At 41.6% G+C, this 43,481-nt stretch carries 41 protein-coding genes and 1 tRNA gene; 21 read left to right on the top strand and 21 right to left on the bottom strand.

What is annotated here, in order from left to right:
• Window positions 1-80: 80 nt before the first annotated feature.
• Window positions 81-2,960, bottom strand: a complete 2,880-nt coding sequence (locus ACYVTD_RS01555) for a CotH kinase family protein (protein ID WP_461246019.1) — start codon at window positions 2,958-2,960, stop codon at window positions 81-83.
• Window positions 2,961-2,979: 19 nt separating this feature from the next.
• The gene (locus ACYVTD_RS01550; RefSeq protein ID WP_461246018.1) at window positions 2,980-5,166 is read right to left on the bottom strand and encodes a lamin tail domain-containing protein; all 2,187 of its coding nucleotides are present in this window, start codon (window positions 5,164-5,166) and stop codon (window positions 2,980-2,982) included.
• Window positions 5,167-5,258: 92 nt separating this feature from the next.
• Between ACYVTD_RS01550 and cysS the strand changes: the two genes are divergently transcribed.
• The 6 genes from cysS to pyrH all read left to right on the top strand — a co-directional run bounded on the left by cysS (window position 5,259) and on the right by pyrH (window position 10,816).
• Complete coding sequence (cysS, locus tag ACYVTD_RS01545) at window positions 5,259-6,680, top strand: cysteine--tRNA ligase (RefSeq protein WP_461246017.1); 1,422 nt, start codon at window positions 5,259-5,261, stop codon at window positions 6,678-6,680.
• A gap of 145 nt (window positions 6,681-6,825) precedes the next feature.
• Window positions 6,826-7,362 carry an RNA polymerase sigma factor gene (locus ACYVTD_RS01540; protein ID WP_461246020.1) on the top strand — a complete coding sequence of 179 codons (537 nt, stop codon included), beginning with the start codon at window positions 6,826-6,828 and terminating at the stop codon, window positions 7,360-7,362.
• The gene (locus ACYVTD_RS01535) at window positions 7,352-7,939 is read left to right on the top strand and encodes an anti-sigma factor family protein (protein WP_461246016.1); all 588 of its coding nucleotides are present in this window, start codon (window positions 7,352-7,354) and stop codon (window positions 7,937-7,939) included. The genes ACYVTD_RS01540 and ACYVTD_RS01535 overlap by 11 nt, the downstream gene beginning before the upstream one ends.
• 1 nt (window position 7,940) lies before the next feature.
• Entirely contained in the window at window positions 7,941-8,429 is a 489-nt protein-coding gene (locus ACYVTD_RS01530) for a hypothetical protein (RefSeq protein ID WP_461246015.1), read from the top strand.
• The gene (locus ACYVTD_RS01525) at window positions 8,419-10,119 is read left to right on the top strand and encodes a transglutaminase domain-containing protein (protein WP_461246014.1); all 1,701 of its coding nucleotides are present in this window, start codon (window positions 8,419-8,421) and stop codon (window positions 10,117-10,119) included. The genes ACYVTD_RS01530 and ACYVTD_RS01525 overlap by 11 nt, the downstream gene beginning before the upstream one ends.
• Before the next feature lie 10 nt (window positions 10,120-10,129).
• Entirely contained in the window at window positions 10,130-10,816 is a 687-nt protein-coding gene (pyrH, locus tag ACYVTD_RS01520) for a UMP kinase (RefSeq protein WP_461246013.1), read from the top strand.
• A gap of 21 nt (window positions 10,817-10,837) precedes the next feature.
• Here pyrH and ACYVTD_RS01515 read toward each other — a convergent pair whose 3' ends face one another.
• The 8 genes from ACYVTD_RS01515 to ACYVTD_RS01480 form a co-directional block, all read right to left on the bottom strand.
• A complete protein-coding gene (locus tag ACYVTD_RS01515) occupies window positions 10,838-12,385 on the bottom strand; it encodes a bifunctional metallophosphatase/5'-nucleotidase (protein ID WP_461246012.1) in 1,548 nt (515 codons plus the stop codon).
• A 30-nt stretch (window positions 12,386-12,415) separates the two neighbouring features.
• Window positions 12,416-13,675: an HlyC/CorC family transporter gene (locus ACYVTD_RS01510; protein WP_461246011.1), complete on the bottom strand. Its 1,260-nt coding sequence runs from the start codon at window positions 13,673-13,675 to the stop codon at window positions 12,416-12,418.
• Between the two features lie 6 nt (window positions 13,676-13,681).
• Window positions 13,682-13,753, bottom strand: a tRNA-Cys gene (locus tag ACYVTD_RS01505).
• A 55-nt stretch (window positions 13,754-13,808) separates the two neighbouring features.
• Complete coding sequence (locus tag ACYVTD_RS01500) at window positions 13,809-14,300, bottom strand: hypothetical protein (protein WP_461246010.1); 492 nt, start codon at window positions 14,298-14,300, stop codon at window positions 13,809-13,811.
• Window positions 14,297-14,887, bottom strand: a complete 591-nt coding sequence (locus ACYVTD_RS01495; RefSeq protein WP_461246009.1) for a hypothetical protein — start codon at window positions 14,885-14,887, stop codon at window positions 14,297-14,299. Before ACYVTD_RS01495 ends, ACYVTD_RS01500 begins: the two co-directional genes overlap by 4 nt.
• 78 nt (window positions 14,888-14,965) lie before the next feature.
• Window positions 14,966-15,817, bottom strand: coding sequence for a helix-turn-helix domain-containing protein (locus ACYVTD_RS01490; RefSeq protein WP_461246008.1), 852 nt, complete (start codon window positions 15,815-15,817; stop codon window positions 14,966-14,968).
• 40 nt (window positions 15,818-15,857) lie between these two features.
• The gene (locus ACYVTD_RS01485; RefSeq protein WP_461246007.1) at window positions 15,858-18,521 is read right to left on the bottom strand and encodes a penicillin-binding protein 1A; all 2,664 of its coding nucleotides are present in this window, start codon (window positions 18,519-18,521) and stop codon (window positions 15,858-15,860) included.
• 58 nt (window positions 18,522-18,579) lie between these two features.
• Window positions 18,580-19,983 (bottom strand): MATE family efflux transporter, encoded by a 1,404-nt coding sequence (locus tag ACYVTD_RS01480; RefSeq protein WP_461246006.1) that lies wholly within the window; start codon window positions 19,981-19,983, stop codon window positions 18,580-18,582.
• Between the two features lie 113 nt (window positions 19,984-20,096).
• On the opposite strand from ACYVTD_RS01480, the gene ACYVTD_RS01475 reads away from it, so the two are divergent.
• From ACYVTD_RS01475 to ACYVTD_RS01430, 10 genes are all read left to right on the top strand, one after another.
• Window positions 20,097-20,354, top strand: a complete 258-nt coding sequence (locus ACYVTD_RS01475) for a hypothetical protein (RefSeq protein ID WP_461246005.1) — start codon at window positions 20,097-20,099, stop codon at window positions 20,352-20,354.
• Between the two features lie 2 nt (window positions 20,355-20,356).
• Window positions 20,357-20,596 (top strand): hypothetical protein, encoded by a 240-nt coding sequence (locus ACYVTD_RS01470; protein WP_461246004.1) that lies wholly within the window; start codon window positions 20,357-20,359, stop codon window positions 20,594-20,596.
• 79 nt (window positions 20,597-20,675) lie between these two features.
• Complete coding sequence (gene trpD, locus ACYVTD_RS01465; protein ID WP_461246003.1) at window positions 20,676-21,692, top strand: anthranilate phosphoribosyltransferase; 1,017 nt, start codon at window positions 20,676-20,678, stop codon at window positions 21,690-21,692.
• Between the two features lie 11 nt (window positions 21,693-21,703).
• On the top strand, window positions 21,704-22,513 hold the full coding sequence (gene trpC, locus ACYVTD_RS01460) for an indole-3-glycerol phosphate synthase TrpC (protein WP_461246002.1): 810 nt from the start codon (window positions 21,704-21,706) through the stop codon (window positions 22,511-22,513).
• A gap of 24 nt (window positions 22,514-22,537) precedes the next feature.
• Window positions 22,538-23,170, top strand: a complete 633-nt coding sequence (locus ACYVTD_RS01455; protein WP_461246001.1) for a phosphoribosylanthranilate isomerase — start codon at window positions 22,538-22,540, stop codon at window positions 23,168-23,170.
• Between the two features lie 4 nt (window positions 23,171-23,174).
• Window positions 23,175-24,374 carry a tryptophan synthase subunit beta gene (gene trpB, locus ACYVTD_RS01450; RefSeq protein ID WP_461246000.1) on the top strand — a complete coding sequence of 400 codons (1,200 nt, stop codon included), beginning with the start codon at window positions 23,175-23,177 and terminating at the stop codon, window positions 24,372-24,374.
• Window positions 24,367-25,173 carry a tryptophan synthase subunit alpha gene (gene trpA, locus ACYVTD_RS01445; protein WP_461245999.1) on the top strand — a complete coding sequence of 269 codons (807 nt, stop codon included), beginning with the start codon at window positions 24,367-24,369 and terminating at the stop codon, window positions 25,171-25,173. Before trpB ends, trpA begins: the two co-directional genes overlap by 8 nt.
• Complete coding sequence (locus ACYVTD_RS01440) at window positions 25,170-26,036, top strand: ABC transporter substrate-binding protein (protein WP_461245998.1); 867 nt, start codon at window positions 25,170-25,172, stop codon at window positions 26,034-26,036. Before trpA ends, ACYVTD_RS01440 begins: the two co-directional genes overlap by 4 nt.
• A 13-nt stretch (window positions 26,037-26,049) precedes the next feature.
• Window positions 26,050-26,799 (top strand): SIR2 family NAD-dependent protein deacylase, encoded by a 750-nt coding sequence (locus ACYVTD_RS01435; RefSeq protein ID WP_461245997.1) that lies wholly within the window; start codon window positions 26,050-26,052, stop codon window positions 26,797-26,799.
• Window positions 26,800-26,835: 36 nt separating this feature from the next.
• Window positions 26,836-27,702, top strand: coding sequence for a hypothetical protein (locus ACYVTD_RS01430; protein ID WP_461245996.1), 867 nt, complete (start codon window positions 26,836-26,838; stop codon window positions 27,700-27,702).
• Here ACYVTD_RS01430 and gltX read toward each other — a convergent pair whose 3' ends face one another.
• Complete coding sequence (gene gltX, locus ACYVTD_RS01425; protein ID WP_461245995.1) at window positions 27,703-29,184, bottom strand: glutamate--tRNA ligase; 1,482 nt, start codon at window positions 29,182-29,184, stop codon at window positions 27,703-27,705.
• 56 nt (window positions 29,185-29,240) lie between these two features.
• Between gltX and ACYVTD_RS01420 the strand changes: the two genes are divergently transcribed.
• The gene (locus tag ACYVTD_RS01420; protein WP_461245994.1) at window positions 29,241-30,668 is read left to right on the top strand and encodes an aminopeptidase; all 1,428 of its coding nucleotides are present in this window, start codon (window positions 29,241-29,243) and stop codon (window positions 30,666-30,668) included.
• A gap of 74 nt (window positions 30,669-30,742) precedes the next feature.
• Here the strand turns inward: ACYVTD_RS01420 and ACYVTD_RS01415 are convergent, their stop codons facing one another.
• From ACYVTD_RS01415 to ACYVTD_RS01400, 4 genes are all read right to left on the bottom strand, one after another.
• Window positions 30,743-31,285, bottom strand: a complete 543-nt coding sequence (locus ACYVTD_RS01415; protein ID WP_461245993.1) for a YiiX/YebB-like N1pC/P60 family cysteine hydrolase — start codon at window positions 31,283-31,285, stop codon at window positions 30,743-30,745.
• A gap of 92 nt (window positions 31,286-31,377) precedes the next feature.
• Complete coding sequence (locus ACYVTD_RS01410; RefSeq protein ID WP_461245992.1) at window positions 31,378-32,025, bottom strand: DUF5640 domain-containing protein; 648 nt, start codon at window positions 32,023-32,025, stop codon at window positions 31,378-31,380.
• 33 nt (window positions 32,026-32,058) lie between these two features.
• The gene (locus ACYVTD_RS01405; RefSeq protein ID WP_461245991.1) at window positions 32,059-32,478 is read right to left on the bottom strand and encodes a hypothetical protein; all 420 of its coding nucleotides are present in this window, start codon (window positions 32,476-32,478) and stop codon (window positions 32,059-32,061) included.
• Window positions 32,479-32,512: 34 nt separating this feature from the next.
• Complete coding sequence (locus ACYVTD_RS01400) at window positions 32,513-33,127, bottom strand: hypothetical protein (RefSeq protein WP_461245990.1); 615 nt, start codon at window positions 33,125-33,127, stop codon at window positions 32,513-32,515.
• 115 nt (window positions 33,128-33,242) lie between these two features.
• On the opposite strand from ACYVTD_RS01400, the gene ACYVTD_RS01395 reads away from it, so the two are divergent.
• Entirely contained in the window at window positions 33,243-33,602 is a 360-nt protein-coding gene (locus tag ACYVTD_RS01395; RefSeq protein ID WP_461245989.1) for a helix-turn-helix domain-containing protein, read from the top strand.
• A 39-nt stretch (window positions 33,603-33,641) separates the two neighbouring features.
• On the opposite strand, the gene ACYVTD_RS01390 is transcribed toward ACYVTD_RS01395, so the two are convergent.
• The 5 genes from ACYVTD_RS01390 to ACYVTD_RS01370 form a co-directional block, all read right to left on the bottom strand.
• Window positions 33,642-33,875, bottom strand: coding sequence for a hypothetical protein (locus tag ACYVTD_RS01390; protein ID WP_461245988.1), 234 nt, complete (start codon window positions 33,873-33,875; stop codon window positions 33,642-33,644).
• On the bottom strand, window positions 33,868-34,140 hold the full coding sequence (locus tag ACYVTD_RS01385) for a hypothetical protein (RefSeq protein ID WP_461245987.1): 273 nt from the start codon (window positions 34,138-34,140) through the stop codon (window positions 33,868-33,870). The genes ACYVTD_RS01390 and ACYVTD_RS01385 overlap by 8 nt, the downstream gene beginning before the upstream one ends.
• 23 nt (window positions 34,141-34,163) lie before the next feature.
• Entirely contained in the window at window positions 34,164-34,853 is a 690-nt protein-coding gene (gene aat / locus ACYVTD_RS01380; RefSeq protein ID WP_461245986.1) for a leucyl/phenylalanyl-tRNA--protein transferase, read from the bottom strand.
• Window positions 34,853-37,255: an ATP-dependent Clp protease ATP-binding subunit ClpA gene (gene clpA, locus ACYVTD_RS01375; protein ID WP_461245985.1), complete on the bottom strand. Its 2,403-nt coding sequence runs from the start codon at window positions 37,253-37,255 to the stop codon at window positions 34,853-34,855. Before clpA ends, aat begins: the two co-directional genes overlap by 1 nt.
• A gap of 69 nt (window positions 37,256-37,324) precedes the next feature.
• Entirely contained in the window at window positions 37,325-37,630 is a 306-nt protein-coding gene (locus ACYVTD_RS01370) for an ATP-dependent Clp protease adaptor ClpS (protein ID WP_461245984.1), read from the bottom strand.
• Between the two features lie 215 nt (window positions 37,631-37,845).
• Here ACYVTD_RS01370 and ACYVTD_RS01365 point away from each other — a divergent pair, with 215 nt between their 5' ends.
• Window positions 37,846-39,498, top strand: a complete 1,653-nt coding sequence (locus ACYVTD_RS01365) for an adenylate/guanylate cyclase domain-containing protein (protein WP_461245983.1) — start codon at window positions 37,846-37,848, stop codon at window positions 39,496-39,498.
• Between the two features lie 23 nt (window positions 39,499-39,521).
• A complete protein-coding gene (locus ACYVTD_RS01360) occupies window positions 39,522-42,131 on the top strand; it encodes a HEAT repeat domain-containing protein (RefSeq protein ID WP_461245982.1) in 2,610 nt (869 codons plus the stop codon).
• Between the two features lie 8 nt (window positions 42,132-42,139).
• Here the strand turns inward: ACYVTD_RS01360 and ACYVTD_RS01355 are convergent, their stop codons facing one another.
• A complete protein-coding gene (locus ACYVTD_RS01355) occupies window positions 42,140-42,808 on the bottom strand; it encodes a hypothetical protein (protein ID WP_461245981.1) in 669 nt (222 codons plus the stop codon).
• 44 nt (window positions 42,809-42,852) lie between these two features.
• Here ACYVTD_RS01355 and ACYVTD_RS01350 point away from each other — a divergent pair.
• Window positions 42,853-43,481 (top strand): TIGR00282 family metallophosphoesterase (locus tag ACYVTD_RS01350; protein WP_461245980.1); only part of this gene is annotated, 629 nt, incomplete at its 3' end.

Genomic DNA, 43,481 nt, shown 5'->3' with positions numbered 1-43,481 from the left:
CAAGAGAGAATAGATTTAAAACACAAAAAAAGGGAACCGTCTTGCGGACGGTTCCCCCTTAAATTGGTTAATAAGCAAGATTATTCTATTCTGGAAATTTTAATCTGTTCTATGACAAATGAGCCGACGGAAACAATACTGCCATCATAAGGGGCTATTCCATTTGACTTAAAAGCAAGGGCGTCTCCGTCGCAAACCTCCGCGTTTGCATTTATCGTAGACGCATCACCTGCGGATAAGGTAAAGGTTTTGTCAAAAGCTTCCCCATCAGATAATGGTATGTTCCAGTTTTGAAGAGGCGCCCAATCCCAACAATTTGTGTTGACATACAGTTCTGGACTGGGTCCATTTATCTTTTTTCCTTTAAATTCAATTATATCGCCCGCTTGGAATGTAATCCCATCGTTAACAATAAAACCGGCTCCCCAATTTATAAATACATTAACTTTAAGTTTGTTAACTCCGGAATCATTAATTATCTCGTAAGTCACTTTACTGGGAATTTCGTCTCCGGGATTTACAGGTAAATCGTTAAATGCAGTATAAAATTTATCCCATGTATCAATGGTTTGAGTTGACAATTCCTGAAGTCTTGCGGCTAAATCCAGCAATACTGTCGGAGGTCTTACAGTTACTGTACATGTCGCGCTCATTCCTTCTACTGTAGAAGCTTTAATTACTGTAGTACCGGGACTTACGGCAGTTACTGTTCCGTTATTAACACTTGCTACGCTGGAGTCGTTGGAAGTCCATATTACCGTATTATATGTAGCATTGGATGGGGTAACTGTGGCAGTAAGGGTGCTTGTGTCCCCGATTTTAAGATTAAGACTGGATTGATTCAAATTTACACCGGTTACAGGAACAACAGAAATCCCTATTTGCTTGTATTTTGCCGTAATTTGCGCGTTTCCAGTAATGTTAACGGTAATTGTAAGATCCAAAGAAGTCGTAGGAGTACCGCCTGTTATCGTCCAGCCGTTAAATTCATAGCCGTTTGGAGGAGCACTTGCGGTTACGGTAATGGGAATTGTAGAGCAGTATTTGCCTGTCCAACTTCCCGAAGTAAGTTTAGGAGTTACTGAATTAATTTTTATTGACGCGCCGGATACGCCTGCTACAGACAGGGTAACATCGCGCAAATTACCGCTTGTAACACCTATATTGGCTATTCCTGAAGAACCAGTACCAAAATAATTCGGCAAATAGTTACTTACCATAGCACTTCGTATGTTGCTAAGGTAATTTTTAGCGTCATTTACTTTATTATTAAACATTCCATCCCAACCGCCCCATCTGGAAAAATAACCTGTCATCAGCGGTCTGTATACCATCGCATAATTATTCAATTTTGGTAGATAATTATCGGGGTGAAAGTTTACATTGTAAAGATCCAGCATGGTATTTACAAATTTTTTGCAAAAATCAGGATTTGCCAATAATGCTTTGAAAAGTCTGTTGTTTTGATGATTCCTATCGTCTCCGTCAAGAATTTCAGCAATAGCATTTCTACCGGATTGCCCTGTAAGTTCGCCGTTGTTATAAATTCCCAAGGCAAATTCTACATCAAACATCTGATAACGCCATTTTGTGTCGCCATATTTGAGGTTACCTGAATCTACAGTGCGCGTCCTCCACATTCGGTAATTATTATGAGGCCAATCTTCATTGTAAATGTAAATTTCAGCCGCCCAATAATCAACAAAGTTATCAATGTCAAAAATATCGCAAAATGCGCTGTAGTTATTGGTTGCCATAGTTATCATTTGTTCAAAATCTGGTTCTTCTCCGGGATTGCCGTCGTCTAATTCGCCGTTATCGTAGGAGATAACATTGTCTTTATCAACGCCGTATTTATATTCCGTTTGATTGTCGCTGTGTCTTTCCTGAAAGTTATATGGTCCCCAATATTCGCCATTCAGATACACAATGCAGGGAACCGAGGCTTGCGTGGAAAAACTGCGGTCGCTTAACAAGTCTTGTAAAAATACATCGTAAAATTTTGTATATTCACAATCATTTGCGCCGTTTCTGAGCATAAAGCCTTTATATTGGTCTACAGGTGTTTTACCATCGGCTTTAACCGCGCCTGTTGTACCAAGCGTTGTATCTTTGGGTATCAGGTTATAATTTTTTAAGTTTTTTATGCCGTATTGTTCTTTAAAGTACACGCTAAAACTTTTTTGCCCTATACCCCTTGACCAACCGCCCCGAACGCGGATACCCACTCCGGTAGAAAGCGCCGCTATATTTCTGCTATTTCCTTCAAAAATTTCCAAATATGCCGGACGTTCCCAGTCTTCTCCTTTCTGCCTAAAATTATAAATATTAGTACCATCCCATCTATTACTTGATTTTCCTCTTACCATGATGCCGTAATTTTCATCTACAAGATTATAGGGGTCGGAAACCAAAGAGACAACGCGAATATTCCCATAATCAGCCAAATTATTGCCAATAAAATATGTTTTTGTCGCAACGCCGCTTACTTCGCCGCTTGAACTTACCGCTATAGCGCGAATTACCGTAGCTTTTGGCACTTGTGCGTCATTTGGTGTATAAACTTGCGGCACGCTCCCACGCGGATCAGAGGGATCCATATAAAATTTTGCGGCATTTGCCGCCAAAACATTCGCCTGTCCATTACGGTTTTGTACAGTAATGGGAGCGCTATACCTATTAGTACCAGCTTTATTCGGTGCGGGAACGCTTCCGTCTGTTGTGTAATAGATAGAACTTCCCTGAGCCGCTGATATTACAAGGCTGAATTGCTGGTTATAAAGACCGCTGTTATGAGAGAAGTGAAGCTCTTTTACCCCGCCTGCGTTTGGATTATTGTAACCGCCACCGGAATCGTCTGTATTGTCAGCGGGCACATTTGTCTCAGGACAAGACGCAAAAAAGCAACAAAGAGCGATCAAAAAGAGGCAGATAATTTGGTTAAATAAAGTCTTTTTCATATAATTCTCCTAAAATTTATTAAGGTACTACTGTTGGGTCTATTCGCGGCAGACCGGTTATGGGATCCCAAGCGCCTGCTACGGAATTTCTGGGCCAGAATTTGTACAATTCTGCATCTGCCATACCATTATTTCCGCTTTGACCGCGATAATCAGCCTGAGCAAAGTCAAGGCTATTATTATCGGAATCTGTAAGCGATATACGACGAGGGACTTGCGGTTTGGATGCCGCAGCTGCAGCTGTTTCAAAACCGTTTGCACTTCCAGTGCCAAGCATATCAACATAATTTGCTGTTAGGCTTGCTTCTGTAAATGGATTATTAACGGAAAGAGTACTCAGGTTGACCATGAGGGCTATTTTGAAATTAGTGTTATTAATAACAAAAGCAGCTTCTTGATCCGCTGTTGGCAGAGTGGCGCGGGGTGTACTATTGGTATTAGAAGATGTTGTTGCCGTATTATCCACAATAAGGAATGAACCTTTAGCGGGGATTGAGCCTTCCAATTTTATGGTAGTTTCCCATGCAGAAGCATTGCCGATATACAAATAATAATTACCAGTAGTCAAGTTAATTGCGACATCGGTATTGTTGTACAACTCTACAAGAGATCTTGCAAACCCGGCAGCCCCGCCGTTGTTATTACCATAAGTATTAGCCTGCAATATCATTAGCTTTTCTGAGCCTCCTGTCGCTGGCGGCTGTGCAGGAGGAGTTGAAGGATCCCATGTACCTGCGGCGACATTTTTAGGCGTATAAAAAGCTATTTCGTACGCATCAACTCCGTGTGGATATTGCGAACTGCGGGCGGCAGTATACCTTACGCTCACAAAATCCGTATTATTGTTATCGGTGTCGGTAAGGTTTTCGCGTCTTATGCCTTCTTGCGCAGAATTGCGCGGAAGTGTTGCAACGTTAGAAGGTCCTTCGTAACCTGTTATTTTATTTGTACCAAAAGTATTTGAACAACCTACCATATCAACATAACCTGTCGCCCTTGTCCAGTTACCATCGGTATTGTAGGGATTTGCGACGGTCAACTTTGTAGTTCCGTTGATAAGCGCCAATTTAAATCCTCTGTTGCTTAAAACAAAATCGTTATTGTTGATATCGCCTGAACTGTCCGCTATCTGTATCCGCTGGGTTTGAACATTATTCTTCTTACCCAAAATAAGATACGAAGTTTTAGCGGGGATTGAACCAGTTAGATTAATAACCGTCCAATCACTTTCTGGGGTATCACCATCGCTGGCGGAAGCATATTGCAATGAATAGCCGCTTAAATCTACCGACGCAGAACCGTTGTTATACAACTCTACAAAGTGGTGCGTTACTCCGTTGGCGTTGTCGCCTCCGTAAGCTTGGAAAATTAACAGCGTGTTTCCAGTAGCCGCAGGTGGCGGTATAGGAGGAGGTGGACTTGCAAACGGATCCCATGTTCCATCGCTTGATTTTCGCGGTTTTCTTACTGCAAGCACTTCATTGGTAATACCGTCTGAAGCATATCGAATACTTTCAAAATCTGTAGAATTATCATCAGTATCTATAAGATTTATACGGCGGACAGCCTCTGACGCGGAACAGCGAGCAGGCGCAAATTCGTATCCGAATATATTATCAGGAGTAGCTGCGGAAGGATCATTTACAGCGCCTACCATGTCAATGTAACCGGAAACAGGTATTCCATTAGCTGAGTCAAAAGGATTCTGTACTGTTGGCGTTGTACCATTGATAATTGCAACTTTAAAGCCTCTTCTGCTTAAAGACAAAGTATCATCATTAATATCTCCGTAATTATCTGCTATTATATAACGGGTACTGGTTAAATCGTTATATTTTTTCCCCAATACAAGGAATGAACCTTTAGCGGGTATTGTTCCTGTTAAGACTATTGATTTCCAATTGCCGTCTTGGGTAACGCCTATGCCGCTTGTTCCATCGGCAAAATACAGGCTAATTCCGCTTAGGTCTATAGCGCTATCGGAAATATTGTACAATTCCACAAAAGAATGTGATACGCCGTTGGGAGAACTGTCGCCCGCATTGCCGTACGCCTGCAGAATTAAAACTTGTCCCACAGCCGGATGCTCGGAACTTTGGGAAGTGGAATTATCATCTTCGCTACTATCATTGATACATCCCATCAGAAGCACACATGAAAACAAAATTGCCATTATTGTCATCATTGTGATTTTAAATTTTTTCATATTTATCTCCTTTTATGAAAATTTTTGTTTTTTGGTATTTTATATAAACACATACTGTTGATTTTTTCAATATTTTTTCATAATCTATAAGTATGTCGTTTATTTTTTTTAACACACTTGGACGCGAAAAACAGCCATTTAAGCCCTTGCAAGAAGGAAAAGTCGGCTTTTACGGCTGCGGTCCTACTGTTTACAATTACGCCCATATCGGCAACTTACGCGCATACGTGCTTCACGATACTCTAGTCCGCTCTCTTCGCCGCGCTGGTTTTGATGTAAACCATGTAATGAACATTACCGATGTCGGACACCTTACCGATGACGCGGACGACGGCGAAGATAAAATGGTAAAAAGCGCGGAGGAGCGCGGCAAAAGCGTTCTTGAAATAGCGGATTTTTACACAAAGGCGTTTTTTCACGATACCCAAAGAATGAATATTACGCGCCCTTCTATTGTCTGCAAGGCAACGGAGCATATTGCGGAAATGATTGCGTTAATTCAACGGATAGAAAAAAACGGCTTTACTTATTTTGCGGGGGGCAATCTTTATTTTGATATTTCAAAATTTCCCTCTTACGGAGAACTTGCGCTGTTGCGGTTGGACGATTTAAAAGCGGGAGCGCGGATAGAACAGGACGAAAACAAGCGTAATGCGGGCGATTTTGTGCTTTGGTTTACAAAAAGTAAATTTGAAAATCAGGCTCTTGTATGGGACAGCCCTTGGGGGCGCGGATACCCGGGTTGGCATATCGAATGTTCCGCGATGAGCATAAAATACCTTGGCGAAAACTTCGATATTCACGCGGGAGGAATCGACCATATACCCATTCACCACACAAATGAAATCGCTCAGAGCGAAGCCGCCACAGGGAAAAAACCGTGGGTAAAATACTGGCTACACAATGAATTTCTAGTCCTGAACAAGGGAAAAATGTCTAAATCGGCTGGCGGTTTTCTCACATTGCAAACCCTTGTAGATCAAGGCTATGATCCGCTGGATTACCGCTATTTTCTGATTGGCGGACACTACCGCAGTCAACTTCAGTTTTCCATGGAAAGCTTGGAAGGCGCAAAAAACGCCAGAAAATCGCTGGTAGACAAGGTTCGCTCTTTGGCGGCTAAGTGCGGCAGCCCAACAGCCTCGGATACGGAAAAAACATCGAAGTATATAGAAGAATTCAACAAAGCCATTGAGGACGACTTAAATACCCCCCGCGCACTGGCGGAATTGTGGGGTTTATTGAAAGAAGGGGCGGCTGAACCTGAAACTCTTGCGGCAGTTTACGATATGGACAGGGTTTTAGGGCTTGGACTGCAAGATGCCGTAAAAAACGCTGACAGTAAAGGCGGAGACGACGCTTTTGCGCGGGAAATTGAAGAGCTTATCGTAAAAAGAGCGGAAGCCAAAAAAGCGAAGGATTTTGCCACCGCGGACAACATAAGACAAAACCTCAAAAATCGGGGTATAATTCTGGAAGACGGACCCGCTGGTACTACTTGGCGCGTCCAATAAATAAAGTTTTTTTAGACAACCAACCGGGTTGTCTAAGAAATCATGTAACAAAAAGGGAAAAAAATTGTTTAATATAGAAGAGGAACCATTGGAAAATGACGCAACCCCTGTACAGACAGACGTTCCTAGCGGTGAAGGCAAAACAATGTCGTGGAATTCAACAGTTGAATTCCAACGGCTTTATGATTCGGCATTTAATATTTTGTTGAGGGTTGCTTATCGGATTACTAACAGTTGGGAAGCGGCGGAGGACATTTGCCAGGAAAGTTTTTTTCGTTTATACGAGAAAAACATGGTGTTCCCTAGTCAGGACGAAGCAAAGTATTGGCTGATTCGCGTAGTAAAAAACGCAGCGTTAAATTACGCTAAAAGAAAAGAGAGGGAACGAAAAGCGTATCAACGCGCCTTTCGCGAAGACCACAGGCAGGAGGAAACCGGAGAGGGTTTACTTGTAAAAAAAGAGGCTAGCGAAGAAGTAAAAAGCGCGCTGGAAAAACTGCCGGAGAATTTGCGTATGGTATTGATATTAAAAGAGTATACTGAAATGAATTATAAAGAGATTGGCAAAACGCTTGGCATAAGCGAAGGAAATGTAAAAGTACGGGTATTTAGAGCCAGAGAACGGCTTGCGGAAATAATGCAGGCAGATAACAATTTACAAGGCGGTAAAAATGTGTCCTGATCCACAACTTTTATCAATTTATGTTGACGGAGAGCTTCCGTCTCCTTGGAAAGAAAAAATGGACGCCCATTTAAAGGAATGTCCGGCTTGCAGGGAAAAATTTGAAAACTTTAGAAAGATACGCGAAATGTTTAGCAAAGACGCTTCCGCAAAAAAAATTAATGAATCGGAAATACAATCATCAAAAGAAAAAATTTGGCGTAACATAGAGGCAAAAAGGCGCTTTACGCCGTATCCAAGAATATGGCGGCGCAGAATTTCCATTTCTATTCCCGCAGCCGCAGCCGCCGCAGTTATTATCGCGCTTATTACAATGTTTCTCTCAGGCGGCGGAAAAATCTTAAACAACGGATTCGCCGGTAAAAAAGCAAACTCCAATGAAAACATCATTCTAGCGGCGGAAGAAGAAATCCCCGAGATTTTACCTGCAGCTACGGATTTAAACGGCGTCCTTCAATATTTAGGCGCGGACAGCTCCGATATAATTATTTTACGGCTTCCTGAAAGCAGAAACTTCTCCCGCGCCGGAGAACCGGCAATAATCAGAGCCGCCGATTATTCAAGGAGACACCCGTAAAATGAATCGCCATCTTTCCATTTTAAGCGTTTTATTTTTATTTACAACAGCCGTCTGTCTTGAAGCCCAGCCTCAACCGGCAAGTACAAGAATGACGCCGGGACTTAGAAGGCAGGCGTTGGTTTTAGACATTGACGCAAGAGTATTGGAGAATGAAGAAGTTATCTGGGACGAATCCAATCAAAAAATAACAATACCTGGGACTCCGGTTGGCATTCGTCTTGTTGGTTCAAATATTATTGTAGTAATGCAATTTACTCCGTTTATCCGCCGCAGTGGAAGTGTAATGGTCGCCCAGGGACAGATTTGGATTACCGATCCTGAAAAAGGCGTAAGTTATTATACGTCGATTCAAACAATCCCCATGGAGTTTAACGAACCTATTTATTTTTTCCCTCTTGGAACATCATCGCAGTTAAATTCATCTTTAGAAATAAAACTGACGGTAAAACCATATAAAGAGACCGCTATTACAGAAAATGAAAAATAATTTTGCCGCAAACCAACGTAAAAAACCGCTAACAAAAATAAAATATCAAATTTTATTTTTATTGATATCATCTTTTATATTTTTTTCATGCGACGCAAAAACTCCAGTTATAACATCTATTGATCCAAAATTCGGCAGAATGGGAGAGATAATCACTCTTACGGGCAGTAATTTTGGCGCATCACGCGACGAGTCTTACATAACCATTGCGGGCATTTCGCCGACAAATTCATCGTACTATTTATGGCAGGATAATCAAATCATTGTAAGAATTCCTGAATTAGGCGAATCGGGACTGGTTTATGTGCGCGTAAAAGGAAAAAGAAGCAACGGCGTACTTTTTTCCAATTCAGCTTCCGTACCAAGACCGATTGACGGCGAAGAATTGGGACTTGAACCAAAAATTAACTCTGTTATTCCGCAAATTGGCGCGACGGGTACGCTTATAACCATCATAGGAAATAATTTCGGCATATCGCGCGAAACCTCGCAAGAGCCCGGCTCCGGTGTTTTCTTTTCGTGGGACTATGAATCGGGAGCGGTTAATCCTTATGCCGTAAGAGAGCCGGAATTTATCGAGGCTTCAGAAACCGAAATGGGTTATGAACATTGGAGCGCAAGAGAGATAAGAGTCCGTCTGCCGGACGGAGCCGTTAGCGGAAACTTTGAAGTAAGAACACCTCACGGCAAATCGCGCAGTTTCTTTTTTGATGTTAGCGGAAAACCTGGTTTTAAAAACATAAAAGATAAACGCAGTTACACGGTAACATACTCGGTTGATATTAGAATAACGGACGCCTCAAGACCTAATATGCTTTATCTGTGGATACCAAAACCGGTAAATGCTCCTTCTCAAAGAAATGTTACTCTTGTTTCGCGCACTATTGAACCATTTATGGAAAATTACAAGGGGGTAAGTCTTTATAAATTGGAAAATCTTTTAGCAGGGACAAGTCAATCTATCAATCTTTCATACCGCGTAGAAGTTTATTCCGTAGGAGTAGAAATAAAACCTCTTTCCATAAAACAGGAATCGACAGAGCTTTCTTCGGCTTATACTAAAAATTCTAGCTTAATTCCAAGCGATAGCCAACAAATAAAGGCGGCGGTTAATTCAATTATAAACAGAGAACAAAATCCGTACTTCAAAGCAAAAGTCATATATGACTGGATAATAAACAATATACAGATTTCAAATTCTACAAGTACAAAAAGTATTGTTGACGCGCTTGAACGCAAACGCGGCGATTCTTACGCCGCCGCCTTGCTGTACACCGCAATGACCCGCGCCGCAGGCGTTCCGTGTATTCCTGTCGCCGGAGTTTTAATAAATCAAAACGGACATACATTGCGACATTACTGGGCAGAATTCTGGATAGACGGTTTCGGCTGGATTCCTGTTGATCCCGTTATGGGCGCGGGAGCGGTTAAGATCACAGACAACACAAATAGGCAATTTGATGAAACAGAAAAAGACTTTGTAAATTTTTACTTTGGTAATTTAGATAATCAGCGTATAGCGTTTTCCAGAGGAGAGCTTATCCTTTCGCAAATTGAAAATCGCGGCAGACTTGTTTCGCGTCCGCAGTCATATTCGCTGCAAAATGTTTGGGAAGAATCCGCAGGCGGACTTGAATCGTATTCCAGCCTTTGGGGAGATATTACAATCAGCGGTATTTATATTCAGTAAGAGGTGAATTATGGTAACTGTTATTTCGTTAGGCGGCTCAATTGTCGCGCCAAAAGAAGTTGATGTAGAGTTTTTAAAAAACTTTGTAGCCGTTATCCGCTCATTTATAGAAACGGATTCTAACAGGCGCTTTATTTTTGTTGTGGGCGGCGGCGGTCCTGCGCGGATATGGCAAAACGCTTTTCGCGAAGTTGCGACGGGCAACATAAAGAACGAAGATGCCGACTGGATTGGAATTATGGCAACAAGACTAAACGCGCAGTTGATAAAAGCGATTATGGGGGAATGGTGCGCTCAGGAAGTTGTTACAAACCCAAGCGAAGTTGACCCTTTAACAAGCAAAGTGCTTGTAGCCGCCGGTTGGAAACCCGGCTTTTCTACGGATTACGACGCCGTTTTGTTAGCTGAACGCTTTGGCGCGCAAATGCTGATAAATCTTTCAAATATAGAAAAAGTTTACACGGCTGACCCAAAGACAGACAAAAACGCGCGCCCTATCGACAAAATTACATGGGCTGATTTTCGCGCCATGGTCGGCGACGAATGGGTTCCCGGAAAAAATGTTCCCTTTGACCCTGTCGCCAGCCGTCATGCGGAAAAGATAGGGTTAAAAGTTATTTGCGCCGCCGGTAAAAATCTTGACAACTTAAGAAACATTCTTAATGATGAAGATTTTACCGGCACTACAATTTACTGATACAACTAAAAAAATCAGTTTTTAGTTGTTTTTAACCCCGCCTAAAATTATCAGTCTTCCGTCTGTTACGGGTTTTATTGTTTTATTCGCCTTGATGTATTCTGTTACAACATAAGAAAGTAATATCGAAGTATTTAATTTATCTGTAGCGTCTAACATCGGAGTATAACCATCGCCCCCGCCCAGAATATAATCGTTTGTGCAAAAACGGTACACTCGGTCAGGATCAACCGGCTTGCCACCGATAGTTAAATCTTTAATTACGCTGTTAACTGAAGTTTTATCGATTGTATAGCGCACATCGCTTGAGAACTGCGGAAACCCTCCGTTTCCTTGCGGAATTGTCGCGATAAAGTCAAACAATTTAATAATTTGCGAACCTGTCATTGATGCTACAAAAAGATAGTTTTCAAAGGGAAGCACTGTTAAAATATTTTCCTGCGTTATCGGTCCTTTTTTAAGTTCCGCTCGCATATTTCCGCCGTTATGGAACGCAAAATCAACCTGTTGCTTACTTACATTTCGCAAATACCAGACATTAGCGTCGGTAATCATATTGCCTAACGCCGTCTCCTGATACCGCGTTAAGCGATTTCCAAAGATGAAGTCATCTGACGCTTCTCCTATTTCTTCTTTTAAAACTTTTCCCGCTTTTTCGATATAAGGTTTAAGCATTTCATCAATATCGACATCAGGTCTTACGGCGATGGATACCCAGTCAAAATCGGCAAGTTTTCCGTTCTGTATAATGAGCCTTCCAAAACCCATGTATTTTCCCATTTCATTTGCGGATACTATCCATGTGTTCCCTACCCTTTTTGGAATTTCAAAATAAGAATGAGAATGGGCGTCTACCAGAATATCTATCCCCTCAACTGCCGACGCTAATTCTATAGATGTTATATGATCTACAGCTTCTTTTACGTCGCCCATGTGGGTTAAGCCGATTATAATGTCAACTTTTTCTTGGTTACGCAAAATATCCACCACTTCGCGAGCGGCTTCAATTTCATTTACAAACACAAGGGATTTATCGGGACTTGCGATAGTGAGCGTGCGCAAAGTTGTAATACCGAATATGCCAACGGTAAAATTATTGTACTGTTTTACAAGATACCTGTTGCCGCCAAGATATGAACCGTCTGCCTTTTTTACATTTGATGAAACAAAGGGAAAATCCGCAAGAGCGATTTGCTTTTCAAGTTTTTCCATATTGCCGTCAAATTCATGATTACCGAAAGTAACGGCGTCGTAACCTATTATGTTATACGCGCGAATACCCGGCTCTGCGTCAAACATATTTGAAAGAGCGCTGCCCGTATTAAAATCTCCCGAGTCAACAAGAAGAACCTGCGGATTAACAGCCCTTACAACCTTAACAAAGGTCGCCATCTCTCCGATGACTGATCGTCCGTCGCTCGACATTAACGCCCCATGGAAATCATTGGAGTGAAGCAGAACCAACTCCCCATTTTTGCCTGTGCTGCTTGAACCATCTTGAATAGGCGCTGCATACAAAATGCCTGTAATTAAAAAGGCAAATAGAAAAAAATACCATCTTTTTTTCATAAAACTTTCCTCCTAAATATTTTTTATTACTCAACGCGCTGTTACAGTAACTTTTACTTCCATTACTCTTTGTTTTATAACCTTTAAAACCTTTATTGTCAAATGCCGCCATGTGAGAATTTCGTTAATTTGAGGCAATCTCCCAAGATTTTCAAAAATCCAGTTTGCTATTGTTGTGTCGGGTATCTCATCTTCATTTTCAATATCCGTAGCAACTACTTCCAGCATATCTTTAAAACTTACGCTCCCCAATACCGTAAAGCTGCCATCGCTTTCTTTTTTAACTGGCTCTACCACTTCTTCATGCTCGTCCCAAATTTCACCTACCAATTCTTCTACAATATCCTCTATTGTAACAATTCCCAAAGTACCGCCATATTCATCGACAATTATCGCCATGTGCGTCTGTTTTGTCTGCATTGTCTTTAAAAGTTTTCTTATCTTTATTGTTTTTGCAATAAAAGCAACAGGCTTGATAATTTCCGTCGGTGTTTTATGTCCATTCATAACTTCGTGATAAAAATCTTTTAATATAATAATTCCTTTTATATCGTCTATTGTATTTTCAAAAACAGGAAGACGCGAAAAGCCTGTTTCGGTAAATTTACGGTCAATTTCTTCTACAGTGGAGGTAACAGAAACCGCCTGTACATCTATACGCGGAGTAAAAATATCCGAAACTGTTAAATCATCAAATTCGATAACCTGACGGATCATCTGTTCTTCATGAATATTAATCGCCCCTTCCTGCCTTACTTCTTCTACATACGTCAAAAGCTCGTCTTCTGTTGTTGAACGATTCATCTTTACGGGGAAAATTAATAAAAGAAATTTTTTCCATAAACCGACAAGCGCGTTTACAGGCGTTAAAATAAAAATAAAACAACGTAAAAGCGGAGCGTTTCTAAGGGCGGTTAATTCCGGAGTCTCCTTTGCCAGTGTTTTTGGGGAAATATCGCCAAAAAGCAAAACAAGAATCGTCATAGTTGCGGTGGCAATGCTTACTCCTCGCGCTTCTCCAAACATTCCAATAAAAAAAGCCGTGGCAAGCGCGGACGCTGTGATATTTACGATATTATTCCCGATTAACACTGTAGAAAGTATTTTGTCATAAGCCTCCAGTAGTTTAAGCGCAAGACGCGCCCGTTTGCTTTTTTCGGCAAGACTTTTAAGCTTAATACGGTTTAACGCCGAATAAGCCATTTCGGACGCCGAAAAAAACATAGAAAGAAGCAACAGCGCAAAAAGAGAGATTCCAAGAATTAAATAATATGAGTGTGTATCGTCCATATTAAAAGGCGCCGATCGGAATCGAACCGATGCATAACGGTTTTGCAGACCGCTCCCTTACCGCTTGGGTACGGCGCCTGCAATAAATGTACTAAAATATGGGAGAAATGTCAATAAACCGCTATTGCCGCTCTTACTTAGGCGGCGGTGGAACTGCCTGTTCGTAGACTATATCAGCTTTCGAGGTTCCATTAACGGAGGCAACATTTGAATATGTCAAAATAAGTTTACCGCCTTTTGAGTTGCCTGTAAACCATAACTTATATTCCCTGCCTGCTTCCAACGGCGGACATTTGAATATACCCTTTCTTCTTTCACCAAAACGATTTTCATTCCAATATACATAGACTCTTAAATCTAACGGTTTTCCGACAGGGAATAAACTATCACGTTCCCAATATGTTCCCGGCGATGGAGTTGGTCTTGGAACTCCGTTGCAATCAACAAGCATTACTCCCACTTTATTCCCTTGAATAAATGTTATTGGGACCGCCTTTTCTCCGCTTTCCGCAAATGAGTAGCGAACAGGAATAGGATCGGGTTGTTTTGTTCCAGAAGAAAAGCAACCCGCAAAACAAAGCATTACAATGGTCAAAAAAAGCCATAAAATATTTTTACTTTTCATTGTTCTACCCTCCTATTTTGATACCGATACTTAACGAGCTGTAATCTTTTCATTGTGGAAATAAGTTTTTCTTCTGACATGGAGTTTAATGTTTCCATTAAAGATATAAATTTGCCTTTGGGTAAATAGTTAATAGCCTCAGTCATTGCGGCAATTTCTTCTTCGGAGAAAGCGTTCAATGTTTGCGAATAAGCATCAAGTTCCGATTCGGGTAAGGAATAAAATTTGTACGCCAAATCATCAATTTCCGATTCTGGCAAATAATCAAATTTTTGAATTATAGAATTAAATTCCGCATTAGGTAAGGTTTTGACTGTCGCCGAAAAAGTGTCAATGCCGTCCCATTTTTTCCCTCGATTATTTCTTGCAGCCTCTATCCCTTTTCTCACAATAAAGACTGTCAGTGTTATAGGAAGAAGAACAACGTCTATTACCGGAAGGAAAATAAATATAATCGCTCCATCACCAGCACCATCTAAATTAAGCGGTTCACCCGTTATAAGCCACCACGACAAACAGCTTGTAAAACTGCAAGCAAGCATTACCAAAACCAAAATCATAGCTATGATTCTTGAAATCTTTTTCATAAAAACCTCCATTATTATTTTTGAGCGGAAATTGTAAAAAAACAAGTAAGAAAAAGTATACTTTTTTTTGAAATAGCCTTATTTAGGCGACATTTTTTCAGCTTCCATGAATATATGCAATAATTCACGGTTATTTTTTATTCCCAATTTTCTGTATATGGAATAGGTATGCTTTTTTATAGCCGAAAGCGTAACAAATAATTTATCGGCAATTTCTTCGTATTTAAGCCCATTACAAATTTCCAAGGCAACTTCATTTTCTCTTTTTGTTAATGACAATAATCCCGTTTTTGTAACATTGATATATTTGTTTAAGAGATACTGTCTGCAATATACCAACCCTGGTATTTGAAAAAACAAGGTGGAGACAGCCCAAAACAGAGAAGATACATAAGAGATTTTGAAAATCAGCGGAGAGAGTGGAACAAACAAAATCGTAAACGGAATGAATATTACAATGACAATTTTGGTTGCTTTTTGCATACTCCATTCCAATGAATATTTTTCAAATTCTTTCTTAGCTATAAAGATGGGTATTGTTAGCAATACAAAGAAAATTATTTTAAGAACATATAAAGCGCCTAAAATGTTATGTGCAAGCAAAATATTTTCAATTACCGCTTCTATTATAACCAGTATGGGTATATTCTTATAATATTTTTTGTCAACATCAAATAAATTATAACTGTACAAAGGAACGGTAATATACAATGAAAATAAAATATTTACCAATATAGGAATAACATAATTCATACTAAAAACAAACAACAGCATAACGATAACCGCTAACAAAAAAATATTAGATAATACTATTAAATAGTACAACTCTATCTTGTTTTTATGTTTTATATATATTCCAGCAAACAATGTAATATGGGTAAGGCAAATACTGTAACCCAAAATCAATATTACAAGAATAAAAGCATTCATTATTATATTATGAGAACAATATTACGATGTTGTCAATTTTTTAATCTACCTGATCCCAAGCGGGCAAATAATCGTCGTCGTCTTCTTCTTTCTTTTCTTTTGTCGGGTCAAATATTACGGCAGAATCGGGAATTGCGTTCTGCCCGTTTCTGTTATTGCGGGAATTATTTCTGGACTGATTCCTGTTATTCTGGTTTTGTTTTGGTTGATTATTGTTCTGCAATTCAGGGAATAAATCTAACTGCAATTTTGGTCTTGGAATTTCGTCTAATACGGAAGGATCTATAACGCTGTTAAGCGGCGTAGTTGTAGAAGGGATAGTTGTTCTTTGTCCTGCGCCTGTTCCACCGCCTCCATGTAAATCACAGTAACGGGAAGGAACTGTTCCTTCAAGGAAAGGAAGATAAACCGCTCCTTGTGTGCATGCATCTGTCATTAAAAGCCCCGACCCTCTACAAACCGCTACGTCTGCAACTCCAGACGGGCGCGGGAAACTCTTTTGCGGAAGCCCATTATGAATATCACGCATATAGTTACCCCAAAGAGGAGATGTCAGCATTTCACCAGTTTGCGAAATACCCAATGAGTTACCGGGTTTGTCAAAGCCATACCACATTGCCGTTGTATAATAAGGAGTGTACCCAACTACCCATGCGTCTGACCAGTTTTGCGTAGTTCCCGATTTTCCGGCAAGAGGCATCTTAAATGTTTTTCCTTCGCTGTCCTTGTATGTTAATTTTGTTCCCGCGCTTGTTCCATAAGCAAGAGTGCCGCCCGTAACAACAAACTCCATTAATCTTGTCATAACATAGGCGTTTTGCGGACTGACAACCTGCCCGTTATTCGGCAGCCGTCGCTGTTTTTGGCGAACATCTCTTTCAATATCAAATACAACTCTGCCGTTACGATCTTCTACAGTGCGAATTGCTATTGGAGTGACACTACGCCCCTGGTTTGCAAAAACAGAGAATGCCCTTGCCATCTGTAACGGCGAAACGGAAATTATTCCCAATCCCATTGGATAATAACGCGGGAAAGTGCGTCGTATTTGGTTTGGATCTGTAATGTCCAATAACGCCGCTGATCTGTTAATAGCGGCATCAAAGCCGATAGTTTCCAAAACTTTTAACGCAGGAATATTTAGCGATAACGCAAGCGCCGTATAAAGCAGCAAAGGTCCTCTCCATTTTCCGCCGTAATTATTCGGAACATAAGGAGTACCGTCTTCGTTATGAAACGCCATAGGCGCGTCATAAATTAACGATGCGGCTGTAAACAGTTTGCTGTCTATCGCCGCTGAATAATACAACGGTTTATATGAAGAGCCGGGCGTAACGCTTGCCTGTGTCGCTCGTATAAGCTGATTTGATTCATCATATTTTGATCCGCCGATTGCGGTGATATAACCTGTTTCATTTTCTATTGTAATAAGAGCGCCTTCTACGACATTTTCTTCTATATTTGTTTTAAGCTGTTCAAAACCGGATTCGGTCATCTTTTTTAAATCGGAAAGACCAAAAAGCAAAGCCGCCATATCAACTACAGGGTTAATTGTTCTGGTGTAACGCGACATTGCCCTGCTCTCGTTCTGTCCTGCGGAACCCATGCGAATATCCGTAAGATCGAAAGTAAGCGTTAAAAGGTCTACTATAGGCAGATAAACCCGCTCCGAAAAGATATTACTTCTTTTGTTTAACGCCGTGTATTCAATATTTGCTTTTTCAAGACCCTCGGCTAAATAAATATCCGCCGCCTGCTGATGCGCTAGATTCAATGTTGTATGCACAACATAACCATCGCGGTAATAATCCCTTGTGCCATACATCAATACATCAAGTTCTCTGCGCACATATTCGCTGAACCACGGCGCTTTGTCTTCGCGGGTAAGGTACGCGGATAGGGCAGGTTTTGTATAATCAAATTTATCCCAAAAAGCGTTAAAGGACGCTTCCGCTTCGTATTTGTCGGCATAACCGAATTGAATCATTCGTTCAAGAACAAAATGCTGTCTGTCTCTTGCCTGATTTGGATTTCTTAACGGATCAAAACGGCTGGGACCGGAAAGCAGTACGGCTAAAACGGCGGATTCGGCAAGATCAACTTCCCGCGCGCTATGATTAAAGAAATATTTACTTGCAGTTTCTACTCCGTAAGTACCGGGACCCATCGGCATATAATTAAGGTAGATTTCCAAAATCTCGTTTTTCGTATAACGTCTTTCCAGCTGAAAAGCCCACCACAGTTCTCTTATTTTTCTTTTTATGGTGCGTTCGTTTCTGTCACAGTATAATGTACCAGCTACCTGTTGGGTAATTGTAGAACCGCCGCCCCAACCTTTATGGAGTATCTGCCCTACCAAAGCACGCACAATGGCTTTAATACTAAAACCATGATGATTGTAAAAGTCAGGGTCTTCGCGGGAAATAACCGCGTGAATAAGATGGCGAGGCAACTCACTTAAAGCGACCATCTCTCGTTTTTCATCGGACGCAAATTCGGTAATTACATTATCGTTAATGTCCAAGAGTTTAGTTGGGAGCGCGGGAGCCAATTCAGTGAAATTTTCCTGATTTTTTGTATTTGCCGTCAGCGCCAGCGACAAACCAAGACCAATACCTATCATAATTATGATTAAAATGGTAAAAGCGACGATTAATCTGACTGTCAGGGTGGAAAAAAATGTGTTTCCTGCTGAATTTCCCATGTATTATAGAATATAAAATCAATAAAAATCAGTCAAGTAGGGGTATTTCTTTAACGAATCACGCCAGGTTGACAGCTAAACCTCGTCTTAATTTTCGCAGTTCAAAAATAATTAACGTCCCCGTAAGAATAAAGGAAAAGCCGTCTGCAACAGGAGCGGCGGCAACCACGCCCCACAATCCCCATATTTTTCCAAAGATTAGTATACATGGAATAAGGGCGATACACTGCCTTAACATGGAAAGAAAAATAGATGTTTTTGGGCGACCTGTGACTACAAACATATTTGTTGAGACAACTTGAAAACCTGCGGTTGGCAGCAACAGCATCATTATCCTCATCGCCCTAGGAGCAAATTGCATTAGAGCGTCGCTTCCTTCCGCCACAAACACCTTGACCAGATAATCGGCAAAAATTTGAACTATGGCAAATCCAAAAACGCAGATCAATGTGGCGGCTCCTATCGCTCCCAAATATGCACGTAACACACGGCGGAATAATTTCGCGCCGTAATTATAACCAAGTATTGGTTGCGCTCCCTGATTGATTCCAAAAATAGGCATGAGTATCAACATCAAAATAGTACCATTTATATTCATTCCCGAAAGAACAACGGCATCTCCGTTTGCCACTCCAAGAGCGGCGGCTCCGTACCAGCCTACGCTTTTATTGTACACAAATTGCACTGCGGACATCATAAACTGAAGCAAAAATTGAGCGGAACCAAAAGCCATAATCTGATAGATAACTGAAAAATCAGGTTTGAATGCTCTGGGGTTAAGCCTTACTACAGCTTTTTTGCTTGTGATAAAAATAAAAATAAAAACAAACGAAGCAAACTGAGAAATGATAGTCGCCCAAGCCGCTCCTTTTACGCCCCACTTAAACACAAAAATAAAAATAGGATCGAGAATTGTATTGAGTACCGCTCCCATGATCATTGAGAGCATTGAAATTGTAGGAAAACCCTGCGCCCTTGTACAATGAGACAACCCAAAACTCACCGTGAAAAAAACCATGCCGTAAAGAATTATGCGAAGATAATCTTTGGCGTATCCCAAAACTTCGCTGCCTTCTTTTCCAATAAAAGAAATAAGCGGGTCAAGAAAACAAAGTCCAAGTATTGTCATTAGAACGGATATGCCTATCAACAGGAAAAAGCAGTGATCCATAGCGTTTTCAGCATCCTGCCGCCGTCCCTGCCCCAACCGCATGGAAATCATGTTAGCCGCTCCAAGTCCAAAGAGCATGGCAAAAGCCATACCGATGGTCATAAGCGGCAGAACAAGGGAAAGTCCGCCAAGAGCAATTTCGTTTACACCCTGACCGACAAAGATGCGGTCAACTACATTGTAAAGCGCATTTACCAACATTCCAGTTATAGCGGGAACAGAGAATCGTAGTAATAGTTTTCCGATAGGCTCAGTGCCTAACCGACTCGCGGCATCTTGGTTTTCAGGCATGTATATTTAATAGCAGAAATGTTAATTTTAATCAAGTAGCGCAGAGGGACATTATACTCTTTATACTACTTTTTATTAAAAATAGAGTATACTTAATATACAAGAGAGGAGCAATGGCAGATAAAATTCTATATACTCAATCGGCGTTCAAGCATGGATATACTCAAGACGATATAGAGCAGGCAATTGAGACGAAAATATATGAGGATACTCTAAAAGGAGAAGATGATATATATGTCATCATTGGTTTTGACACCGTTGCAAATCCGATAGAAGTCTTTTATAATATTATTGATGATGATACAATTAAAGTGTTTCACGCAATGGAATTGCGTGACAAAATAGTCGCCCAAATGGACGAAGAGGAGTAATTATGCGTGATATGACTGAAGAAGAATATGCGGAACTTGATAAGCGCCTAACCGATACTGTTCCAACGCTCGGTCATACTAATACAGGGTTTTTCTCTCGTAAAAGTTCTCAAGTTGTTTGCCTTGATGAAGCTACCGCTAAAATTCTCAACGCAAAGGCTATAGCTTCCCGAAAACTGCCTTCGGAAATTATCGCTTCCCTGCTTCGCAAAGAATTAACTGCTGTTCATGCGCAAGGCTAAAACAAAAATCCCCATTTATTAAAAATTTTTTACTGGTTTTTATCTTGTATTTTATTTATATTTGTAGTATAGAATAAGAATGATTAAAGAAGCGATTACCATGGCGGCAAAGAGAGAGGATCTCTCTTATGAATGTGCCGAAACTGTTATGAATGAAATCATGGAAGGGAAAGCCAGCGAGATTCAGATGGCGGCTTACCTTGCGGCAATGTCTGTGAAAGGCGAGACTATAGACGAAATTACAGCGTCCGCCGCTGGAATGCGTAAACATTGCGTCAGGGTATTGCATGACATGGACGTACTGGAAATTGTCGGAACAGGCGGAGATCATTCCAATTCTTTCAATATATCTACTACTTCCGCACTGGTTATTTCAGCGGCGGGGATTCCTGTCGCAAAACACGGCAACCGAGCGGCTACAAGCAAAACCGGTTCTGCGGACGTTCTTGAAGCCCTTGGCGTCGATATAACAATCCCGCCAGAGCAAAGTTTGCATCTTTTAAAAACCATCAATATTTGCTTTCTCTTTGCGCAGAACTATCATATTTCAATGAAGTATGTCGCCCCTGTAAGACGTGAGCTTGGTATTCGCACAATTTTTAATATACTCGGTCCTTTGGCAAATCCGGCTGGTGCGAACATGGAATTGTTAGGCGTGTATGAGCTTGATCTTGTAGAACCTATGGCGAAAGTTTTATGCAATCTTGGAGTAAAAAAAGGAATGGTTGTATACGGGCAAGATGGGTTAGACGAAATATCACTCGGCGCTCCCACCACTGTTTGTGAATTACGAGACGGATTTATAAAAAGCTATGAAATTGAACCTGAACAATTCGGGTTTGAACGTTGCAAAAAAGAAGAGTTGTTAGGCGGAACGCCTGCGGAAAACGCGCAAATTACCAGAAATATTCTCGCAGGCGAGAAAGGTCCCAAACGAAACGCGGTACTTCTTAATTCCGCTGCGGCAATTCACATAGCCAAACCAGAAATAAGCATAAAAGATGCTGTCGTAATTGCGGCGGAAACAATCGACTCAGGAAAGGCAAATGAGCAACTTAAACTTTTTATTTCTATGTCGCAGAAGAAAAACCCATAGGAGTATCCCTATTGAAAAATTCGCCTGCTATTTTAGGTAAAATCGCCTCAAGTACGCTGACTCGTGTAGAAATAGCAAAACAAAATCTTCCTATTGAACAAGCGCAAGAGCAGGCGATTGATTTAGCGTCGGCAGAACACATTGACAAAAAGCATCTGCCTTTTGAGAATGCGCTTGCCGCTCCCGGACTTTCATTTATCTGCGAAGTAAAAAAAGCGTCACCTTCAAAGGGCGTAATAGCGGAAAATTTTCCATGGCTGGAAATTGCGAAGGATTACGAAGAAGGCGGAGCCTCGGCTATTTCTGTTTTAACAGAGCCTGAGTTTTTCTTGGGGAATGATCAATATTTAAAAGAAATTTCCGCCGCTGTGAAGATCCCAACTCTCAGAAAAGATTTTATTATTGATAAATACCAAATTTACGAAGCAAAACTATTGGGAGCAAAAGCGATATTATTAATTTGCGCCCTGTTGGATCAAAAAACATTATCCGACTTTATTGTCGCCGCAAGAGCGCTGGCTTTAGATTGTCTTGTGGAAATCCACAATGAAGAAGAAGCACAGGAAGCTCTTTCCGCAGGAGCGCATATCATCGGTATTAACAACCGCGACCTTACCACTTTTGATGTTGACACAGAACTGACATCTCGTTTAAAAATTCAACTTCCCCCTGAAATACTGACTGTCTCGGAGAGCGGCATAAAAACAAAAGACGATATTCGCGCCATAAAAGATATGGGAGTAGACGCTGTTTTAATCGGCGAAAGTTTAATGCTAGCCGCGGATAGAAAAGCTTTTTTAAGAGAACTGGTATCTGTTTGATGAAAAATATGCTACAGTATTATCATGCGTATAAAAGTATGCGGATTATTCCGCGATGAAGACATTGATTATGCTAATGAATCACAGATAAATTACGCCGGCTTTGTGTTCGCGAAAAGCCCTAGACAGGTTTCCGCTCCACTTGCCCAATATCTGCGTTTCCGTCTTGCGGACGGAATTATTCCAGTCGGCGTATTTGTAAACGCGCCTATCGCTTTTATTACTGAATTGTACCATAACGGCGTTATTTCAATCGCGCAACTTCACGGCGACGAAGATGAAAGCTATATCACGCAGTTAAAAAAATTAAGCAAAACAAACATCAGGCAGACAAGTATCCCGCCGATTAAAGTGATAAAAACACTATTCTTCGGCAGTGAAAATTTTAATTCCCAGTTAAAAAATTTGACAAATATAGTAGATTATTTTTTAATTGATTCAGGCGCAGGCTCCGGCAAAACATTCGATTGGAAACAACTTGACGCTGTTAAGCTCTCAAAACCTTGGTTTTTAGCTGGTGGTATCAATATTAACAACATAAAACAGGCAATGAAGCTTAATCCGTTTGCCATTGATGTTTCAAGCGGAGCGGAAACAGACGGTATTAAAGATCGGAAAAAAATATTAGAATTAACTGAAACTTTAAAACAAGGATAACCCTATGAAAGATGAAAAAAAATTTTCAGGCAGGTTTGGCGACTACGGCGGACAGTACATTCCCGAAACATTGATGAACGAGATCATCAATCTTGAAAAAGCCTACAACCATTACAAAGACGATCCCGCCTTTAAGACTGAGTTGGACGCTCTGTTAAAAAATTACGCAGGTCGCCCTTCCCTACTCTACTATGCGGAAAAAATGACCCGTGATCTTGGCGGAGCGAAAATTTATCTAAAGCGCGAGGACTTAAACCACACAGGCTCCCACAAGATCAACAATGTGCTTGGGCAGACGCTACTTGCAAAAAAAATGGGCAAGACAAGAATTATCGCCGAGACGGGAGCTGGTCAGCACGGCGTAGCTGCGGCGACTGCTGCGGCTCTTCTGGGAATGGAGTGCGAAATTTTCATGGGCAAGGAAGATACCGAGCGTCAGGTGCTTAATGTCTACCGCATGGAATTGTTGGGATCGAAAGTGCACCCTGTAACATCGGGTACGATGACGCTCAAAGACGCTGTAAACGAAACAATGCGCGAATGGGTAAGCAGAGTCCATGACACTCATTATGTTCTTGGCTCGGTAATGGGACCTCATCCCTTTCCGGTAATTGTGCGTGATTTTCAAGCGGTGATAAGCAAGGAGGCAAGGGAGCAGATACTTGCCGCAGAGGGGAAACTTCCCGCCGCCGTGCTTGCCTGTGTCGGAGGCGGCAGTAACGCCATGGGAACTTTTTACAATTTTATAAATGATAAGGGAGTGAAGCTCATCGGTTGCGAAGCGGCGGGCTTGGGGATCAATACTGAAAAACACGCCGCCTCAATCGCAAAGGGGACAGTAGGTATTTTTCATGGAATGAAGTCCTACTTTTGTCAGAACGAAGAAGGGCAAATCGCTCCTGTGTATTCAATATCGGCAGGGTTGGATTATCCCGGCATCGGACCTGAACACGCATGGCTCTATGATACAAAGCGAGCTGAGTACGCTCCAGTTACCGACGAAGAAGCGGTCTGCGCTTTTGAATATCTTGCCCGTACAGAGGGAATTATTTGTGCGATAGAAAGCGCCCACGCTGTAGCCCACGCCCAAAAGATAGCCCGCAATTTTTCCACCGATGAAAGCATGATCATCTGTCTTTCCGGCAGAGGCGACAAAGACGTAGCGGCAATTGCCCGTTACAGGGGGAAAAAGATCGATGAGTAACATAAAAAACGCTTTTAAGAATGGCAAGGTATTTGTCGGTTTTGTTACGGGCGGAGACCCTAATATTGAAAGCTCAAAAGAATTTATTCTGCAGATGATAAAAGCAGGTGCGGACATAGTAGAGATAGGTATTCCTTTTTCCGATCCTATCGCCGAGGGACCGGTAATTCAGGAAGCGAACAACCGCGCGCTTGCAGCCGGAACAACCGTAGAAAAATTATTTGCCCTTGTCGCCGATTTGCGAAAAGAGACAAGCATCCCTCTTTTGTTCATGACTTATGTCAACCCTGTTTTCCATTACGGAGTGACTGGCAGGGCTAATGGTCAGTCAGGGTACGACGCATTTTTCAAGCGTTGCAGTGATGTCGGCTTAGACGGCATCATCGTCCCCGACCTTCCATTTGAGGAACAGCAACCTGTAAAAGAAGCGGCAAACAAACACGGCATAGACCTTGTTTCGCTAATCGCTCCAACATCGCAAGAACGGATAAAAGAAATCGCCAAGACCGCAGAAGGTTTTATCTACCTTGTTTCTTCGATGGGAGTAACAGGAATGCGTACAGAAATAACCACAGACCTTGCCTCGATTACTGCGGCAATTAAATCGGTAACATCAACGCCCATCGCAATAGGCTTTGGCATTCACACTCCGCAACAGGCGGCGCAGATGGCACGCATTGCAGACGGAGTAATTGTAGGAAGTGCCCTAGTAAAATTGTCCGCACAGTACGGAACAGAAGCCGCCCCGCACATTTACAACTATGTAAAAGAAATGAAAGAGGCTGTCATCAAAGCATGATAAAGTCCATTCCTACCTCCTCTCCTTGTTCGTGTTGGTTCGTGAGGTTCGTGGTAAAATTCTTAATCCCTAGTTCGTGTTGGTTCGTGTTTTCTCTTTCTCTTATAACCTCACTAACAGGGTGCGTAAAACAAAAACACGGACTGACCATTGCAGACGGCACGCTCTCTGTCGGCGTGGAAATTGGTTATCCTCCTATGGAGTACTACGACTCAGACAGCATTACACTCATTGGCTTCGACATAGAGCTTACAAAAGCCATCGCCGACAAATTGGGACTGACCGTCAATTACATCGACACATCTTGGGATAGCATTTTTGCAGGGTTGGAGACAAACAAGTATGACATTGCGGTTAATATAACCATTTTACCTGAACGTTTACAAAGATTTAATTTTACCAAACCCTACATCGACAGTTCTATAGTTATTGTTACTGCAAAAAATTCTTCCGTAAAAATCACAACCCCCGAAGACATTAAAGGGTACAGAGCGGCTTATCAGGGCGACACTACGGCTCAGTATTTTGCGGAAAGGCTAAAGAAAGACGGAATTACTTTTACATCGTTCTCTTACGACAAAATAACAAACTGTTTTGACGATCTTGTACTTGGACGCATCGACTTAATTGTCGCAGACAACATAGCCGCTTACTATTACACTGAAAAAGAAAATAGTCCCTTTGAGATTGCATGGCAGGGGGCATCGGGCGAATTAATAGGGATTTGTATAAAAAAAGGGAACGACGCTTTAACCGCCGCAATTGACAACGCCCTTGATGAATTGTTTAAGGACGGCACAATACGGAAAATATCCCTAAAAATATTTAATCGAGATTTGGTTTCGCAAGCAAGGAATTTCTGATATAATCATTATTATGGAAGAAATTAAAGAATTATATACGCTGATTAAAAAAGCCAAACACCTTGTCACTCTTACAGGTGCAGGTGTAAGCACGCTTTCCGGTATTCGGGATTTTAGAGGCAAGAACGGTCTTTACAATGAGATGGACGCAGAGAAAATTTTTGACATCAATTATTTTGAAGAAGACCCTTCGTTTTATTACAAAATGTCCGGATCTTTTATTTACAATATTGACGAGAAAGAAGCGTCCATTGTCCACATCGTGCTTGGAGAGCTTGAACAACGAGGTTACTTAAAAGCGTTGATTACTCAAAACATCGATCTTCTACATCAAAAGGGCGGAAGCAAAAATGTGATAGAGATTCACGGCTCGCCTTCAATCCATTATTGTATGCGGTGTCCTGGCATAAGGGTAAGTTATGAAGAAGTAGCGGAAATTGTCCACAAGGGGGAAATGCCCAAGTGTCCTAAGTGCGGCAGGGTATTAAAGCCTGCAATCACTTTTTTTGGCGAAGGGCTTCCTGCGGACGCATTAAGGCAGGCGACGGCGGAATCACAAAAAGCGGATTTAATGCTTGTGCTTGGAACAAGTCTGACTGTATTCCCTGCTGCTGGAATGCCTGAGTACACCTTGCGTAATGGGGGAAAAATTATTATAGTAAACAATATGCCCACGCCGTTGGACAGCAGGGCATTACTCCACTTTGACGATCTTGGTTCTGTCTTTGAGGAATTGCAAAAATGTCTGCATGGGGATTGCTAGTCTAAACGTATTTTAAAGCAAGGAGATATGCTACTTATGAAAAAGTTAATTTCGGTAATTTGCTTTTTATCAATTTTATTTGTTTTTGTTCAATCTATTGGCGCTCAAGATTCGCAAACAGCCGCAGGGTTCAGAGGTCAAAGTATGAACGGAACTACAGGGCTTTTTTCAATTCCTTCCGGGCGTTTAGGTTGGGAGAAGCCGAATACGTTTGCGATGGATTTTGGTTATCGAGCTGTTATTAACAACGATCTTGGAATAGCGCATATACCAGCGCTTACAATGAGCTTGTTTGGTTGGGTAGAAATATCCACAGCTTTTGATTTCCAGCCAAAAATTAAATATTGGGACAAAAGCGAAAATAACAATGATATGTTGCTGAATTTAAAAATAAGATTACCAACTAACGCAAGCACAGCAATTGCCATTGGCACAAATTTTCAATTTATAAATATTGACAACGAAGACGATCACGATTATAACGCTTATCAACCCTATATAGCTATTACATACCCTGGAAACTTTTTCAAAATGCCGGCGGAAACAACTATTGTATTTGGAAAAACATTTTATTCAAATTATCCCTATAACAACAACAGCAACATCGATTTTGGCATGGGTTTCGATATAATTCTGTTCCCCGACGCTTTAAAAAATCTTCTTCACTGGGTAATAGATTTTTCAAATTTTGGTTACAGCGATAACGCATGGCCTAATGCGGGGTTTTATACGACAAATTCCGTATGGCGCGGTATTTTAAATACAGGTTTCAGAATCGATCTGTCGTCTATTCCCGAATTAAGCAAGTATAAATTTTTAATAGACATTATTTTTAATGATCTTTTTGACGAAGGAAGCAGATCGTTTACAACCGGCATTGTCTTTGGCTTTTCCGTGAAATAATCAGCGGTTTAATTTCTCTAGCGCCCTTTGCACTCGCTCCGCAGATTTCTCCGCTCCAAGTATGCGAAGCGATCCAAAAAGCGGCGGGCTTACTCGGCTTCCTGTAATTGCGACACGTAGGGGCATCATAAGGTCTCCAAGTTTTATTTCCCTTTTTTCCGCTTCGGCTTTTATAAACTCCTCCGCCTGTTCGTCGCTCGGCGCTTGTGCCAATTTGCCCACAAGCTCCTTGCCTATTTGCAAAATCTCAATCGTCTTAGCAAGGTCGCTCTTTTTGGGAATGAATTCTTCGGGCGCGGGGACTTCCGGCTCGTTAAACAAGTAGGCTATTTTCTCAGGGACTTCGTTAAGGAAGACAAGCCTCTCTTTTACAAGCGGCATTGCGGCGGTAAAAATTTCCCTCTGCCGTGAAGACGGCTCAGTCTTTGCACCGCCGAACAGTCCAGCCTCTATCGCAAACGGAAGGCAAAGGGAAGCAAGCTCCTCATCGCTTTTCATTCTGATGTACTGCCCATTGTACCATTCCAGTTTTTTGTAATCAAAAACTGCCGGCGCTTTGTTTAATTTTTCAAGACTGAAACGCTGGGCAAGCTCGTCAGGCGTGTAAATCTCCTTGCCTTCTTCGTAAGAAGCACCCAACAGGGCGATATAGTTTATCAATGCGGCAGGAAGATACCCCTGCTTGCGGAACTCATCGATGCTTGTTGCACCGTGGCGTTTGGAAAGTTTTTTCCCGTCCTGCCCCATCACCATTGGAAGGTGGCAAAATTCAGGGGGTGTCCAACCAAAAGCGTTGTACATGATCACATGTAAGGGCGTGGACGCAAGCCACTCCTGTGCGCGAAGAACGTGAGTTATTTCCATTAAATGATCGTCTACCACATTAGCAAGGTGGTAGGTTGGGAAGCCGTCTGACTTTAGCAGAACAGGGTCGGGGTTAATGTCATCGTTCTTCCATTCAATGTCGCCAAGCAGATGATCATGAAAGCGTGTCGTCTCTGTAAGCGGGATTTTTAATCGGACAGTACAGGGTTCACCTGCTGCGGCTCTCTTTGCTGCTTCCGCCGAATCAATCTTACGGCAGAGACGGTCGTAACCGCTCTCCGAAGAATGGGCGGCTTCCCTTTCCTGTCGTACTTTATCAATTCTTTCGGCGGAGCAAAAGCAGTAATACGCCTGCCCTTTATCAAGAAGCTCTTGAGCGTATTTTTTATAGTGAGCGGTACGCTCGGACTGAACGTATGGACTGAATTGTCCGCCACAATCGGGACCCTCGTCCCATTTTATTCCCAGCCAGTCAAAAGTGTCGTAGAGATTTTTTACAAAACTTTCGTCATAGCGGGTTCTGTCGGTATCCTCCAAACGCAGGATAAATTTTCCACCGCCTGAACGGGCAAAGAGGTAATTAAAAAGTGCCGTTCTTATTCCGCCTATATGTTGAAGCCCCGTAGGGGAAGGCGCATATCTGTCTCGTATACTCATTGATTTTATTGTAGCATAAAGATAAACTGATGTCAGTTATGCCGCAGGAGGGTTTTATGGCAAAAGCTGCAAAAGGGAAAAAAACTAAATTGTCGGATAAGTTGTTTTTCAAGTTGAAAAATGGCTGGGAAGGAATTGATAAAAAGACGGAAAAAGAAGTTGGGGAACTTGCCGAATCGTACAAGCAATTTTTAAATAAGGGAAAAACCGAGCGTGAATGTACCGAGTCGGCTTGTGAAATTCTTGAGCAAAACGGTTTTGTAAATATCGATACCTTAAAAGATAAAAATTTTACCGCCGGCATGAAGGTTTATCAGAATATCCGTGGGAAGTCCGTCATTGCCGCCGTCATCGGGAAAAAGCCCGTCATCGAGGGCTGTAACATTCTAGGCGCTCATGTGGATTCTCCACGCCTTGACTTAAAACAAAACCCTTTATACGAAGACAATGAACTTGCCCTCTTTGATACTCACTACTACGGCGGCATAAAAAAATACCAGTGGACGACCATACCGCTTTCCATGCACGGGGTATTTATAAACGAGTCCGGTAAAAAGACGACCATCAATATCGGCGAGGAACCCGGCGATCCTGTTTTCACGATTACAGACCTTCTGCCCCACCTTGCAAAAGAGCAAATGGAAAAAAAAGGGACGTTAGTTGTAGAAGGTGAAGACCTTGATATTCTTGCAGGCTCCCGCCCTTACGCAGACAAAGACGAGAAAGAAAAAGTAAAACTGTACCTGCTTGATCTGTTGAATAAAAAATATGGCATTACCGAAAAAAACTTTGCAAGTGCGGAAATTGAATTTGTTCCGGCTTTTAAGGCAGCTGATGTCGGCTTGGACAGAAGTTTAATCGGCTCTTACGGACACGACGACCGTTGTTGCGCATTCCCCGCACTGCAAGCTATCACCGCTATTTCGCGCGAAAAAGGCACGCCAAATAAAACATTGGTTTGCTATTTATCAGACAAAGAAGAAATTGGTTCTGTTGGAAACACTGGCGCGCGTTCCGTCAACTTTGAAAACTTTATCGCACTCATTTGCGGCGGCTCTCTGGCGGACTTACGGCTGTGTTTTTCGCACTCCGCCATGTTGTCCGCCGATGTCAATGCGGCGTTTGATCCCACCTACGCAAGCGTGTTCGACAAAAACAACGGGTCGTTTATCGGAAAGGGGATAGTGCTTTCAAAGTACACAGGGTCAGGCGGCAAGAGCGGAGCGAGCGACGCTAACGCTGAATTCTGTGCGAAGGTGCAGGCAATTATGAGCCGCAACAAAGTCCAGTGGCAATTTGGCGAGTTGGGAAAAGTAGACAAGGGCGGCGGCGGAACAATCGCCTTGTATGCCGCCAATTTGGGAATAGAAGTTATCGACTGCGGTATTCCAGTTTTGTCGATGCATTCGCCTTTTGAGGTGATCAGTAAGATTGACCTTTACACAACGTTTAGGGGATATATCGCTTTTTATAGGGAAGCGTAATTCGGAAAAGATTTCTCACAAAGGACACAAAGGAAGAGAAGGACACAAAGAGGGATCAGGGGGATTTTTGTCCGTTATCTGCTATTTATAAAATATACTTCTGTAAAATTTTCTGACATTGAAATCGCCTCGGGTAAAATAATCTCCTTGTTTAATTGATTAATAAAAACAGTGCCTAATTTCAATTCCGGCGATAACCGTTTTAAGATGATGTACAATAATTCAGTGCAATATATTTTTGATTCGTCGCTTATATCAAATTCATAATCAAAAGGTACTCCGACATACTCCATAGCCATGCTTGAAATTTTATATCCGTCCGTATTTTTTATTCTGTAAATTCCCGCTGTTCTGGCGACATTCAAAAAATTATCTAATGCCGTTATTTTTACAAAATTTTTTCCTTCTTCCGTACCGCCTTCGGCGTTTATTACGGTAACTTTGCTGTTGTCTATATGTATTATGCCGATATGGGAATATCTTTTGTCTTTTAACGACAATTCGCTAAAGAATTGAGACCAAAGCCTGTCTCCAAGACGGCAAATTATATCGCCTTCTTTTACAACAGATGCGATAATGGCTATTTGTTGCGGTGCGATAGTTTTGCCTCTAGGCATTATTATATAAATGAAAATTGAAGAAATCAAAATCATAAATATAATAATGCCCATTAACACACAATATTTTTTATTGTGTGCGTTCATTTACTTTACCGTATTCCTCTATCCCATTCGGAAATTTTCCATTTTCCGTCAACCTTTATAACGTCAATTTCTTCGGTAGCGCCGTTTGAAAACATTACTTTTACAACGCCGGAATTGCCGTTAATAATTTCTTCGGTTTTTGTAATCTTGCCTAAAGCGTCAACATGGTCTTTGGCTTTTGACATAAACGGCGTTATATTTTGCGCTCCTTTTGCCGTCATTACTTTGCCAATTGTTTTTGCGTCTCCTTTTGCAAGAGCCGCATAATACTGTTTAACCACGGCTGACGCTTTTCCGTCGCTTTTGTTGTTATTTTTGGCGGAGCTTCCAGCAACTCTAGTTCCTGTAAATGGTTCATCATCAAAGAATAGAGTAAGAGTATTGCCATCTATAGAAAATTTCATATCATCTTCAAAATCACTGTCATCTATACCGCTAAATTTCAACTTATTGCCATTTATGGTATACGTCCCTTCTTCCCATACTTCATCATCTTCAAGAATTTGAACTTTACCTTTTTCAAAGATAAATTTTATTTCGTCTTCCGGAAAATACCATGTTCCTTCAATTTTATTGCCGTTACAAGCAATAACTATAAATCCGAATACTAGCGTCATTACCAGTATTCCAAACCATAATTTTTTGTTTGCCATAATTTTTCTTCCTTACTATTGCTTATTATAAATTTATTTTTGTCTAAAGAATGTAAATGTCCTTTTGCGTCCTTCTCTTTCAAACAGTTGTAGCCTATCAGAACTAATAGAATATACAAAAGCCAAATCGTCATATCGACCATTTGTAACCCATTCTTTTTTAGATGTATTATATATATGAGTTATTTTTAGAGAAATATTTCCTTTATCATCGGTGGTATATGTCCCTTTTAAAAACAGATCAATATCACTTGGACCATATTCTCTAAGAATTTCAAAATCTCCCGCAAGAAATGTATATTCTACTATATCACCTATGTATTCCCCAACCCTAGCATTAGCCCGCCATCTTCCATTGAGGGCGGTATCCAACCCAAATGCAGAACCTACAACTGCCATTCCGAATACCAGTGTCATTACCAGTATTCCAAAACAAAATCTTTTATTTACCATAGTTTTTTCCTCCTAAATATTTTAAGTAAAAAAATTAATCCACTCTTTTTACCAATCGCCCTCTATCATTGGGTATAGAATTATTGTTAAAATTAAGGGATTCTCTTTTTCTTTCTACTACACTACTAGTTGAAGCAAGACCTCCAAAATTTCCTTTTTTATCAACACTATATTCATTTATAAGAATAGTAGTATTTACAAAACCAACAGAAAGCCCAATCCCATCCACCTTATATGGGTTTTCAGCCCAAAAATCAAACGTATAAGCTTTTCCTGCTTTACAATCGTATGTTATGTCGAGAGGTACTTCATATTTATTATTTTCATAATTATAATAAAAAGTTATTGTAAATGTATGCACACCAGGTGTTACCCTTACAAGTGCGTTAGCTTTTCCAAGATCAAAAAAGCCTTTAGGCGGTGGTTGCCACTGTTCACCACCCTGTCCGTCAATTTTAATAAAATTACTGTAGGGATAATCACTTTCTTTTCCGTTTACAGGCGACACTTCAATCAAAGCGCAATTTTTTTCTGACACATCTCCCAAATTATAATAATTTCTTTTTTGCCCAAATGCAGAACCTACAACTGCCATTCCGAATACCAGAGTCATCACAAGTATTCCCAACCAAAATCTTTTATTTGCCATAGTTTTTTCCTCCTTAATTTGGTAACAAAGCTTTATATGATGATAATACCATAGTATTAATATTATGTCAATACAATATTTTAATATATTAGGTTATTAACATAATTTTAAATATATGAAGAAATCTAAGGATTTAAGAAAAATTCTTTCTCAAAATATCAGAAAAGCGAGGGGCTTATTACATATTAGCCAAGCAAAATTAGCGGAATCCGCAAATCTTTCAGTTTCTCATATATTAGACATTGAATATTGTAAAACTTGGGTAAGCGATAAAACGTTAAACAGCATCGCAAAAGCTTTGTATTTAGAAGCTTATGAACTTTTAATACCTGAGAATGTTCAAAATAAGGCTGAAAATCATTTTTTACAGCGGATCGCAAATATCATCAAGGGGAAGAAGACTGTTTTAAGACAAAAAACCGAAGAAATAATTGACGATCTCATGCTGGAAATTGTCAAAAATTACAATGAGTGATTTAGTGATACATCGCTTTTTATAGAGAAGCGTGATATTTTATGCTGATGCGGCAATACGCTCTTGTACCATTTCGCTGACTATTTGGGCAGGCGTTTTATGATCGGTAAAAGCTTTTGCCGTTAAATAATTGGCGGTTTCCGAATCCACTGTTATTGAAAGTGCGGCTTTCCGTTGTGTGAAAAAACCAGTTCCATTTGGACCGGGTTTAGGAGGATTCTTTGTGTAATAATCGTCCCAATAATGGGCTTCTTCTTCGGTCATTCTAGCCATAATTCTCCTCCTTCGGCAACAAATGGTAAAAAATCGATCTGCATGGCATTGCATGGAATACGCTTATGGTTTCATTATCTATTATATTATACATGATTTCAAGGGGGTTTCCCTTTAGATCAAAGCCTATAAGCAAATATTGATCTTTCTGATCACGTTCATTAAACCAGCCGTCATATTTTGCGGTGTCAAAAGCCTTACGAATATCCTCTTTAGATACTTCGTGGTTGAAGGCGGCATCATTAAACTCAATAACCGTATCCATGTTTTGATTATAACAATTTTTTTTTAATTACGCGATACATCATATCCCCTCAGCAACGCAAGAAAAGCCCTGCGAGACATTTCCTCCCCACCAAGACTGATTAAATGCCGTGTCGGGATTTGGCAGTCTATGAAAGCGGTTCCCTCCGCAAAAAGTTTTTCCGCAAATCTTAAAAAGGCGGCTTTTGAGGCGTTTGGGGTGTTGGCGAACATTGATTCGCCGCAAAAAACTTTTCCTAGCAGTAAGCCGTAACAGCCGCCTACGAGTTCTCCATCTTGCCATGCTTCGGCGGAATGGACAAAACCAAGTTGATGAAGTTCCGTGTAGGCTTCGATTATGTCTTTTGTGATCCATGTTCCATTTTGATTGGGGCGGAGCTTTTCGGCACAGCCTCTGATTACTCCGCCAAAGTTTTCATCGTAAGTTATTTTGAATGTGTTGGCGTTTAATATTTTTCGCATAGATGTGGAGACGTGCAATTTTTCGGGGAAAATCACACAGCGAGGGTCGGGGGATTGCCAGATGAGAGGGTCATCGGGTCCGTACCATGGGAAAATTCCCTGCTCGTAGGCGGAGAGCAACATTCCCGGCGAAAGATTGCCGCCTACGCCTACAATATTGTCCTCACATTCATTTGGGTCGGGGAATTGAAAAAATACGTTTGGCTCTAATCGGGGAAAATCAGGATCGGGACCGGGACGGAAACGAGGCACTAGTTTTCCGCTGTTACAGCTTGAGTTTCTTCGATGTCCATGCAGTAGCCGTCACGCCAATCCACTACAGCACTTCCGCCCTCGCTTAGACTGCCAAAGAGGACTTCATCAACAAAAAAACTTTTTATCTTTTCTTCGATTAATCTGCCTGCGTTCCTTGCACCGAATTCTTTGCTGTAGCCTTCTTCCGCTAATTTGTCCACGCAGGTTTCCGTAACGGTAAGGGTTACGTTCTTTTCCGTAAGCTGGGCGGTAAAAGCGTCCAACTCTTTATGGACAATAGAAACCATAATTTCGCGTGAAAGATGTCCAAAGCGGACAGTGGCGTCCAGTCTGTTGCGGAATTCGGGAGTAAAGAGTTTTTCCACGGCTTCGTTTACGGCACTGTCGTCCTGAATACGATCTCCAAAACCGATAAGCCCTTTGCCAATCTCTCTTGCTCCGGCGTTGCTTGTCATTATCAAAATTACATTACGGAAGTCCGCTTTGCGTCCCTGATTGTCGGTAAGGGTGGCGTAATCCATAATTTGCAGGAGAATATTAAAAATATCGCCGTGTGCTTTTTCAATTTCATCGAGTAGGACTACAGCATGCGGCTGTTTGCGAACCGCATCGGTAAGCTGACCGCCGTCTTCATAACCGACATAACCCGGCGATGAGCCGATAAGACGTGAAATTGTATACTTCTCTTGATACTCGCTCATGTCAAAACGGAGCATGGAAATGCCCAATGTGTCCGCCAACTGACGAGCCAACTCTGTCTTGCCTACGCCTGTGGGTCCCACAAATAAAAAGTTAGCGACAGGTTTGCCGTCCGCCCTGAATCCGGCTCTTGAGCGTTTAACGGCTTTTACTACCGCCGATATTGCGTCGTCCTGACCAAAGACTTTTTGTTTAAGCCGTGTTTCCAAATCTTTAAGTTTGTCTTTTTCGCTCGCACCTACCGACCTTTGCGGTATTCGGGCGATTTTTGAAACGACAGTTTCAATCACGGGCAGGGTTATTTCCAATTTTTCAATTTGAGCGTCTTGTACTGTCGAGGACTTTTGCGTCTTTTCCGCCGTCATTTCTTCCGCCAATGTTTTTGCCTCTTGCCCTTCAGCCGCTTCGTCTGCTGTTTTGTTGTCAGCGTTAGAGTCGTCATTTGCGTGCTTGTATGCTTCTATTCGGGCGTAAGCTCCGGCTTCATCAATTACATCAATCGCTTTATCGGGCAGGCGGCGTTCTGTGATAAATTGCGCCGAAAGACGCACGGCTGTCTCTACAACTTCATCGCTGTAGTGGACATGGTGGTAGTCTTCGTATCGGCATTTAACTCCTTTGAGTATGTCTATAGCCGTTTCTACGGAAGGTTCGTTAATATCAATTTTTTGGAAACGCCGTGAAAGCGCCCGGTCTTTTTCAAAGAACTTGTTGTACTCCTCGTGTGTTGTGGAGCCGATACAGCGGAGTTTGCCGGAAGTAAGTGCGGGCTTTAGCAAATTGGAAGCATCCATCGCTCCGCCTGAAACAGCACCAGCTCCTACAATTGTATGTATCTCGTCTATAAAAAGAATTGTCTTTTCTTTTTTTAATAATTCCTCGACAACTCGTTTTACTCTTTCTTCAAAATCGCCTCGGTACTTTGTGCCGGCTAGGAGAGAACCCATATCAAGGGCATAGATTGTAAAGTTTTTTAGAAGCGGCGGAACATTGCCGTCAATGATTCGCTGGGCAAGCCCTTCGGTAATTGCCGTCTTTCCTACGCCTGAATCTCCAACATGAATGGGATTATTTTTTAATCTGCGACAAAGCACTTGTACTGTGCGGTCTAGCTCGTCTTCCCTACCGATTACCGGTTCCAATTTATGCTCACGAGCAAGAGCGGTTAAGTCTATGGCATAGCGTTCAAGGGCGGTTTTTTTACCGGCTTTTTTCTGGGCTTCCGCGTCATCGTCGATACCCGCATACTTCTCGCCTTTTTGGGCATTAACAAAACCGTCTTCGCCGTAACTGTGGGATAATACATGCAAAAGTTCCAGCCGTTTTACTCCGGCTTTACGCAGATAGTAGCCGCTGTAACATCGTTCTTCGTCGTAAAGAGAGACAAGAATATCAGCTACATCGACCATGCCTTTTTGGGCTGATTTGCAATGAATAAGGGCACGTTCAATAATATTGTGGAAACTTACAGTTTTTGTCGGCTCTCCGGCGGCTATGGGCATTTTCTGCTCAAAGAAGCTTTCCATTCCAAGTTTGATTTGTTCCGTATCCGCACCGCACGAAAACAGTACTCCCTGAACTTCATCAAAAGCCAACGCTGCATAAAGGATATGCTCCGGCGTAAGGTACTCATGTTTTCGCACCTTTGCCTCGTTGTATGCCGCATCAATAATCGCCTGTACATGACCAGAAACTTTCATTTTCTTCCTCTATTTCCCTCTATATTTAATATAGCATAAATTGCCGTTTTCTTCTATATATTAAAACCGCTAAACCGGCTCGACAATACACAAGAGCGGGAATTCATTGGCTTTCGCCGCCTCATGTACCTGCTCGGACTTGGTAACGGCAATATCCCATGTATATATACCGACAATTCCCCTGCCCTTATTATGAACGTCCAACATTATTTTGTTAGCGTCTTCTATGCTTTTATGGAAAATATCCATCAAAACAACAACCACAAAATCCATGGTTGTAAAATGATCGTTTAGGAGAACCACCTTATATTGTTCCGGCTCTTTAAATTTTTCCCGTGTTTTAGATGTCGGTCTATCCTTGACTCGCGGTTCCATAAGATAATTTTATATCATAAGAGAAAGGGAGACAAGAGAGCGATTGTAAAGCGACAAAAAAAGCGGTTTTGAATTTTTACTCTTTTTTTGCCCATTGTTAATTTTAATGCTAAACCTTAAACATTTAAATTCGGCTAAAAACGGTAAAAGACAGCTTTTTTTCCTCTTTTCTCCTTGTATAGTATAAAAACAAAAAATCGTGTTATATTTCACTTATGGGAGAACTTGCTCAACGTATAAAATCTATTATAAAAAATACTACTTCTGTTTCCGCAATACCACAAACCCCAAATATGCCTGCGGATCAAGACTTGGTTCGCGCAGGCGCGCTACTGGCGCGGGAAAGAAATTTTAAAGACCTTGTTAATTCTTTTGTGGAACAGGCGCAGGATATTTCGCGCGTAGATCTTGCCGCTTTTTACACTTTAACGGATACAGACGATCGCAAAAGCGATCTTAAACTTTCTTATAAAAGAGGAAGATACCCTGTGCCCGAAACTATCTCCGGCGACAGCGCGCTTGTAAGTTTTATGCGCGATTGCAAAGAAGCGCTTATTTTTAACAATAAGGAAAATTTTCGTCAAGGCGGGGCGTTTTTAAAAGAAGTGCTTATAAACCCTGAAATGAAAAGCGGAATGGCTCTGCCGATAGTCAGCCCTCCGCGCGAGATTGGCATTTTGTTTGTAGGATCTCAGTCGCCTTGTTTCTTTAACCGCCGTCGTTTTCACTTTTTGGATTCCTACACAAAACTTGCCGCCGGAGCAATGCAAACTTCTCTGCTTTTTGACGAGACGCGGGAAGCCTCAAAAAAAATCGATTCGCTTGAGCGGTATCAGGAATATGTTTTTAACTCTATGACAAATATAATTATCACAACGGACGCGCACGGACAGATATACTATTTTAACGAATCTGCATCGGAATCCATGGGGTTAAAGCAGGAAGATTTAGGACGCAATTTTGAAAATGTCTTTCGTAATTCACTCTCACCAAAAACTATAAAAATAATTCTTAACAGCCTGGAAAACGGAAATGAAATACTAGGGCTTGAAGGAATCTACCGCAAAGGAGACAAGGAGTTGGACTACTCCTTAAATGTAACTCCATTAAAAACCCCTCGCGGCAAAAAAGAAGGGTTGACTCTTCTTTTTACAAATCAAACGCGGGAAAAAGAACTAAAACAAGCGGTGCAGGTTGTAAGCGAAGAAAGGCGCGTTATTAAAGATATGTTTGCGCGTTATATGTCCAATGAAGTAATGACAAGACTTTTGGAAACACCGGACAGCATAAAACTAGGAGGCGATAAAAGAGAAGCAACTGTATTTTTTGCGGACATACGCGGATATACAAGTTTCTCGGAAAGCCGCGATCCTCAAGTTATTGTAGAAATTCTTAATGAATATTTTAGCGAGGCGGTTGAAAACATCGTACAACACAAAGGGTACATCGATAAATTTATAGGGGACTGTATAATGGCGGTATGGGGGGTTCCCATGATGCCGGAAGACGATGACGCGATAAAGGCGGTTTCATGCGCGATTACAATTCAGGAGCTTGTGCGTTCTTCAAAAAGAAAATTTTTTCGTAAAAATGACGCGTCGCATTTACGCATAGGCATAGGCGTTAACACGGGTCCTCTTGTCGCTGGAAATCTTGGAAGCATACAGCGTATGGATTATTCGGTTATCGGCGACACTGTTAATCTTGCGGCAAGGCTTGAGAGCGCGGCGGAAGCCGGCGAGATAATTATTTCTCAGGCAACACGGGATAAAATAGGAGACAAGTTTACTCTGGAAAAAAGAAGCCCTATTCACGTTAAGGGAAAAGAAAAACCTATACAAATTTATAATGTATTGGGATTTAAATAGATAAAGAAAAAGGAAGGAAAGTTATGAATTTTATTTTAGAACATTTGCCTAATATTAATATTCCGCTTAAAGTATTAATCGCGTCCCCTGTAGTATTAATTCTTTTGGCGATTTTTTTATTGTGGTTTATTCAAACGCGTATTTTTAAATTCCGTCTGCGCAGAATCGCCAATGCGCAGAATGCGCAAGAAAGCGAAAAAGCAGTAAGCATATTTGTAAAATACTATCCGCCCGAAAAACTTGTGCGCTATTCACGGCGCATGGAAAGATATTCGCGTCAAATGGGACCGGAAGTTGTAAGAAAAATAGGTCTTACCGATAAATGGATACAAAAAGTTACTCAGTCGTCTATGCCGACAGCCGTCGATTTACGCCGTGTTCTTTTGTACTGTCCCGCTTCATCGGTATTCAAGGTCTATCTTGCCGCAGAAGAGCACCCGCGTTTGCGCCGAGTTATAAAAGAGTGGATAAACAGAGAGGGCGAAGAAAAAGTAATTAAACTTTTAGCTGAAGCGTGCAGAGGCGAAGATTTTGAGCCAGACTTTGGGAAAAGTTTTCTGGAAAATAACGGCGCGCTTCTGCGCGAGTTAACAGGAGAACCTGAATGGTATGCGCGTTATTTTGCTTACAAAATTTTAATCCACAATAAAGAAGAGCTTACGTTAAGAACTCTGGAAGCGGGTCTTCTTGATCCTCACCCACTTGTCAGAAAAATTCTTACGGAAAACTTTACTGGAGGCAGGGAAAAAGTATGGGAAATGTTGTGGGATAAATTGCTCCATGACCCTGTATACGAAGTCCGCGAAACAGCAAGAAAACGCATTACAAAAGAATTCATGGATCTTTACAGTTTAAAAGACAAAAAAATCAATGTGGAAGAAACATTCAGAATTCTTGAACAGCTTAATCCCAATTCTCAAGAAGATAAATCTTTCGCCATGTCGATTCTTCAAAGCGACAACAAAGAGCTTAGATACCCCGCCGCCGTATTCTTGGAAAAATGCGGGGTGTTGTCTTCGTATCTGGCAAAAAATACGCTCGATGATCCCGTCCACATAGAAAACAGCGTGCGAATTTTAAAAGACGCTATGGAAGTAAAGGTTTCCGGTTTTATGACGGATTATCCTTCGGGCGACGGCGCTCCACTTTTGGTAGTTGCCAAAGTTCTTTTCAAGCAGAAGACGGCATACGAGATTATCAATCTTTTAGCAAAAAAAGTATTTAACTTTTTCAGCAATAAAAAACTTGAGCCTTCAAATAGGGAAATATACACAAAAACCCTTGAAGCAATTTCGACAAAAGGAAACATCAGGTCTTACGAGATTTTGGCGGAAGAGTTATCCCACAGAGAAAACGATCCTGCTTTTCTAGAATTGCTTCTTCCCCGTATTCCGATAAAAGCCGAGTTAATATTCCCCTTTATACTTTTCCGTTTTTTAAAAAATGTAAATTTTTCCGCGAGGGAAGAACTTGTAAAAACATTGGGAACTTTTAATCCCGATATTGTTCTACCAGAAATTTTTCACATTTTAAACAGCGATCGTTCAAAATTCCCGCATATAATTCGCATCTCCGCGCTCAAAATATTGGGACTTTTACGTCTGCCGTTCTGTCTTCAAAGAATACTTGAAAGTCTGCCTACTTTTAAGGAAGAAGAAACAAAAGAATTTGCCGCTCTGTTTTTGGATTACCCCAAAGAAATATTTGAAGATAAGGCAAGAACGCTTTTAGCGTCTCCTGACGCGCGAATAAGGGCGTCAATAATATCTATTCTTCCCGTCGTAAAAAATGACAGTTTTATGAAAGAAATCCGCTCGGCGTTAAAAGATGTTGATCCCGATGTGCGGGTTGCGGCAATCAAGTCTCTTTTGGAATTCGGCGAAATAAAACTGCTTAATCAGGAAACATCAATGTTGCACGATCCGGTCGAGAGGGTGCGTCTTGCCACAGTGGAAGTTATCGCAAGGCACGGCAACGAGGCGGCAATTGAAATACTTAAAAACATCACGACAGACCCCAATGAAACCGAAGTTGTAAAAATGGGAGTTATCTCAGGATTGGGACAGGCAACAAACGCGGAGGGTATTCCCATACTTGTTTCCGTTCTTGATTCACAGGAAGAATTCCGTGAACTCGCCGAAAAAGCCTTGGCAAACAGAACGACAAAACGAGACATTACGCAATTAATAGAAATCTTTAAAGACGCGGAACCACAGCTTAGAGAAAAACTTATTCCGGTATTCAAGAGACAGGGTAAAAAAGCGGAGCCGTCAATTTTGGAAATCTTAAAAGATGAAGTTGCGTCTTTTAAACCGTACCTTGTAAAAATTCTTGAGGAGACAGGATACGTTGACGAAGCAAAGAGACGATTATCCAACAGAAACGTAGAGGTAAGGCGGGAAGCCGCCGCCCTGCTTTCTCTCATGGACACTCTCCCCGCCTTTCGCGGGCTTGTCATGGCGGCAAAAGACCCCGATCAGGAAGTGCGTGTAAGCGTAGTTAAAGCCTTGGAAAAATTAAAAAATTCGCAAAGCTACGACTTCCTTGAAAAACTTAAAGAAGACCCAGACAGCCGCGTACGAAAATACACCCATTGGGCGCTTGAAAGACTAGATTCATTGGCAATGGAGTAAATTTTATCTTACTTAAACAAATTAAACTTTCCAAACTTGTGCAATTTGCCGTTGGAGCGTTTTGTTGTTTCTTCTAGGGATTTATACAAAAATGAGGCAAAGGCGGATTCGTTTCCAGCATCTGAAGTGGAAAACGCCATTGTGTTGTATGCTTCGTTGTGGGCGGAGGTAAGCAAACCTTGAGTCAGGGTGCGGAAAGACGCCAAAGCGGGTTGCCCCAAAATATCCGAGGCTTCATCTCTTGAAGATACAGAGGGAATATCGGGATAAACCAAAACAAGGTTTCCGTGTTTGCGGTTGTTAAAAACAGAGGCAAGCTCTTTTACAAGAAAAAACCAGCCTTTTATGTGATCGTTAAGCATTATCTCAACATCGGAAAAAGAAAGGTCAGAGGCTTTACTGCGAACAGAAGGCGGAGAGCAGATAAGGATCGCTTCATCAATATGTTCCAACCTGTTCTCCGCGGCAATTACCAATGTTCGTGCGGAGATTGGGCTTGAAGGGTTCCATTCAAGGGGCAGGCGTTGGGGGACTTCCTGCGTCGAATTTTTTACCGCGCTAGAAAGCCTGTTTGGGATAAAAGCGGCGGCATATTGTTCTACGCGATTACATGTTTCCGCTTCAATGGCTCGGCTAATAGCCGACTCGTTTCCCGCGATAAAAATTCCTCTGGTCATAAATACAGTTTACATTTTGAACGCTTTTATGGCAATATCTGATTATGCGAATTGTAAAAGCCGCCATGATAGGCGATGTTGTTGGAAACCAAGGAATGGCAACTCTCGAAGCCAAATTACCCGCGCTTATAAAAGAACATAATATCGACTTTGTAACAGTAAACGGCGAGAATGCCGCCGAAGGGTTTGGCATGACGGAAAGCGATTTTAAACGCATCATTGCGGCAGGTGCGAATGTGGTTACTTCGGGAAACCATGTTTGGGAAAAACGAGAATTTTGGAGCGTGCTAGAAAACGAAAAAAATATGCTGCGCCCCGCCAATTATCCTGTTGGGTCTGTAACAAGTTCCGAGCCTTTGGGCACTGGGGTTGTCTGCATAAACGAAAAAGAAATAAAATGGATTGTTATAAATCTTCAAGGGCGAGAATTAATGAACGCCATCGACTGTCCTTTTAGGTGTTTCGATAATCTTGTAAACGCCCATGCCGACGCAGAATCTGGCACTCCGCCTGTTGTTCTTGTAGATTTCCATGCCGAGTCAAGCCGTGAAAAAGAATCGCTTGCCTATTACGCCGACGGACGCGCGTCGGTAATAGCCGGCACTCACACTCATATTCAAACCGCCGATGAACGGATACTGCCAAAGGGTAGCGCATACATTACAGATCTTGG

It is taken from the genome of Treponema sp. R6D11 (genome assembly GCF_054786075.1).
This window is presented reverse-complemented; position numbering and strand designations above follow the sequence as displayed.

Bases quoted from the DNA above. Each gene is read 5' to 3' on its own strand.
- ACYVTD_RS01390 (WP_461245988.1), bottom strand. From the start codon at position 33,875: ATGGCTAGAATGACCGAAGAAGAAGCCCATTATTGGGACGATTATTAC.
- clpA (WP_461245985.1), bottom strand. From the start codon at position 37,255: ATGAAAGTTTCTGGTCATGTACAGGCGATTATTGATGCGGCATACAAC.
- ACYVTD_RS01535 (WP_461246016.1), top strand. From the start codon at position 7,352: ATGTGTCCTGATCCACAACTTTTATCAATTTATGTTGACGGAGAGCTT.
- ACYVTD_RS01420 (WP_461245994.1), top strand. From the start codon at position 29,241: ATGGCAAAAGCTGCAAAAGGGAAAAAAACTAAATTGTCGGATAAGTTG.
- ACYVTD_RS01480 (WP_461246006.1), bottom strand. From the start codon at position 19,983: ATGCCTGAAAACCAAGATGCCGCGAGTCGGTTAGGCACTGAGCCTATC.
- ACYVTD_RS01415 (WP_461245993.1), bottom strand. From the start codon at position 31,285: ATGCCTAGAGGCAAAACTATCGCACCGCAACAAATAGCCATTATCGCA.
- ACYVTD_RS01550 (WP_461246018.1), bottom strand. From the start codon at position 5,166: ATGAAAAAATTTAAAATCACAATGATGACAATAATGGCAATTTTGTTT.
- ACYVTD_RS01510 (WP_461246011.1), bottom strand. From the start codon at position 13,675: ATGGACGATACACACTCATATTATTTAATTCTTGGAATCTCTCTTTTT.
- trpD (WP_461246003.1), top strand. From the start codon at position 20,676: ATGATTAAAGAAGCGATTACCATGGCGGCAAAGAGAGAGGATCTCTCT.
- ACYVTD_RS01530 (WP_461246015.1), top strand. From the start codon at position 7,941: ATGAATCGCCATCTTTCCATTTTAAGCGTTTTATTTTTATTTACAACA.
- ACYVTD_RS01455 (WP_461246001.1), top strand. From the start codon at position 22,538: ATGCGTATAAAAGTATGCGGATTATTCCGCGATGAAGACATTGATTAT.
- ACYVTD_RS01360 (WP_461245982.1), top strand. From the start codon at position 39,522: ATGAATTTTATTTTAGAACATTTGCCTAATATTAATATTCCGCTTAAA.
- ACYVTD_RS01555 (WP_461246019.1), bottom strand. From the start codon at position 2,960: ATGAAAAAGACTTTATTTAACCAAATTATCTGCCTCTTTTTGATCGCT.
- ACYVTD_RS01385 (WP_461245987.1), bottom strand. From the start codon at position 34,140: ATGGATACGGTTATTGAGTTTAATGATGCCGCCTTCAACCACGAAGTA.
- ACYVTD_RS01355 (WP_461245981.1), bottom strand. From the start codon at position 42,808: ATGACCAGAGGAATTTTTATCGCGGGAAACGAGTCGGCTATTAGCCGA.
- ACYVTD_RS01400 (WP_461245990.1), bottom strand. From the start codon at position 33,127: ATGGCAAATAAAAGATTTTGGTTGGGAATACTTGTGATGACTCTGGTA.
- ACYVTD_RS01440 (WP_461245998.1), top strand. From the start codon at position 25,170: ATGATAAAGTCCATTCCTACCTCCTCTCCTTGTTCGTGTTGGTTCGTG.
- gltX (WP_461245995.1), bottom strand. From the start codon at position 29,184: ATGAGTATACGAGACAGATATGCGCCTTCCCCTACGGGGCTTCAACAT.
- ACYVTD_RS01435 (WP_461245997.1), top strand. From the start codon at position 26,050: ATGGAAGAAATTAAAGAATTATATACGCTGATTAAAAAAGCCAAACAC.
- ACYVTD_RS01430 (WP_461245996.1), top strand. From the start codon at position 26,836: ATGAAAAAGTTAATTTCGGTAATTTGCTTTTTATCAATTTTATTTGTT.
- ACYVTD_RS01500 (WP_461246010.1), bottom strand. From the start codon at position 14,300: ATGAAAAGTAAAAATATTTTATGGCTTTTTTTGACCATTGTAATGCTT.
- trpB (WP_461246000.1), top strand. From the start codon at position 23,175: ATGAAAGATGAAAAAAAATTTTCAGGCAGGTTTGGCGACTACGGCGGA.
- ACYVTD_RS01370 (WP_461245984.1), bottom strand. From the start codon at position 37,630: ATGGAACCGCGAGTCAAGGATAGACCGACATCTAAAACACGGGAAAAA.
- pyrH (WP_461246013.1), top strand. From the start codon at position 10,130: ATGGTAACTGTTATTTCGTTAGGCGGCTCAATTGTCGCGCCAAAAGAA.
- ACYVTD_RS01495 (WP_461246009.1), bottom strand. From the start codon at position 14,887: ATGAAAAAGATTTCAAGAATCATAGCTATGATTTTGGTTTTGGTAATG.
- ACYVTD_RS01475 (WP_461246005.1), top strand. From the start codon at position 20,097: ATGGCAGATAAAATTCTATATACTCAATCGGCGTTCAAGCATGGATAT.
- ACYVTD_RS01485 (WP_461246007.1), bottom strand. From the start codon at position 18,521: ATGGGAAATTCAGCAGGAAACACATTTTTTTCCACCCTGACAGTCAGA.
- ACYVTD_RS01470 (WP_461246004.1), top strand. From the start codon at position 20,357: ATGCGTGATATGACTGAAGAAGAATATGCGGAACTTGATAAGCGCCTA.
- ACYVTD_RS01490 (WP_461246008.1), bottom strand. From the start codon at position 15,817: ATGAATGCTTTTATTCTTGTAATATTGATTTTGGGTTACAGTATTTGC.
- ACYVTD_RS01395 (WP_461245989.1), top strand. From the start codon at position 33,243: ATGAAGAAATCTAAGGATTTAAGAAAAATTCTTTCTCAAAATATCAGA.
- ACYVTD_RS01525 (WP_461246014.1), top strand. From the start codon at position 8,419: ATGAAAAATAATTTTGCCGCAAACCAACGTAAAAAACCGCTAACAAAA.
- cysS (WP_461246017.1), top strand. From the start codon at position 5,259: ATGTCGTTTATTTTTTTTAACACACTTGGACGCGAAAAACAGCCATTT.
- ACYVTD_RS01410 (WP_461245992.1), bottom strand. From the start codon at position 32,025: ATGGCAAACAAAAAATTATGGTTTGGAATACTGGTAATGACGCTAGTA.
- ACYVTD_RS01515 (WP_461246012.1), bottom strand. From the start codon at position 12,385: ATGAAAAAAAGATGGTATTTTTTTCTATTTGCCTTTTTAATTACAGGC.
- ACYVTD_RS01405 (WP_461245991.1), bottom strand. From the start codon at position 32,478: ATGGTAAATAAAAGATTTTGTTTTGGAATACTGGTAATGACACTGGTA.
- ACYVTD_RS01365 (WP_461245983.1), top strand. From the start codon at position 37,846: ATGGGAGAACTTGCTCAACGTATAAAATCTATTATAAAAAATACTACT.
- ACYVTD_RS01540 (WP_461246020.1), top strand. From the start codon at position 6,826: ATGTCGTGGAATTCAACAGTTGAATTCCAACGGCTTTATGATTCGGCA.
- trpA (WP_461245999.1), top strand. From the start codon at position 24,367: ATGAGTAACATAAAAAACGCTTTTAAGAATGGCAAGGTATTTGTCGGT.